At 75.2% G+C, this 57,671-nt stretch carries 45 protein-coding genes (2 of these 45 cut by a window edge); 19 read left to right on the top strand and 26 right to left on the bottom strand.

What is annotated here, in order from left to right; genetic code table 11:
* Positions 1-1,438 carry the 3' portion of a C40 family peptidase gene (locus tag E4U91_RS39680; protein ID WP_277755352.1) on the top strand. The gene continues 425 nt to the left of window position 1, outside the view, so only the last 1,438 of its 1,863 coding nucleotides appear in the window; the start codon falls outside the window, past its left edge; its stop codon occupies positions 1,436-1,438.
* Positions 1,439-1,482: 44 nt separating this feature from the next.
* On the opposite strand, the gene E4U91_RS38270 is transcribed toward E4U91_RS39680, so the two are convergent.
* The 4 genes from E4U91_RS38270 to E4U91_RS32975 all read right to left on the bottom strand — a co-directional run bounded on the left by E4U91_RS38270 (position 1,483) and on the right by E4U91_RS32975 (position 6,483).
* On the bottom strand, positions 1,483-1,656 hold the full coding sequence (locus E4U91_RS38270) for a hypothetical protein (protein WP_168218212.1): 174 nt from the start codon (positions 1,654-1,656) through the stop codon (positions 1,483-1,485).
* 259 nt (positions 1,657-1,915) lie between these two features.
* Positions 1,916-2,506 carry a phosphatase PAP2 family protein gene (locus tag E4U91_RS32985; protein ID WP_137310203.1) on the bottom strand — a complete coding sequence of 197 codons (591 nt, stop codon included), beginning with the start codon at positions 2,504-2,506 and terminating at the stop codon, positions 1,916-1,918.
* On the bottom strand, positions 2,499-3,980 hold the full coding sequence (locus tag E4U91_RS32980; protein ID WP_137310202.1) for a diacylglycerol/lipid kinase family protein: 1,482 nt from the start codon (positions 3,978-3,980) through the stop codon (positions 2,499-2,501). Before E4U91_RS32980 ends, E4U91_RS32985 begins: the two co-directional genes overlap by 8 nt.
* Before the next feature lie 379 nt (positions 3,981-4,359).
* Positions 4,360-6,483 carry a DUF1996 domain-containing protein gene (locus tag E4U91_RS32975; protein WP_137311124.1) on the bottom strand — a complete coding sequence of 708 codons (2,124 nt, stop codon included), beginning with the start codon at positions 6,481-6,483 and terminating at the stop codon, positions 4,360-4,362.
* Positions 6,484-6,809: 326 nt separating this feature from the next.
* On the opposite strand from E4U91_RS32975, the gene E4U91_RS32970 reads away from it, so the two are divergent.
* Entirely contained in the window at positions 6,810-7,043 is a 234-nt protein-coding gene (locus E4U91_RS32970) for a hypothetical protein (protein WP_137310201.1), read from the top strand.
* Between the two features lie 21 nt (positions 7,044-7,064).
* Here the strand turns inward: E4U91_RS32970 and E4U91_RS39960 are convergent, their stop codons facing one another.
* Positions 7,065-8,216 (bottom strand): hypothetical protein, encoded by a 1,152-nt coding sequence (locus E4U91_RS39960; RefSeq protein WP_241678764.1) that lies wholly within the window; start codon positions 8,214-8,216, stop codon positions 7,065-7,067.
* 357 nt (positions 8,217-8,573) lie between these two features.
* Here E4U91_RS39960 and E4U91_RS32960 point away from each other — a divergent pair, with 357 nt between their 5' ends.
* From E4U91_RS32960 to E4U91_RS32945, 4 genes are all read left to right on the top strand, one after another.
* Positions 8,574-9,332: a lipoprotein gene (locus tag E4U91_RS32960; protein ID WP_137310200.1), complete on the top strand. Its 759-nt coding sequence runs from the start codon at positions 8,574-8,576 to the stop codon at positions 9,330-9,332.
* A gap of 233 nt (positions 9,333-9,565) precedes the next feature.
* On the top strand, positions 9,566-12,070 hold the full coding sequence (locus tag E4U91_RS32955; RefSeq protein WP_137310199.1) for a SpoIIE family protein phosphatase: 2,505 nt from the start codon (positions 9,566-9,568) through the stop codon (positions 12,068-12,070).
* A 42-nt stretch (positions 12,071-12,112) separates the two neighbouring features.
* Positions 12,113-14,911 (top strand): SpoIIE family protein phosphatase, encoded by a 2,799-nt coding sequence (locus tag E4U91_RS32950; RefSeq protein ID WP_174867894.1) that lies wholly within the window; start codon positions 12,113-12,115, stop codon positions 14,909-14,911.
* A 144-nt stretch (positions 14,912-15,055) separates the two neighbouring features.
* Positions 15,056-16,420 carry an FAD-dependent oxidoreductase gene (locus E4U91_RS32945; protein WP_137310198.1) on the top strand — a complete coding sequence of 455 codons (1,365 nt, stop codon included), beginning with the start codon at positions 15,056-15,058 and terminating at the stop codon, positions 16,418-16,420.
* A gap of 63 nt (positions 16,421-16,483) precedes the next feature.
* Here the strand turns inward: E4U91_RS32945 and E4U91_RS32940 are convergent, their stop codons facing one another.
* The gene (locus E4U91_RS32940; RefSeq protein WP_137310197.1) at positions 16,484-18,277 is read right to left on the bottom strand and encodes a serine/threonine-protein kinase; all 1,794 of its coding nucleotides are present in this window, start codon (positions 18,275-18,277) and stop codon (positions 16,484-16,486) included.
* Positions 18,278-18,576: 299 nt separating this feature from the next.
* On the opposite strand from E4U91_RS32940, the gene E4U91_RS32935 reads away from it, so the two are divergent.
* On the top strand, positions 18,577-19,047 hold the full coding sequence (locus E4U91_RS32935; RefSeq protein ID WP_137310196.1) for a hypothetical protein: 471 nt from the start codon (positions 18,577-18,579) through the stop codon (positions 19,045-19,047).
* Between the two features lie 356 nt (positions 19,048-19,403).
* Positions 19,404-20,609, top strand: a complete 1,206-nt coding sequence (locus E4U91_RS32930; protein ID WP_137310195.1) for a hypothetical protein — start codon at positions 19,404-19,406, stop codon at positions 20,607-20,609.
* A gap of 11 nt (positions 20,610-20,620) precedes the next feature.
* On the opposite strand, the gene E4U91_RS32925 is transcribed toward E4U91_RS32930, so the two are convergent.
* Both E4U91_RS32925 and E4U91_RS32920 read right to left on the bottom strand, forming a co-directional pair.
* Positions 20,621-21,307: a maleylpyruvate isomerase N-terminal domain-containing protein gene (locus E4U91_RS32925; RefSeq protein WP_137310194.1), complete on the bottom strand. Its 687-nt coding sequence runs from the start codon at positions 21,305-21,307 to the stop codon at positions 20,621-20,623.
* 108 nt (positions 21,308-21,415) lie between these two features.
* Positions 21,416-22,501: a hypothetical protein gene (locus E4U91_RS32920; RefSeq protein WP_174867893.1), complete on the bottom strand. Its 1,086-nt coding sequence runs from the start codon at positions 22,499-22,501 to the stop codon at positions 21,416-21,418.
* 315 nt (positions 22,502-22,816) lie between these two features.
* Between E4U91_RS32920 and E4U91_RS32915 the strand changes: the two genes are divergently transcribed.
* The 3 genes from E4U91_RS32915 to tgmB all read left to right on the top strand — a co-directional run bounded on the left by E4U91_RS32915 (position 22,817) and on the right by tgmB (position 24,548).
* Positions 22,817-23,158, top strand: a complete 342-nt coding sequence (locus tag E4U91_RS32915) for a YkvA family protein (protein WP_137310193.1) — start codon at positions 22,817-22,819, stop codon at positions 23,156-23,158.
* Between the two features lie 192 nt (positions 23,159-23,350).
* On the top strand, positions 23,351-23,542 hold the full coding sequence (gene tgmA / locus E4U91_RS32910; protein WP_137310192.1) for a putative ATP-grasp-modified RiPP: 192 nt from the start codon (positions 23,351-23,353) through the stop codon (positions 23,540-23,542).
* Positions 23,543-23,558: 16 nt separating this feature from the next.
* Positions 23,559-24,548, top strand: coding sequence for an ATP-grasp ribosomal peptide maturase (gene tgmB, locus E4U91_RS32905; protein WP_137310191.1), 990 nt, complete (start codon positions 23,559-23,561; stop codon positions 24,546-24,548).
* 64 nt (positions 24,549-24,612) lie between these two features.
* Here the strand turns inward: tgmB and E4U91_RS32900 are convergent, their stop codons facing one another.
* The 10 genes from E4U91_RS32900 to bdeA form a co-directional block, all read right to left on the bottom strand.
* On the bottom strand, positions 24,613-26,385 hold the full coding sequence (locus tag E4U91_RS32900) for an ABC transporter ATP-binding protein (RefSeq protein WP_137310190.1): 1,773 nt from the start codon (positions 26,383-26,385) through the stop codon (positions 24,613-24,615).
* A 98-nt stretch (positions 26,386-26,483) separates the two neighbouring features.
* A complete protein-coding gene (locus E4U91_RS32895) occupies positions 26,484-27,341 on the bottom strand; it encodes an aldo/keto reductase (protein WP_137310189.1) in 858 nt (285 codons plus the stop codon).
* Between the two features lie 234 nt (positions 27,342-27,575).
* The gene (locus E4U91_RS32890; RefSeq protein ID WP_137310188.1) at positions 27,576-28,841 is read right to left on the bottom strand and encodes an ABC transporter substrate-binding protein; all 1,266 of its coding nucleotides are present in this window, start codon (positions 28,839-28,841) and stop codon (positions 27,576-27,578) included.
* On the bottom strand, positions 28,838-29,977 hold the full coding sequence (locus E4U91_RS32885; protein ID WP_137310187.1) for a branched-chain amino acid ABC transporter permease: 1,140 nt from the start codon (positions 29,975-29,977) through the stop codon (positions 28,838-28,840). Before E4U91_RS32885 ends, E4U91_RS32890 begins: the two co-directional genes overlap by 4 nt.
* Positions 29,970-30,866 carry a branched-chain amino acid ABC transporter permease gene (locus E4U91_RS32880; RefSeq protein WP_137310186.1) on the bottom strand — a complete coding sequence of 299 codons (897 nt, stop codon included), beginning with the start codon at positions 30,864-30,866 and terminating at the stop codon, positions 29,970-29,972. Before E4U91_RS32880 ends, E4U91_RS32885 begins: the two co-directional genes overlap by 8 nt.
* Positions 30,863-31,666, bottom strand: coding sequence for an ABC transporter ATP-binding protein (locus E4U91_RS32875; protein WP_137310185.1), 804 nt, complete (start codon positions 31,664-31,666; stop codon positions 30,863-30,865). The genes E4U91_RS32880 and E4U91_RS32875 overlap by 4 nt, the downstream gene beginning before the upstream one ends.
* Positions 31,663-32,556, bottom strand: a complete 894-nt coding sequence (locus E4U91_RS32870) for an ABC transporter ATP-binding protein (RefSeq protein WP_137310184.1) — start codon at positions 32,554-32,556, stop codon at positions 31,663-31,665. Before E4U91_RS32870 ends, E4U91_RS32875 begins: the two co-directional genes overlap by 4 nt.
* A 257-nt stretch (positions 32,557-32,813) precedes the next feature.
* Positions 32,814-34,088, bottom strand: coding sequence for a PucR family transcriptional regulator (locus tag E4U91_RS32865; protein ID WP_137310183.1), 1,275 nt, complete (start codon positions 34,086-34,088; stop codon positions 32,814-32,816).
* 67 nt (positions 34,089-34,155) lie between these two features.
* Positions 34,156-37,062 carry a helix-turn-helix transcriptional regulator gene (locus tag E4U91_RS32860; RefSeq protein ID WP_137310182.1) on the bottom strand — a complete coding sequence of 969 codons (2,907 nt, stop codon included), beginning with the start codon at positions 37,060-37,062 and terminating at the stop codon, positions 34,156-34,158.
* 250 nt (positions 37,063-37,312) lie between these two features.
* Entirely contained in the window at positions 37,313-38,251 is a 939-nt protein-coding gene (bdeA, locus tag E4U91_RS32855; RefSeq protein ID WP_137310181.1) for a bis(hydroxyethyl) terephthalate hydrolase, read from the bottom strand.
* 320 nt (positions 38,252-38,571) lie between these two features.
* Between bdeA and E4U91_RS32850 the strand changes: the two genes are divergently transcribed.
* Positions 38,572-39,477 carry a Gfo/Idh/MocA family protein gene (locus E4U91_RS32850; protein WP_137310180.1) on the top strand — a complete coding sequence of 302 codons (906 nt, stop codon included), beginning with the start codon at positions 38,572-38,574 and terminating at the stop codon, positions 39,475-39,477.
* A gap of 38 nt (positions 39,478-39,515) precedes the next feature.
* On the opposite strand, the gene E4U91_RS32845 is transcribed toward E4U91_RS32850, so the two are convergent.
* Positions 39,516-40,403 carry a GNAT family N-acetyltransferase gene (locus E4U91_RS32845; protein WP_137310179.1) on the bottom strand — a complete coding sequence of 296 codons (888 nt, stop codon included), beginning with the start codon at positions 40,401-40,403 and terminating at the stop codon, positions 39,516-39,518.
* A gap of 270 nt (positions 40,404-40,673) precedes the next feature.
* Between E4U91_RS32845 and E4U91_RS32840 the strand changes: the two genes are divergently transcribed.
* Complete coding sequence (locus E4U91_RS32840) at positions 40,674-41,789, top strand: PP2C family protein-serine/threonine phosphatase (protein ID WP_137310178.1); 1,116 nt, start codon at positions 40,674-40,676, stop codon at positions 41,787-41,789.
* On the opposite strand, the gene E4U91_RS32835 is transcribed toward E4U91_RS32840, so the two are convergent.
* Entirely contained in the window at positions 41,746-44,022 is a 2,277-nt protein-coding gene (locus E4U91_RS32835; RefSeq protein WP_137310177.1) for an MMPL family transporter, read from the bottom strand. The two genes, E4U91_RS32840 and E4U91_RS32835, sit on opposite strands and share 44 nt — an antisense overlap.
* A gap of 252 nt (positions 44,023-44,274) precedes the next feature.
* Between E4U91_RS32835 and E4U91_RS32830 the strand changes: the two genes are divergently transcribed.
* On the top strand, positions 44,275-44,463 hold the full coding sequence (locus E4U91_RS32830) for a hypothetical protein (protein ID WP_137310176.1): 189 nt from the start codon (positions 44,275-44,277) through the stop codon (positions 44,461-44,463).
* Between the two features lie 104 nt (positions 44,464-44,567).
* Here the strand turns inward: E4U91_RS32830 and E4U91_RS32825 are convergent, their stop codons facing one another.
* The 6 genes from E4U91_RS32825 to E4U91_RS32800 form a co-directional block, all read right to left on the bottom strand.
* Positions 44,568-45,065 (bottom strand): DUF5709 domain-containing protein, encoded by a 498-nt coding sequence (locus E4U91_RS32825; RefSeq protein WP_137310175.1) that lies wholly within the window; start codon positions 45,063-45,065, stop codon positions 44,568-44,570.
* Positions 45,066-45,174: 109 nt separating this feature from the next.
* Positions 45,175-46,200, bottom strand: a complete 1,026-nt coding sequence (locus E4U91_RS32820; protein WP_241678763.1) for a lysylphosphatidylglycerol synthase transmembrane domain-containing protein — start codon at positions 46,198-46,200, stop codon at positions 45,175-45,177.
* The gene (locus E4U91_RS32815) at positions 46,197-47,693 is read right to left on the bottom strand and encodes a hypothetical protein (protein WP_137310174.1); all 1,497 of its coding nucleotides are present in this window, start codon (positions 47,691-47,693) and stop codon (positions 46,197-46,199) included. The genes E4U91_RS32820 and E4U91_RS32815 overlap by 4 nt, the downstream gene beginning before the upstream one ends.
* Positions 47,694-47,837: 144 nt before the next feature.
* The gene (locus tag E4U91_RS32810) at positions 47,838-50,180 is read right to left on the bottom strand and encodes a glycoside hydrolase family 65 protein (RefSeq protein WP_137310173.1); all 2,343 of its coding nucleotides are present in this window, start codon (positions 50,178-50,180) and stop codon (positions 47,838-47,840) included.
* Positions 50,177-50,917: a beta-phosphoglucomutase family hydrolase gene (locus tag E4U91_RS32805; RefSeq protein WP_137310172.1), complete on the bottom strand. Its 741-nt coding sequence runs from the start codon at positions 50,915-50,917 to the stop codon at positions 50,177-50,179. Before E4U91_RS32805 ends, E4U91_RS32810 begins: the two co-directional genes overlap by 4 nt.
* Positions 50,918-50,982: 65 nt before the next feature.
* A complete protein-coding gene (locus E4U91_RS32800; protein ID WP_137310171.1) occupies positions 50,983-51,381 on the bottom strand; it encodes a YybH family protein in 399 nt (132 codons plus the stop codon).
* Between the two features lie 80 nt (positions 51,382-51,461).
* On the opposite strand from E4U91_RS32800, the gene E4U91_RS32795 reads away from it, so the two are divergent.
* From E4U91_RS32795 to E4U91_RS32775, 5 genes are all read left to right on the top strand, one after another.
* Positions 51,462-52,157 (top strand): nucleoside/nucleotide kinase family protein, encoded by a 696-nt coding sequence (locus tag E4U91_RS32795; RefSeq protein ID WP_241678762.1) that lies wholly within the window; start codon positions 51,462-51,464, stop codon positions 52,155-52,157.
* Positions 52,158-52,224: 67 nt separating this feature from the next.
* Complete coding sequence (locus E4U91_RS32790; protein WP_137310170.1) at positions 52,225-53,937, top strand: ArnT family glycosyltransferase; 1,713 nt, start codon at positions 52,225-52,227, stop codon at positions 53,935-53,937.
* Positions 53,938-54,118: 181 nt separating this feature from the next.
* Positions 54,119-55,042, top strand: coding sequence for a MurR/RpiR family transcriptional regulator (locus E4U91_RS32785; protein WP_168218210.1), 924 nt, complete (start codon positions 54,119-54,121; stop codon positions 55,040-55,042).
* A gap of 311 nt (positions 55,043-55,353) precedes the next feature.
* A complete protein-coding gene (locus tag E4U91_RS32780) occupies positions 55,354-55,734 on the top strand; it encodes a hypothetical protein (RefSeq protein WP_174867892.1) in 381 nt (126 codons plus the stop codon).
* Positions 55,735-55,801: 67 nt separating this feature from the next.
* On the top strand, positions 55,802-57,671 hold the 5' portion of the coding sequence (locus E4U91_RS32775) for a SpoIIE family protein phosphatase (protein ID WP_422070924.1). The gene runs 557 nt beyond the window's last position; 1,870 of the gene's 2,427 nt are visible here — the first part of the coding sequence; it begins with the start codon at positions 55,802-55,804; its stop codon lies off the right edge, out of view.

Below are 57,671 nucleotides of genomic sequence, written 5' to 3'. Positions count from 1 at the left end.
GTTGGAGTCCGCCGAACGGCACGTCCCCGAACTGACCGCACGCACCCTGCCCGCGCTGCCCCCGGCACCTTCGGCGGACGGGCTACGCGCGTCACACGACGACGGCATCGAGCTCCAGGGCGCCCGGGCCCTCAGCCCCGCACCTGCGGCCGCTTCCGCCCGGGCCGGGTTCCCGCCCCCCACCGCGCCGGCCCCCGAACCGCTCCCGGCCGAACCTGCTTGGGACACCGGGCAGTTGCCGACGTACGGCACCGGAGCCGTGACCTGGGGGACGCAGGACACCGGCACGATGACGTGGGGCGCGCAGGACACCGGGGCCACGGCTTGGGGCGCGCAGGACACCGGGGCCACGGCTTGGGCAGCCCAGGACGCCGGGACGACAGCTTGGGGCGGTCAGGACGCCGGCGCCGCGACCAGGGCGACCGGGGGGATGCAGGACGGCGGCTCGATGCAATGGGCAGCGCCGGACACCAGCGCTACGACCTGGGGCGCGCAAGACACCGGTGCCACGGCCTGGGCAACCCAGGCGACACAGGACACCGGTGCCATGACTTGGGGCATGCAGGAGACGGGCGCCCACAACTGGGACGCACTCCAGATGGGCACCACCCCCTGGGCAGCCCAGGACACCGGCGGCTTCTCGGCCCCGTCCGCGCTGACGGACACCGGCGTTTACGCCAGCCCGTCCGCGCTGACGGACACCGGCGCGTACGCCGTTCCGTCACCCCTCACGGACACGGGCGGCTTCGCCACGCCCCTGCCCCTCACCGACACCGGCAGCTTCGCCGCCCCGTTCGCCCTCACGGACACCGGGGGCTTCGCCATCCCCTCCGCGTTGACGGACACCGGCGCCTTCGCCGCCCCCTCCGCGCTGACGGACACCAGCGGCTACGCCGTCCCCTCCTCCGCACCGGACGCCGTGGGTTTCGCCACCGCCCCCGTCGCGCCCCCCGGCACCGCACCCGAAGGCCTCGTCACCGCTCCCGCCGCCCCCGCCACGGTCGACCCCGTCCCCGCTGCCCCCGTCGCCCCCGTCGCCCCCGCCACGATCGGCTCCAGCCCCGCCGCCCCTGTCCACACGGCCAAGGCCGACAAGGCCGTCGCCTTCGCCCGCGCCCAGCTCGGCAAGCCCTGCGTGTGGGGCGCCAAGGGTCCGGGCTCCTACGACTGTTCGGGCCTCACCCAGGCCGCCTGGACGGCCGCGGGACTGCCGCTTCCCCGGGCCACCGCCGACCAGGCGGGCGCGGGCACGCCGGTCGAACTGGCCGACCTGCGACCGGGCGATCTGATCTTCTTCTTCGACGGCCTGCGGCACACCGGGCTGTACACGGGCGACGGCCTGATGATCCACGCGCCCGGCCCGGGGGCGTTCGTCAGCGAGGAATCGATCTTCCACGCGGGCGAGGACGCCATCCGCTGCGCGGTGCGCCCGGCGTGAGAGGGCGCGCCGGACGACCGGCGCGCTCATCCCTGCCGCCCGGGTCAGCGCATGGCTGAACTCGGGCGCCCCAGGCCTCTTCTGGCGTTGTTGTAGATGCGCGCCAGATGCTTGGCCGCGGCACACGGGACCGTGTCGACGGCACACTGCCGGCACGTGCGCAGGTGGTCCTCGTACGCGGCGCGTGCCTGGTGCAGGGCGTCCTCGGGCGAGTGCATGGGGGGCCTCCGAGTGAAGGGGTCAACGAGTCGGGGATGGAACGTTGCCTGTACAGACCATCCAAAGCGACAAGTTGATCATGTTACTGACGGTAGCGGAAGCCGCACCTCCCCCTTGCCCGATCGCGAGTGGGGAAGGTCACCCATCGGCACTCGCCGCAGCATCTTCCTTTCAGACATGGCCAGTTGGCGCCCTTGCGCGGATAGGCGCCTCCCGCCGCCTCCTCTTCACGCAGGGTGATGGGAGCGCGCCCACCCGTCACTTCCTTGACGCGCCACCCCTCGCCCCGGCGACCGCCAGCACCGTCGCGGCCGCCCCCGTCCCGAGAACGGCACCGGCTATCACGTCCCCCGGGTAGTGCACTCCGGTGTGGATCCGCGAGTAGCCGACCGCGACGGCCAGCAGGCCCAACGGGATGGTGGCCGCCGGCAGGACGGGGCTCACGGCCGCCGCGAACGCCACGGCCGACGCGGTGTGCCCCGACGGGAACGACGCCGACTCCGGCATGGGCACATGGCGCCCCGGGAACGGCGAGTCCACCGCCCGGTGCGGCCGGGGGCGGCGTACGAGCTTCTTGCCCAGCAGATTGGCCGTCGCCGAGGCCACACCGATCGCGGCGACCCCCACGACGGCGGCCCGGCGGCTGCGGCCGGGCCGCAACGCCAGCAGCGCGGCGGCCGCGAAGGACAACTTGGAGTGGTCCGCGGCCGTGGACAGGCGCCGCAGCGCGCTGTCCATGGTGGGTGTCCGCGTGACGGTCACCGCCTCGTACAGCGCCCGGTCCAGTGCCATGAGGTCACGCCCCAGGCTGACCGCGGTCGTACGGGCCGAGGGACGGTGGTCAGGCATCGCCCGCCTCCTTGCTGCTCGGGGCCGGGGCACGACGCTCCACGGTCGTCGTCCTCCGTGCCGGTCGGGTTTCGGAAGGGTCGATCACGCCCCTGTCCTGTGGGTCCTCGCCGTCGGGGTCGCGCCAGGGCCGGTTGAAGGCGAGGTCCACGATGTGCCGCCAGTCGACGGAGGGCGGAGCATACGTGGCCCCGGGGCGCCGGCGCGGCACCCGGACCCGCAGGACGCCCGGGCGCAAGGTGCACACCACGGGGGTGGGCAGGACGAGCGCCTCGCCGTCGACAGCGACCGGTATCCGGTCCTGGTCGGCCGCCACGTCCACGCGTCGGGAGGTGACGGAGGTGATGCTGCCGGCCCGCTCCCCGCGCAGGGCGAGTTCCGCGGCCCTGGCCGCGCCCTCGACGCGGATGCCGATCACACCGAGCGTCCCGGAGTCGAGTCGCGGTCTGCGTCCGCCGCCGAGCGGGTCGGCGCGCGCGTAGGGGTTGTTGCTGACGAGGACCGCCTGCGGGTCGTGCAGGACGGTGTCGTCGACGCGGACGTCCAGCGTGGCGCCCGCCTCACCGGCCAGCAGGTCGGGGAGGTGCTCCAGCGCGGTGGCCGTCTTGGCGTCCCGGTACTCGGGGCTCTGCACGATCTCCGCGTACGCCCCGAAGGACACCGTGTTGACGAAGGGCCGGCCGTCGACGTCGCCGAGGTCGACGCGCAGTTCCACGCCGTCGGTCAGTGCGTCGAGGCTCCGCACCGGGTCGGCGCGGTCCAGGCCCAGGTCCATGGCGAAGTGGTTGCGGGTGCCGGCGGGGACGACCAGGAACGGCACACCGTGTGCGGCCGCGACCGCGGCGACCTGCGCCTGGGTGCCGTCCCCGCCCGCGACGCCGAGACAGTCGGCACCGGCGGCCAGGGCCCGCGTGGCCTCCAGGCCCGGGTCGGTCGGGGCGTCCGGGTCGATGAGGATCACCCGGCAGCCCAGGGTCTCGGCGCGCGTCACCAGGTCGTGGCGCTCGACCTTGCCGCCGCCGGAACGCGGGTTCATGATCAGGACGGGCCGGCGCGGCCGGGGTGTCCTGCGGGTGCGCATGGCACGTGGCCTGCGCAGCTTGCGCAGGGCGGACCGCGCGCTGGCCAGGGCGGCCGCCCACAGGGACAGCCCGCCGACGGCGACCGGCCACAGTCCCGACGCCGCGTACATCACGATGACGCCCACCGGCGCGCCCACGGCCACGACGGCGCCCAGGAGTCGGCCGAGCCGTCGGTGGGTCAGCGCCCACCACAGTCCGGCACCCGCGACGGCCAGCCCGACCAGACCGCCGACCAGCACCAGCCAGCCGCCCGAGCCGGCGCCCAGCGTCACCACGAGGGCCGCGCCGACGACCATCAGGAGAGCGACCCGGGCCCAGTGGCGCGCCCGGCGCACGTCGCGGTCGGCGGTGCCGTGCCGCCCGGTGCCATCGGTACTGCCCGTACTGCTCATGTCGTGTCCGCCATGTCGCGTCGTCCCCCCACGGTTCCCTCCCGATCCCTGCTGTGTGCTGCCGTCCCTCGGTCCGCTCCTGTCCTGCTCCTGCCCATCGTCGTGAAGCGCACGCCGGACGGCATGTCGGGGCGGAGCGGAAGACATCCGTCGGTCCCCGTCGGCCCTTCGATCGATGAACGTCCGCGGTGGCGCCGCGGTGCCCATCCTCTCCACGATCAGCCGTTCGAGTGACGTGCGGGTGTCGCGGGGGCCACGATCCGAGCGCAGCGCGACGCGGTCGAAGGTCGCCGGAACGCCGCAGGCCCGCTCGGACACCCCGGGAGGTGCGTCCGAACGGGCCTGGCCTGCAGTGCGCCGGGTGTCCCGAGCAGCGGTGTCAGAAGGAGCGGCTCCCGCGGCGGAACAGCAGGACGACGCCGGCCAGTACCAGGACCGCGCCCGCGGCCGCCGGCCACAGCTGCGCTCCCGTCTCGGCCAGACCGCCCTGGCTCGCCTGCGGTTCCGTGCCGGTCGACGTGTCCTGGGCGATGGGGGCCGGCGTGGAGACGGAGTCCGCGGCCGCCGCGTTGCCACCGGCGGCCTTGTCGTTCGACCCGGTTCCGTTCGCGCCGTTGTCGTTCGTCCCGGTTCCGTTGCCGCCCGCGTCCTTCGGGGCGGGCGAGGAGGTCGCGGCGATCGTCGGCTTCGAGTAGACGCGGGGCTGGTCGCCCAGGGTCGCGGTGCCGCCGCCGTCGCCCGCCTGGGGAGCCGAGTCGGAGGGCTCGTCCTGCGGTGCCTCGGCGGTCGCGCTCGCCGGGGGCTGCTCCTGGGCGCCACCGGCGGAGCCGTTGTCGGCGCCGCCGGTGGTGCCGTTGCCCGCGTCGCCGTCGCCGGTACCGGTGCCGCCGCCGGCGCCGTTGTCGCCGGTCCCGGCTCCGTCGCCCGCGCCGCCGCCGTTGCCGCCGCCGGTGTCGCCGCCGGTGCCACCGTCGTTGCCGGAGCCCCCGCCGTTGTCACCGCCGTTGCCGTTGTCCGCGCCGCCGCCGCCCTGGCCACCGCCGCCCTGGCCGGCGCCGCACTGGCGGCCCTCGTTGATGCAGCCGACCATCTGGCGCATCAGGCCCTCGTCGAAGACGTTGATGAAGTCACCGTGGTCCGTGACCGGCTTGTGCAGCTGCTCGGGGAAGGAGTCCACCGAGAACAACGGGGTCGTACGGCCGCCGTCGTCGAGGCTGGGCGCGTCCACGTCGTAGACGATGCGCTGCACGAGCTGCGGGATGGCGCGGAAGCCCTCCGGGCAGCTGCCGTCGGGGGCGGCGAACGCCACGTGCGTACGGTGGTTGGCGCTGTCGATGTTGCGGCCGTCCCAGCAGCTCTGGAAGTGGAAGGTGCGCACCACGTCACTGCCGGACGGGCAGAGCGGGTACTTGTCCTTGAGCTGGCGGTCCTCGAAGCCGGTGCAGCTCCACGAGGCGTTGGCGTTGGCCGGGCCGTTGACGAAGGCCTTGGCGTCGCCGGTGATGATGCGCAGCAGCCGCGGCATCTCGGTGACCTCGGACCGCGCGTTGCCGACGAAGGTCAGCGTGACGTCCTTGGGGGTGACGATCTGGCCCGCGTTGCCCTCGATGCCGCCGCCGGGGCTGTTGGCGTCCCGCTCCTGCGTACCGTTCTGCAGGCGCAGCACGGGCCAGTAGTAGGTCGACTTGTCGCCCTGGTCCACGCAGCTCGTCTTCGCCTTCGCCAGGTCCTCGTCCGAGGCGAAGGCGGTGTTCGACTGGTTGCCGACGTAGTCGTGGAAGTGGTGCGCGCCGTTGCTCACGCCCGGGGCGACGATGACGTTGTCCGAGTTGAACAGGCCGTCCTTGTTCACACCGCAGCTGGTGGCGAAGGTGCCGCGGGAGGGGCCTGAGGCCGGGTCCGCGGGTTGCTGCGTGGGCTGGACGGTGGTGATGTCCACGTAGTCGGCGGGCACGGGGCCGTTGCCGGCCTGACCGCCGTTGCCGGCCTGACCGCCGTTGCCGTTCTGGTCGCCGTTGCCGGCCTGGCCGCCGTTGCCGTTCTGCTGGTCGCCGCCGTTCTGGTCGCCCTGACCGTCCTGGCCGCCCTGGCCGTTGTCGCCGTTCTGACCGTTGTCGCCGTTCTGCGGCTCGTCGGTGCGCAGCGTGCACTCGGCGAGGTCGTCCAGGCCCTGCGGGCGGTCGCCCGTGCGGTCGACGGCGACGGCGATGCGCTCGATCGTGGCGGCCCGCTTCTCCTTCAACGGCTTCATGACCGCGTTGTCCGCGAAGGAGTCGTCCTGCCGTACGGCCTGGGCGTTGTCCTGGAGTTGCTGGTACGCGGCGGCTGTCTGCTGGTCCAGCTGGGCCAGTTCCTTGTCGACCTCGGCCCGCGCGTCGTCCGGCACGGTGGTCAACTCGCTGCCGACGTCCGGGCAGTCGATGGTGACCGCGCCCGTGGTCCAGGGCTTCCCGTCGGACCCCGAGCCGCCCTCGGTGGCGGAGGCATAGACGTTCGCCGCCATCAGTCCCCCGCCGCCCAGGATCAGGGCGACTGCCGCGAAGGTCGCGCGTCGTCCGCCGGTCGGGCGTCTGCGCCTGTTGTGTCCCAAGAGTGCTCCTACGCTTCGTGGGCGGCTCGGCCTGAAATCCCCCCGGTCCCATACGGAGTCGGACGACGGTGTGTTCAACCGTCACTCCCATTCACAGAGATTTCTCATCGGTGTCGCCGAAGGATCACTCCGGCGAGGCTCGGGCACGGGGGCTGACCAGTACAGTTGCAGACCTGTTCGATTCAGTGCCCGACCGGCCGGCCGGACCGGCGGGCGGGGGTCCGGGGAGGAGGTCCTCGGTGGGCGGTTTCACCGAGGCCGTGCAGGAGCGGGTGCGAGCGGCGCGTGCCGCGCTCGCGGCCGCCCTGGAGGCCGACGACGCGTATCAGGTCGCCGTGGCGCAGGACGAGTTGGACGACGCGGTGCGCATCGCCCGCGCGCACGGCATTGACGACGACCCGGGGTCCGAGGTCGGTGCGGGCGACGGCACGGGGGCCGACGGGGGCACGGTCACGAGTACGAGCGAGAGGTGACCGGCGGGCCGTCGGCCGCGATCAGCTCGTGACGCGGGTGGGGCCCGACCCGGCCGAGGGGCCGACGCACGGCTCGGGGGTACGGGCCCGGACGACGGCGGCGCGCGCCACGCCGGGCGTCATGGCGGGCGCCCCTGTGGACCTCATGGCGGGCGCCCCGGTGGACGTCGTGGCGGGTGCCACGGTCGACGGGGTGCCGGGGGCCACGGCGGGAGCCGGGGCCGCAACTGCGCTGGAGGCCCCGATGGGGCCCGTCGCGGCAACGACCCGACTCATCTGCGTCCGCCCCCGCCACGGCCACAGCGCCCGCAGCCGCCGTCGTACGCTCTCGCCCCGTCCGTGCAGCAGGCCCATGACGACCGCGGCGGCCACCGCTATCAGGTGCTCGCGGCCCGCCAGGTTGGGCTTGGCGATCGACTCCCACACCATCGAACCGCCGGTCAGGGTGAACACCACGGGCGCGCGGCGGACGACCGACATGTACGTGAACAGGCCGACCACGGCCGCCGAGGGGCCGGTGTCGAGCACCTGCCCGGCCTCGGGCGGCAGGCCGAAGCCCCACCAGCCGGGACCCACGGCGATCATCACGCGCGCGGTGAGGGTGCCGGCGAGGGTCGTCACGTAGGCGACGAGCAGGGTCCTGCGTCGGCCCAGGGCGACCTCGGCCAGCGCGAAGGCGAGGAACAGCTGGGTGATGCCGGCCCACACCGGCAGGTCGAGCGCCGGGACGTAGAGGGAGACGGGCGTGCGCAGCAGCGCCAGCCACAACGGCAGGTCACCCCGCACTCCCCCGACGAGCCGTACGACCGTCGCACCGGTCGGGTGCTGGGCGATGGCGTGGAAGAAGATCACGCCCGCGCAGGCCACGAAGGCGAGGGACAGCGCACCCGGGCCGCGGCGGAACAGCTCACGCACCGGGTCGACGATGATGCCCCGCCACTCGCCCCACACCGTGCGCCCGACCCAGCGGACGGCACGGCCCAGTCCGGCCCGGCTCAGCCCGGCACGGATCACCGCGGCGCGGCCGGACGTGGCGTGGCTGGGCACGGCACGCGTACCGCCGTCGTCGTCGCGCCGCTCCGGTTCTGGACGCACAGTGCCCCCATCGTTCTCGTCGCCCGCCCTGTCGTACGGAACGACGTGCCCCGCGAGGGCGCCGTCGAACACGGGCACCTCGGCAAACGTGAAAGCCGACGTACAGGTTGCTCGCGTGACGGGGCACACACCTGGCGAGCGGAAGGCCACCGCCCCGCCCGCGGGAGCGCGCGAAGGTCCGAGCCAGTCGGGAAGAATACGCAGGTCAGTGCCACCACGCCAGAGCAACGGGAAGCCGGGGCCGCGGCGTCCACCCGGCCGTCAGCACCATCGGCCGTCGCCGGGCCACGACGGCTCCCGTGACGCACACGGCGGGCAGCAGGCGCGCCGTCAGCGGGATCCACAGCCCGAGTCGCCCGTCCCCCGGCTCGGTTACAGTTCTCGGCCGGTGCCGAGGGGCGGCATCCAGGAGGGGGCGACACGGTGCGGTTCGGGGTGGGGTCGAGGACCGTCGGACGCAGCGGCAGGTCGCTGGGCGGCGGACTGGTGGTGGCCGTCGCCGGATGCCTCGCGGGGGCGCTGACGGCCTGTGGGGCCGGCGGCGGCCACGGTGCGGTGAAGCCGACGGCGTCCGGCGCGGGTGCCGGGGCGAGCAGTGCCGTGGCGGCGCGCGGCGGGACGATCGGCGCCCCGGGCTCCGCCTGCCGGCTGCCCGTCACCTTCGCCCTGGCCAAGAACTGGAAGCCCGAGTCCACCGTCCCGGACTCCACCGGATCCACCAGCTCCCCCGGCTCCCCCGGCTCCACCGGTTCAACCGGCTCCACCGGCTCCGCCGCTCCCGACGACGACCTGGCCGCCGAGATCGCCGACGCCCTGCTGCACCAGGGCCCGGTCACCGCGGTCTGCGAGGTCGACGCCAAGCCCGCCGGGCACATCGGCTTCCTGCGGGTGTGGACCGGTGAGCCCGGTGCCGTCGACGCGCGGTCCGTGCTGGCGTCCTTCGTCGGGGCGGAGAAGGGCGTGGCTCACGCCACGTACCGGGCCTTCACGACGGGCGGGCTGTCCGGCACCGAGGTGGAGTACCGGGTGACCAGCGAGATCCTCGAGGAGACGAAGACCGAGCGGGCCCTCGCCGTCACCACGCCCGACGGACCGGTCGTCGTCCACCTCGGCGGGCTGGACGACGAGGAGCACCGGGCGATGCTCCCCGCGTACGAACTCGCGAAGAGCACCCTGCGCGTCACCGCGCACTGACCGGCTCGCATCAGACGCGACCGGCACGCATCAGACGCGACCGGCTCGCAATGGACGCCCCCGCGTCCCCCACTCTCCCGCCCCCGCTCCCCCGCCTCCCACAGGGCGCGCACGCCGCGTCCCCCACCGCACCGCTCCCGCCCCGCAGATGCACGACGACGCTCGCGTGGCGCATTCTTGCTGTGTCGCCGTGCGGCGGCGCACGGACGAGGTAAGGGCCGATGACTGGGCCGATGACTGGGAGCGTCGGGGACGAGCGGGAGCCGCCCGGGCGGCTGACCGCCCTGCTGACCGGGGCCGCGGTGGACGCGATGCGTACCGCGGGCGGCCACGCCGGCGGGGTCTACCTGCGCTCCAGCACGTCCGGGATGCTGCGGCTGGCCACGCTCACGGGGCTGCCGGGGCCGTTGTTCCAGCCGTGGTGGCGGGTGCACGTGGACCGGCCGTTCCCGGTGGCCGAGGCGCACCGGCTCGGGGTGCCGGTGGTGCTGGCCAACGCCACCGAGGCGATGCGCCGCCATCCACAGCTCGCGGCGGGTCTGCCGTTCGCGTTCGGCTGTCTGTGCGTGCCGGTGGTGTCCAGCACGCACGCGTACGGCGTGCTCACCGTGCTGCGCCCGCCCGTGGACGACGCCACGCGGATCGCGGCGGAGGTGGAGCGGCTGACGCTGCTGGCGGACGAGCTGGGCGCGGCGCTGGAGCGGCTCGAGGGTGAGGGGACGGCCGTCGTCTGGGACGGCGGGCCGCACTGCGTGCGTCCGCCGGCCACCGGACCGGCTCCGGCCCGCGCCGGGCGCTTCACCTGGGACCCGGTGACCGACACCGTGCGCGCGGACGAGCACGCGCACGCCCTGCTCGGGCTGGAGCGGGGCGCGTTCCCCCGGACGCTGGACGCGCTGGCCCGGGCGGTCACGCCGACCGGGGCGCTCGAGATGCCGACGCTGCTGCGGGAGGCCGCCGCGGGACGCCCGCCACCGCTGCCGGTGTCGGTGTGCACCGGGCACGGGGCGCCGCGGCTGCTGACGCTGTGGTCGCCCGACCTGTCGCGGCCGCCCGCCGCCGTCTCCGGGTTCCTGGTGGACCCCAGCCCCGGCGCGCTCGGCGACGCGGCCGCCGACCTGTTGCCGCAAGGCGTGTTCTGCGTGGACCGCCTCGGGCTGGTCGTCTACGCCAACCCCCGGGCCGCCCACCTGCTCGGTGTGCCCCCCGGCGGGCTGCTGGGCCGGTCGCTGTGGGACGCCGTGCCCTGGCTGAACCAGCCGGCCTGCGAGGACCACCTGCGCTCCGCCCTGCTGACGCCCGAGCCGGCGCACTTCCACGTACGGCGGCCGCCCCCGGACGCGCAGCCGTACGAGGGCGACTGGCTGAGCTTCTCCGTGTACCCCGGGCCGGACCGGCTGACCTGCACCGTCGTCCCCGAGAACCGGGTGTCCGACGGCACCGGCGGTGCGACCGCCGCGGACGAGCCGGGGTCCGGCACGGCGGTGCCCGCCTACCGGCCCATCGTGCTGGCGATCGCCCTGACGGAGGCGGTGACCGCGCGGCAGGTGTCGGAGGTGGTGATGCGGGAGCTGCTGCCCGCCTTCGGCGGCAACCGGCTCGCCATCTACCTGCTGCAGGAGAGACACCTGTACCTGGCGTGGGAGTCCGGGTTCCCGAAGGGCTTCCTGGCGCCGTTCCAAGGGGTGGCGCTCGACGCGCGGCTGCCGGGCGTGGAGACGCTCACCACCGGCCGTCCCCTGTTCTTCGACTCGATGCGGCAGCTGGCGGCCGCTTACCCGGGCATCCCGCTGGACGCCGAGGAGGGCACCCGGGCCTTCCTGCCGCTGATCGCGTCGGGTCGCCCGGTCGGCTCGTGCATCCTGGGCTTCGACCGCCCGCGCAGCTTCGGCGCCGAGGAGCGCACCGTGCTCACGGCGCTCGCGGGCCTGATCGCCCACGCCCTGGAGAAGGCGCAGCGCTACGACACGGAGGCGGCCCTCGCCCGCGGCCTGCAGCAGGCGCTGCTGCCCCGGCGGCTGTCGTCGCACCCGTCGGTGGAGACCGCGGGCCGCTACCTGCCGGGCACCGAGGGCATGGAGGTGGGCGGCGACTGGTACGACGTGGTGGAGGCCGGGGACGGGCTGGCGCTGGTGATCGGGGACGTGCAGGGGCACGGGGTGCAGGCGGCGGCCACCATGGGGCAGCTGCGCACCGCGGTACGGGCGTTCGCGCTCGGGGACCGGCCGCCCGAGGAGGTCATGGCCGGTACCAACCACCTGCTCATCGACCTGGACCCGGGCCAGTTCGCGAGCTGCTGCTACGTCCGGCTGGACCCGGCGCGGGGCGTGGCCCGGGTGGTGCGGGCCGGCCATCCGCCGCCGCTGCTGCGCTCGCCGGGCGGGCGGACCCGGGTGGTGGACCTGCCCGGCGGGGTGGTCCTCGGGGTCGACCCGCGCGCGCACTACCCGGTGACCGAGCTGCTCCTGGAGCCCGGCGCGATCCTGGCGCTGTACACGGACGGGCTGGTCGAGCGGCCGGGCCGGGACATCGACGAGGGGATCACCGCGCTGCGCCTGGCCCTGGAGCGGGCCGCGGAACCGGGGGTGCGTAGGCTGGCGGAGGTCGCCGACCGGCTCACCGCGGTCGCCCGGCAGGCCACCGACCGGCCCGACGACATCGCGCTGCTCCTCGCCGCACGGCACGGCGACGCGGACGCGACGGACCTTGCGCGAGGTGCTTCCCGTGACCTTCTGTGACCCCCCTCGCCCCGTGGGGCGGGGCGGTGTAGACATGGGCACATGGCCCGACCCCTGGGGCGCTCGGATCCGTCGTCGGCCCGTCGTCCCCGCGGACCGCGTGACCGGCCCGTGCCCGGGCGCGCCCGGCCGCCGCGTGAGCGCCAGGTGACCCGGGAGCGGGCGTCCGTCCGCGCGGCACGGCTGGCCGAGCGCACCCGGCCGGACGACACCGGGCGGCGGTCGCGGCTCGGCGGGCTGAGCCTGGCCGCGCAGGTGTTCGTGCTCCAGGTCGTCATCGTGCTCCTGTTGATCGTGGCGGCGGTCGTGGCGCTGGTGCTCCAGGTCCGGCACGACAGCACCCAGGAGGCCCGCAACCGCTCGCTGGCGGTCGCCGAGACCTTCGCCAACTCCCCCGGGATCGTGCAGGCGTTGGCGAGCCCCGACCCGACGGCGCTGCTGCAGCCGAAGGCCGAGGCGACGCGCAGGGCCGCGCACGTCGACTTCGTCGTGGTGACGAACACCGACGGGATCCGCTACACCCATCCCAAGCCGGACCGCATCGGCAAGAAGTTCGTCGGCGACATCGCGCCCGCGCTGGCGGGGCAGTCGGTGGTGGAGGAGGTCGACGGGACGATCGGTCGGCTGGTGCAGGCCGTCGTCCCGGTGCGGGGCCCGGGCGGCCGGGTGGTGGGACTGGTGTCGGCGGGCATCACCACCCAGCACGTGGGGGGCACCGCCGACCGGCAGATGCCGCTGCTGCTGGGCGCCGCGGCCACCGCGCTCGCCCTGTCGATCGGGGGCACGGCGCTGGTCAGCCGGCGGCTGCTGCGCCAGACGCACGGGCTCGGGCCGCGCGAGATGACGCGGATGTACGAGCACCACGACGCGGTGCTGCACACCGTGCGCGAGGGCGTGATCATCGTCGGCGGCGACGGCCGCCTGCTGCTCGCCAACGACGAGGCGCACCGCCTGCTGGACCTGCCCGACGACGCCGAGCGTCGGCACGTGCGGGAGCTGGGGCTGGATCCCGGCACGGCCGACCTGCTCTCCTCGGGCCGGGTCGCCACGGACGAGGTGCACCTGGTCGGCGACCGGCTGATCGCGATCAACCAGCGGCCCACCGACCTGGCGGGCGGCCCGCCCGGCAGCGTGGCCACGCTGCGCGACTCCACCGAGCTGCGTGCCCTGTCCGGGAAGGCCGACGCGGCCCGTGAGCGCCTGGACATGCTGTACGCGGCGGGGGTGGGCATCGGCACCAGCCTGGACGTCACGCGTACCGCCGAGGAGTTGGTGGAGCTGGCCGTGCCCCGGTTCGCGGACTTCGCGACGGTGGACCTGTTCGACGCGGTCCTGGACGGGGACGAGCCGGAGCCGGGCAGTGTGCTGCGGCGCACGGCCGTGACCGGCGTCCGCGAGGGGGCGCCGCTGTACGCGGTGGGCGTGCAGATCCGGTTCGTCGAGACCTCCCCGCAGGCGCGGGGCATGGCCCAGGGGCGTGCGGTGCTGGAGGCCCGGCTGGCCGAGTCGCCGGGCTGGCGGGCGCAGGACCTGGAGCGCACCGAGCAGGTCGTGGACTTCGGCATCCACTCGCTGATCGCGGTGCCGGTGCGCGCGGGCGCGCTGGTGCTGGGCGTGGTGACCTTCTGGCGGTCGGAGCGTCCCGACCCGTTCGACCGGGAGGAGGTGGCGCTGGCGGAGGAGCTGGTGACGCGGGCCGCGGTCACCATCGACAACGCGCGCCGCTACACCCGTGAGCACGGCATGGCCGTCACCCTCCAGCGCAGCCTGCTGCCGCGCACGCTGCCCGAGCAGAACGCCCTGGACATCGCCTACCGGTACCTGCCCGCGCAGGCCGGGGTCGGCGGCGACTGGTTCGACGTGCTGCCGCTGTCCGGGGCCCGGGTGGCGCTGGTGGTCGGGGACGTGGTGGGGCACGGGCTGCACGCGGCGGCCACGATGGGCCGGCTGCGCACCGCGGTGCACAACTTCTCCGCGCTGGACCTGGCGCCGGAGGAGCTGCTGGGGCTGCTGGACGAGCTGGTGGCCCGCATCGACCAGGACGAGACGGCGGACGGCACCACCGGCCCGGTCTCCGGGGCGACCTGTCTGTACGCCATCTACGACCCGGTGTCCCGGCGGTGCACGGTGGCCCGGGCGGGGCACCCGCCGCCCGCGCTGGTGCGTCCGGACGGGCGGGTGGAGTACCCGGAGGTGCCGGCGGGCCTGCCGCTGGGCCTGGGCGGGCTGCCGTTCGAAACGGCGGAGCTGGAGCTGGACGAGGGCAGCCGCCTGGTGCTGTACACCGACGGGCTGGTGGAGGACCGGGAGCGGGACATCGACGCCGGGCTGGCCCTGCTCAGCGGGGCGCTGGAGCGGGGGTCCGACGCCTCGCCCGAGGAGACGTGCCGGGTGGTCCTGGACGAGCTGCTGCCGCCCCGCCCGAGCGACGACATCGCCCTGATCGTGGCCCGTACCCGGGCGCTGGGCCCGGACCGGGTCGCCGAGTGGGACGTGCCGATGGACCCGGCTGCGGTCGGCGAGGTGCGCGCCGCGGTGGTCCGGCAGCTGGCGCGCTGGGAGCTGGAGGAGCTGTCGTTCAGCACGGAGCTGATCCTGAGCGAGCTGGTGACCAACGCGATCCGGTACGGCGGTGCGCCCGTGCGGGTGCGGCTGCTGCGGGACCGGGCGCTGATCTGCGAGGTCTCCGACGGGAGCAGCACCTCGCCGCACCTGCGGTACGCGGCGATGACCGACGAGGGCGGGCGCGGGCTGTTCCTGGTGGCGCAGCTCGCGGAGCGCTGGGGGACGCGCTACACGCCCACCGGCAAGATCATCTGGGCGGAGCAGACCCTGTCGTGAGCGGTCCGACACACCCCCAGGGGCCCTTTGGGCAGCCATAAAACATGCTTATGACCTCATAGACCGGACCCGCGTACCGACTTAGGCTGCCCTTAGCTTAGGCTTCCCGACGAGCGATCTTTCGTCTCTCGAAGGGAACCTGTCATGCCCCGCCCCCTGCGGGTAGCCATCGTCGGAGCCGGCCCGGCCGGGATCTACGCCGCCGACGCGCTGCTCAAGTCCGATGCGGCCACCGACCCCGGTGTGTCCATCGACCTCTTCGAGCGGATGCCGGCCCCGTTCGGACTGATCCGCTACGGCGTGGCCCCCGACCACCCCCGCATCAAGGGCATCATCACCGCCCTGCACCAGGTGCTCGACAAGCCGCAGATCCGCCTCTTCGGCAACGTCGACTACCCGACCGACATCACCCTCGACGACCTGCGCGCCTTCTACGACGCGGTGATCTTCTCCACCGGCGCGACGGCCGACCGCGAGCTGCCGATCCCGGGCGTCGAACTGGACGGGTCCTACGGCGCCGCCGACTTCGTCTCCTGGTACGACGGCCACCCGGACGTGCCGCGCACCTGGCCCCTGGACGCCGAGAAGGTCGCGGTCCTGGGCGTCGGCAACGTCGCCCTCGACGTGGCCCGCATCCTCGCCAAGACCGCGGACGAGCTGCTGCCGACGGAAATACCGCCGAACGTCCACGAGGGCCTGAAGGCCAACAAGGCGCTGGAGGTCCACGTCTTCGGCCGCCGGGGTCCGGCGCAGGCCAAGTTCAGCCCGATGGAGCTGCGCGAGCTGGACCACTCGCCGAACATCGAGGTCGTCGTCGACCCCGAGGACATCGACTACGACGAGGGCTCGATCGCCACCCGGCGCGGCAACAAGCAGGCCGACATGGTCGCCAAGACGCTGGAGAACTGGGCGATCCGCGACGTCGGCGACCGCCCGCACAAGTTGTTCCTGCACTTCTTCGAGTCGCCCGCCGAGATCCTCGGCGAGGACGGCAAGGTGGTCGGCCTGCGCACCGAGCGCACCGAGCTGGACGGCACCGGCAACGTCCGGGGCACCGGCAGGTTCACCGACTGGGACGTCACCGCCGTCTACCGCGCCGTCGGCTACCTCTCCGACAAGCTGCCCAAGCTGCCCTGGGACCTGCGCACGGGCACGGTCCCGGACGAGGGCGGCCGGGTCATCGAGGAGAGCGGCGCGCACCTGCAGTCCGTGTACGTCACCGGCTGGATCCGGCGCGGCCCCATCGGCCTCATCGGCCACACCAAGGGCGACGCCAACGAGACGGTGTCCAACCTGCTCGACGACCACGCCCACGGCCGTCTGCAGGTCCCCGCCTCCCCCGAGCCCGAGGCCGTGGACGCGTTCCTCGCCGAGCGCGCGGTGCGCTACACCACGTGGGACGGCTGGTACCGGCTGGACGCCGCCGAGCGCGCGCTGGGCGAGCCGCAGGGCCGCGAGCGCGTGAAGCTCGTCGAGCGCGAGGACATGCTCCGCGAGAGCGGCGCCTGACCCGGCGCGGTCCGCACGTGAGCACGACGGCCCGACCGGGCACGGGTGCCCCGCCCGCCCCGGTCAGCCGCCGCGCGGATAGGTGTTGGTGACCTTGCCCCGGACCGTCGCGGACAGGTGGCCGGAGCCGTAGGCGTCGGCCAGGTAGACGCCCAGGTAGGGGTCGGTGTCGAACACCGTGGAGGCCGGCTGCACCACGACGTAACGGGCGGTCGGTGACGGCACCTTGAGTGTGCGGGCGGCCTTCGCGAGGAGGGCCGGGACCGCGTCCCAGTCGTAGATGTCCGGGTCCACCGGGACCTCCCCGCTCATCACCGTGCCGCCCGGTCCGCTCTTGACGGCGACGTCGGCGCCGGCGTCATAGCGGTAGGAGTCGTACAGCTCCGGGTTGCCCTTCACCGGCACCCCGGCGATCGCGTACTCGCCGTACACGGCGAGGCTGGTGAACTTCTCGCCGCCCGACGCCGCCTTGATCTTCGCCACGGTCGTGCGCAGCCCCTCGGCGGTCAGCAGGTCGGCCGGGGCCGTGCCCTCGTCGTCGGCGGCCGGGGTGGCGCCGCCGGTGGCTCCCGCCGTCCCGCGGCCCGTTCCTGGGCCGGCACCCGTCGTGCGGCCGCCGGCCGAGGTGCTCGCACCGCTGCCGCTCGACCCGGGACCGCCCGTCCCGTCGTCCGGGAGCAGCGTCCACACCAGGGCGCCCGCCAGGGCGACCCCGGCGACGGACGCCGCGACGGCCGGCATCCGCGCGCGCCGGGCGGGACGGCGGTCCGCGGGCACGCCGACCGTGACCACCGGCCCGCCCGGCGAAGTTCCGGGACCGGGCGGCGTCAGGTGGTACGAGGTCGGCGCGGCGTCCGCGGGAACGGACGGGCCGTACGGGGAGCCGTGGGGCGCGGGGCCGTACCCGGGCCCATGAGGCGCGGAGCCGTACCCGGGGCCAGGGGACGGCGCTGTGGTCGCCGGGGGCGGGACGGCACTCGGAGCCGGGCCCGGACCGGTGGGGGTCCCGCCCGCCGCCGCCTGTCGTGCCTCGGCGAGCATCCGGTCGACCGTCTCGGCGTCGGGGCGGGCCTGCGGGTCCTTGACGAGCAGGGCCGACAGGACGGGGGTCAGCGGACCGGCCCGCCGGGGCGGGGGCACCTCCTCGCTGAGGACCGCCGCGAGCGTGGCCAGGGTGGAGGAGCGGCGCAGCGGGTGGTGGCCCTCGACGGCGACGTACAACATCATCGCCAGGGACCACAGGTCGGCCGCGGGGCCGCCGTCCTTGCCACTGACGCGCTCGGGCGCCATGTAGTCCGGTGATCCGATGACCGCACCGGTGGCGGTGAGGCTGGTGTGCTCACGGATCGCGGCGATGCCGAAGTCCGTGAGCACGGGTCTGCCGTCCGGGCGCAGCAGCACGTTCGGCGGCTTCACGTCCCGGTGTTCGATCCCCACCGCGTGGGCCGCGCGCAGCGCCGCGAGGACCTCGCGCCCCAGGCCGGCCGCCTCCCCCGGGGTCAGTGGCGCGCGCTCCAGGCGGTCCTGGAGGGAGCCGCCGGTGACGAGTTCCATCACGAGCCAGGGGAACGTACCCTCGCCGCCGTCGACGACGTGGTGGATGGCGACCACGTTCGGGTGGTGGACGCGGGCCAGCGCACGGGCCTCGCGCAGCACGCGCTCGCGCAGCAGCCGGGCGGCCTGCGGGTCGTGCTCGGCGAGGCCCGGGTCCGAGGGCCGGACCTCCTTCACGGCCACCTCGCGCAGCAGGACCAGGTCACGGGCCCGCCACACCAGGCCCATCCCCCCGCTCCCCAACCGCTCCAGCAGTTCGAAGCGGCCGTCTATCACCCGTGCGCCGGATCCCCCTGTGCTCATGGAGGGAGCCTAGAGCGCGCCGCGCGCGGACGCGTACCCGGATCGGGTAGGGAACGGACCCGTACGTGCGCGTGTGCGGGGAACGAGAACGGGCCGGTCTGCTGTGAAGCGGGGTTTCTCCGGGTATCTCTCCCTCAGCGCACCTGCGCGCAGCACTCCCGACGACAAAAGGACACATGGCCTTGGCTCTCGCGTACCCTGACGCTCCCTCAACTCGCCGCCCGGGTCGGTCGTGGACGATCCGGGTGACGGGGCACCGCGACCGGAGCGCCTCCGTCACCTGCTCCTCGGGCTGTCGCATGCCCGCCCGTTCGCGGGACGTCGCCGCCCTGCGCCGTTTCGCCGAAGCCCATGCCGCCGCGCACGCCCGGGCGGCCACCGTCCGCCCCGACGCGTCCTGCGGCTGCCGGCAGTCCAAGTGTTCCGCGCACGAGGGCGCCCGCGTCACCTGTGCGGGCACGGTGGTGCTGGTCCTGCGGCACGACCCCGCCGTGGGCCAGGTCTGGACGCTCACCGAGGTGTGCTCCGCGTGCGCCCCGCTGATGACCCACGCGCGCGTGGTCGCCCTCGCCACCCCGCGCGCCCGACAGGAGGTGCCGGAGTCGCCGCAGCCGGTCGTCGAACGCCCGGTCGCCGGGCCCGAGGTGGTGGCGGCTGGCGCGGAGGCCCGGGCCGTGCCCGGCGGGTTCAGCGCACCGGCCGCCGTGGCCGCCGTCCCCGCCGAGGATGCGCGCCGGGGTGGTGGGCTGCGCCGTCGCCGCGGCCGGTGACGCGGAAGGTCGTCCCGCACGGCCCCGGACCGGCCGTGCGGGCGAGCGGGCAGGACCCGCCCCGACGCGGATGGATGGGCGGGCCCCGTCCGCCCGGACGATTGTGGTGAGCGCGCGCCGCCGTCGACACGGGTGCGCGCGCCCCGGCTGGAGTGCGCCGCGCGCGCCCCGCACGCACCGTGCACACCCCGTGTGTGCGGTACGGGCGTCGCCACCGCCCGGGTCCCCTGCGTGCGCGGCGCCGTGGCCACCACCCGGGCCCCCGCTCCGGCCGGGCCCGCCCCCCGCGTGATCGAGTGCGCGTGACCACGAGCAATACTGGAACGCGCACGCCGCCCCCTTTCCCAGATGGACTCATGCCGACCTCTTCCACCGCCCTTCCCGCGACGCCCTCCACGGTGTGGCTGGCGCGGGGCCGCCACACCGGATCCGCCCCGGCGCAGGAGCTCCTGGAGAACCTCCGGCGCCTGAAGGACGAGGGCGGGATCCAGGACTTCATGGAGCTGTCCGAGGACGAGCGCGCACCGGGCCTGCGGGTCTTCGAGGCCCGCTGGCTCGTCCCCGACCAGGTGACCGTCCGCGCCCGGCTCGAGCTGGCCGAGACCGCGGGACTCCAGAAGGACCACACCTGGACCCTGGCCGCCGAGGCCGAGGCGCCCTGGGGCCGGCGGTGGCCCTCCCCCGCCACCCAGTTCTGGCCGGCGGAGACGGGCGCCGGGGCGGACGGCGACTGGGACCACGCGCCCGGCCCGGGGCTGCGGTTCCGGCACGTCAACCCGCTGCCCGACGACGACAAGGAACTGCGCCGGGTCCTCAGGGGCGCGCTGCGCGACGACTGGAACGTCCACCTCGTCGTGCACGAGGCGATGACGCCGGACGCGCGGGGCCGCAAGCCCCTCGTCCGGTTCCTGCCGCCCGGCGTGCGCGACCGCGTCGTGGAGCACCGCGCCGCGCCGCACCAGCTGCGCGCGGTCAACTGGGCGCTGCGCGACTCCGGCGCGGAGGTGCCGCGGGGCGGGGCCGTAGTGCTGCCCGGTACGACCGGTGCCCTGGACACCGGTGCCGCCGACCCCGCCGACTTCGCCGTGCGGACCGTGTTCCTCGACGGGTCGGAGCCGTCGGAGCTGGTGGAGGCGGTCAGCCGGTTCGCGGCCGTGGTGAAGCCGCTGCCCGAGGGCGCCGGGGAGGTGCTGACCGCGCTGCGCGAGGAGTGGCACCTGCTGACGCTGGAGGAGGAGCTGGCCCGGCAGCGGCAGTTGGTGACGATGTACGCCGAGGCGCTGGAGGCGATGACGAGGTCCCGCGACCTCTACCGGGACGCCGCGGAACAGGCCCACGAGGCGCTCGCGATCTACCGGGAGCACGCCGAGACCCCCCTGTACCAGCCGCGGGGCGAAGAACCGCAGCCGGCCGTGCGCTCCGGCGGCTCCCCCTTCCAGCAGCTCACCCGCACCCTGGAACGCCTCAGGGACTCCGCCAAGTCCCTGCGGCCCCCGGCGGAGGGGAAGCCCACCGCCGAGAACGCCGGTCCCGCCGACCCGACGCCGTCAACACAGCGCTAGGGCTGGCGGGTTCAGGAGAACAGCGGGAAGCGGTCCGCGTCGGCGCCCAGGGCGGCCCGTTCGGCGTCGGTGAGCGGGGCCCGGCCGGTGCCCACGCGCGCGTAGTGCTCGTCCGTCCACTCCACGGGTGCGGGCCGTCCGAGCAGTCCGTCCAGGGTGGCGCGCACCGTCGTCAGGGCGGCCGGGGCCGGGCGGGGGGCGTCCGGCAGGTGGACGACCAGGTCGAGGTGGTGCACGGCGGCCTCGACGGCGAGCGTCGCCATCAGGTCGCCCACGGTCAGGACGTGCCCCTGGGTGGCCACGCACCGGTCGGAGGGCGTCGCCGCCGTGGCCCGTACGGTGGCCGCGGCCGTCTCCAGGTACAGCGCGCGCAGCTGCCGGAAGTCCAGGAACATGCTCGCGGCGACCCGGTCGAAGCGCCGCCCGTCCGCCGCGCCGACGGGATCGTCCCCCCAGTCCCGCCAGTACGTCACGGCGTCCCGGTCGGGCGGCCCCTCGGCGGGGGTGTGCAGGGCGACGAGGGCGCGCCGGGCGTCTCCGACGCAGTGGAAGACCAGGTCACGGACGGCCCAGCCGGTGCAGCCGCTCGGTGCCCAGGACTCCTCGTCGCCGAGCCCTCCGACGACGGCCGCGAAGCCCTGGTAGGCGGCACGCAGGGCCCCTGCGGCGCCGGAACGGGGGTGCGGGGGCGTGGTCATGACGGCCAGGGTAGACCGGGGCGGAGCGGACCCGCCGGGGTCGGGGCCGAGGCGGACGGAGGACGGCCCCCGCCGGCATGGCGGGGGCCGTCCTCCGTGCGGCGTGGGTCAGCGTGTCTCCGCGGGGAGTTCGGGGCGGACCGGCACGGCGCGCGGCAGGGGCTGCTGGAAGGCCAGCAGCAGGGCCGACAGCGCGGCCAGTGCCGCGCACACGGCGACCGCGCCGGCCAGCCAGGGCGGGGCGGCGGTGACCCGCACCACGTCGGACAGGGCCGACGGGCCCATCCGGTCCACGAGGAGTTCCCCGGCGGCCAGGACCGCGGCCACCACCACGGCGCCGGCGAGCACCGCGAGGGCGGGCCGGACCAGCAGGACCATGGCCAACATCCCGCACAGCACGGAGGCGCCGAGGGCGATGCCGTAGGCCTGGCCGGTCGCGCCGACCGCGTGCAGCGGCAGGAACGCGGCGCAGCACAGCACGAGCAGCGCCCCGGCGAGCCGGCCGGGCCACAGCGAGGTCTCCTCGGCGCCCCGCGCGGGCCTCGGGGCCGCCGCCGTACGCTCCCGGCGCGGGCGGACCTGCGGCGGGTACGGCTCCTCCGCGTGCATCGCGGGGAACAGGTCGTCGTCCTCGGGGGCGGGGAACGGCCCGACGGTCCGCTGCGGCGGCTCCGGACGGCTCAACCGGCCGATCAGGTCGACGAGTTCCCCGACCGGCCGGCGGGTGGCCGCCGCCCGGACGGCCTCCTGCTCGCAGTGGGGCTCCAGCGCGGCCCGGCGCAGCAGTTCCATCAGCCGGGTGACGTCCTCGACCGGACGGCGCTCGGCCGCGGCGCGGATCACCTCGTCGGCGCCGTCGGCCGGCCGGGGCGGCTGGGTGAGCAGGGTCACGAGCCGGGCGACGTCGTCCACGGAGCGGTTCACCCCGGCGGCGCGCAGCGCGTCGCCCACGGCCCCGGCGTGCTCCGGGGACTGTTCGAGCAGGGTGATGAGTTCGGCGACCTCCTCCAGCGGCCGGTCCACGACGGCGGCCCGGACCAGCCCGTCGACCGTGTCCGCGCCCGCCAGGTCGAGGGGGCCGCGCACTGCGTCGGCGGCCGGGAGACCGTCGGGCGGGGAGGAGGGGAGGGAGGACACCTCGCTCGCGGGTATGGCGGCGGGATACGAGGGGACTGACGGTGAGCGGGTGGTCATGGTGGCTCCATGGGAGGTTGCGGTCGGTCCTGCGCCCCCGGTGTGCGGTACGCGACTACGCCTGCCATGGGACGTCCCCGCACGGCACCGCGCCACTCGGGTGCGCCACAAGGATGAGGAGTGCCCGAGCGGCACTGCGGCCGGGAGCACGCTTCACCGACCGTCAGAAACGGCCTTCGCGACCCCCCGACGGGTGGAGTACGGCGGCCCGTGCCATACGGGGGCGGAGCGCGGGTACTTCCTCAATGGGGCCCGCGACCGGCGGTGCCCACGGGGTGCCGCCGCCGGCGGCACCCGGACTGGGGGGAGGGTCCCGTGGACACGACCACCATCGTGCTCGTCATCGCCGCGCTCCTCGCGGCCGTCGTCCTCGCCGTCGCGGTCCGGCTGGCCGTACGGCTGGTCCGCACCCGGCGCGACCTGCGCCGGGCCGGGCTTCCGACCGGGCGACGCTGGGTCTTCTGGGGCGCGCTCCTGTACCTCGTGCTGCCGACCGACCTGGTGCCCGACCCCGTCTACCTGGACGACATCGGGGTGCTGCTGCTGGCCCTGCGCAGTCTGCGCGCCCCGCTCGCCCCTCTCGCCGAACCGGAGCCCGAGCGGCGCCGGACGGTGCGCGCCACCGCGCCCGGCCACCGGCCGGGCCGCTCCCTCTGACGTCGAGTCAACCTCCGCGCCCCCTTCCGCCGTCTCAGGACCGGGGCGTCGAACGCGTCGTGATTACTCAGTGTAAGGAAACCAATCACCCGTTCGATTCGTATAAGTAAGAGGAAGCCCAGAAGATCAGCGGGCGAAGCGGCGACACGGCAACGACGGCTCGGTCGGCGCAGCACCGAAAAGGGAGAGACGATGCAACCGTTCGCGCTCAACTACGCACGCCCGGCGGCGGAGTTGGAGGTCACCATTCCGTACGCCTACGACTCCGGTCTGCAGTTGAACGTACTCCTGGACGGCCGGATCGCAGCCTCGGACCACGCCCTGCTCCGGGAGCTGGGGACCACCACCTCCACCGCGGGTTCGAAGACCCACTTCGACGACTGAACGCGGTCCGGCGTCGATGACGGTGCTGATCCTGACCAGTGAAGAAGACGTGACGGCGGACATGGTGGTGGTCCACCTCAACGCGTCCGGGGTTCCCGTGGTCCGGCTGGACCCCGCCGACCTGACCGGCGGGGTCGCCCTCTCGGGCGAGTACGTGCACGGGGCCTTCCGCGCACACCTGTGGGCCTCGGGACGGCTGGTCGGCATGGAGGGGCTGCGGTCGGTGTGGGTGCGCCGGCCGGGTGTGCCCGCATCCCGGGTGCCCGAGCCCTCCGGCTGGCTGAGCGAGGAGTCCTCGCAGGCCCTGTACGGCATGCTGCGCGGGACCGACGCGCGCTGGATGAACCACCCGGACGCGTCCCACCGGGCCCGGCACAAGCCGTGGCAGCTGCGGCTGGCGCAGCGCTGTGGGCTGCCCGTGCCGGCCACGCTCATCACGACGTTCCCGCAGGCCGCGCGGGACTTCGCCGCCCGGTTCCCGGACCTGGTGGTCAAGCCGGTGTCGGGGGCGCACCCGCAGGAGCCGCCGCGGGCGGTGCCCACCAGCCGGGTGGCGCCGGACACGGACTTCACGGCGGTGGCGTTCGGGCCGACCCTGCTGCAGCGGCGGGTCGCCAAGCGGGCGGACGTCCGGCTGACCGCGGTCGGCGAGCGGCTGCTGGCGGCGCGCAAGGCGACGCCGCCGGACGCCGATCCGGACGAGGTCGACGTGCGCTTCGCCTCGGCGGCGACGCCGTGGACGCCGGTGGAGGTGCCCGCGCGGGTCGCCGAGGGGGTGCGGGACTATCTGCGGCAGGCGGAACTGGCTTACGGTGCCTTCGACTTCGCGGAGGACGCGGACGGCACCTGGTGGTTCCTGGAGTGCAACCAGTCGGGCCAGTTCGGCTTCGTGGAGGTGGAGACGGGCCAGCCGATCGCCCGCACGATCGCCGAGTGGCTGGCGGGCCGGGAACCCGAGGCGGGAACGGCCTGCGGGGGCGGCACCAGCGGCGCGCTGTACCGCTGAGGGACGCGGGGTCCGTGGCGGCCGTGGGGTCGGCCGTGGCGTCCCGGCCCCCTCCCCCGCCGCCTCAGGCCACCTGCCCGCCGTGCAGCGCCGCGTACGCACCGCCCCGGCGCAGCAGGTCCTCGTGGGTGCCGACCTCCCGGATGCGGCCGTCGTCCATGACGACGATGCGGTCGGCGCCGCGCACCGTCGACAGCCGGTGGGCGACGACGAACGTGGTGCGCCCGCGCAGCAGCCGGCCCAGGGCCTCCTGGACGAGCGCCTCGGAGCGGGTGTCCAGCGCGCTGGTCGCCTCGTCGAGCACGAGGACCTTGGGGTCGCGGATCAACGCGCGGGCGATGGCGAGGCGTTGGCGCTGGCCGCCGGACAGGCGCGCGCCGCGCTCACCGACCAGGGTGTCCAGGCCCTGCGGCAACCGGTCGACGAACTCCAGGGCGTTGGCGTCGCGCAGTGCGGCGCGCACCGCCTCCTCGTCGGCCTCGTCCTCCATGCCGTAGGCGACGTTCTCGCGGATCGTGCCGTCGAAGAGGATCGACTCCTGCGGGACGACGGAGACGAACCGCCGGTAGGTGCGCAGGTCCAGGCCGCTCATGTCGGTGCCGTCCAGGAGCAGCCGGCCCGAGGTCGGCCGGATGAAGCCGATGACCAGGTTGAGCACGGTGGACTTGCCGGCGCCGGACGCGCCGACCAGGGCGACCGTCTCGCCGGGAGCGACCTCCAGGGTGAAGTCCTGCACGGCCGGGCGGCCGTCGTCCTCGTACGCGTGGCCGACGCGCTCGAAGGCGACGGCTCCGTGCACGGCGGTGACCTTCGCCTTGCCCTCGTTGTCCTCGAGTTCGGGCGCCTGGAGCACCTCGCCCACCGAACGCACCGACTCCAGGCCCTTGGTGATGACCGGGGCCAGACTGGTCAGCGTGGTGGTGGAGTTGGTGAGCGTGGTCAGGAAGGCGCTGAGCATGACGACGTCGCCGGGGGTGACGCCCCAGGCGCCGTAGTACGACACCAGCGCGGCCGCGGTGAGGACGGCGACGCCGATGACGTTGAGGACCACCCAGGCCAGCGAGCCGAAGCGGCCGTTGACCAGGTCCAGGCGCATCCCGGAGGTGAGCAGCCGGCTCAGGGTGCCGTCCATCCGGCGCAGCGCCTTGCCCTCCAGGCCGTGGGCGCGGGTGACGGGGATGAGCCGGGTCATCTCGGTGACGCGGGAGGAGAGGGTCTCCACCTCGTGCCGGAAGTGCTCGTTGTGGGCGCGCAGCCGGGACCTGAGGCGGGCCACCAGGAGCGTGGCGGCGGGGACGACGACGAGGAACACGGGCACGAACTCGGGGGTGCGCACGGCGATGATGACGAGTCCGCCGATCAGCACGGTGGTGGCGCCGAGGCCCTGTTCGGCGGTCTGCTGGACCATCTGCTCGACCGTCTCGACGTCCCGGACGACCTTGGCCTGCAGGACGCCGGCGCTGACCCGGGAGTGGTAGCCGATGGACAGTTGCTGCATGCGGGTGCACAGCGCGGAGCGCAGCGTGGTGCCCATGCGGCGGACGCTGCCGTAGAGCAGGCGGACGTACAGCACGTGCAGAGGGTAGTTGACCAGCAGGATCACCATGATGACCCCGGTGGCCGTCCACAGCCGGGAGACCGGCTGGTGCTGGACGACGGTGTCGATGATGGACGCGGTGATCAGCGGCAGCAGCCAGATCGGGCTGTGCTTGACCGTGAACACGACGACCGCCGCGACGAGGTGGCGGCGGTCGGCGCGCAGCAGGTAGGCGAGTGTGCGGATGGGGTGTTCGCCCCGGTAGCGGTGGTCGAGCGGGCTGGCCGGCGTCGACGCCATGAGCGGTGGTCCCTCCCCGGGTGCCAGGTGTCGGCAAGGGCTTTCCCCGCCCGCCGGGGCTCACCGTGCACCTGGCGGGGGCGGTGCCTGCCGGGCTGTCAGACGGCGTCCAGCTCCGCCAGTTCCGCGGCGTCGAGCCGCAGTTCGGGCGCGGTCGCCGAGTCGCGGATCGTCTCGGGCCGGCTGGCGCCCGGGATGGGCACGACCACCGGTGACTTCGCGAGCATCCAGGCGAGGCAGACCCGCTGCGGGCTCACCCCGTGCGCCTCGGCGATCCGGGCGAACGGCGCGTAAGCGGAGCCGAGTTCGGCGGCGCGGGAGATGCCACCGAGCGGGCTCCAGGGCAGGAAGGCGATGCCCAGCTCGTCGCACAGGCGCAGCTCCGGCTCGCTGGAGCGGAAGGCGGGCGAGAACTGGTTCTGCACGGAGACCAGCCGGCCGCCGAGGACGTCGTTCGCCTCGCGGATCTGCTCGGGGTTCGCGTTGGAGACGCCGGCCATGCGGATCTTGCCCTCGTCGAGCAGGTCCCGCAGGGCGCCGACGGACTCGGCGTAGGGCACCCGGGGGTCGGGCCGGTGGAACTGGTAGAGGCCGATGGCCTCCACGCCGAGCCGCTTCAGGGACTCCTCGCAGGCCCGCTTGAGGTGGGCGGGGCTGCCGTCGAGGGTCCAGCTGCCGTCGCCGGGGCGCAGGTGGCCGCCCTTGGTGGCGACCAGCACGTCGCGGCCCCGGTCGTGGCCGGCGAGGGCCTTGGCGATCAGGGTCTCGTTGTGGCCGACCTCGTCGGCGTCGCGGTGGTAGGCGTCGGCGGTGTCGATGAGCGTCACTCCGGCGTCCAGCGCGGCACGGATCGTGGCGAGGGAGCGCTCCTCGTCGGGCCGTCCCTCGATCGACATGGGCATTCCGCCCAGTCCGATCGCGCTGACCTCCACGTCACCGATACGGCGGGTGTGCATGGGCTGTCGACCCCTCTCGGCTCTTTCGGCTGTCGCACGGACACGGTGAAGTCCCCCGCGCCCCGCGGGCGTCTCGGGACACCGGCCCGCGCTCCAGCCTCTCGCCGCGCCGCGCACAGGTCCAATGGAGGAATCCGAACGCATTCAGCACGCACACTGCTGAATCCCGGCCCGTGTGAGGGACACGGGCCGGGACACACCCCCCTCGTCGGCGGCTCAGGGGGGAGGTGGTGGTCAGCGGCTCGCCAGGTACTCCTGCGCTCCGGGAACGTCGTGCGCCTGCTCGACCTCGACGAGGCCGCCGACCGCCTGGGCGTCCGGCTTGAGGACGTACGTCTTCAGGCTCGCGGGCCGGTCGACGTCGGAGAAGTCCTGCGGGGTGCCGAGGCCGGTGTCGGCGTTCTTCTGCGACCGGTGCGCCTCGACCACGTCCTCGCGGGCGAGGCTGCCCGCCGCGCACGCCTTCTTGAGGTCGGCGCCCAGCAGTTCGGCGGCGTTGTACCCGGACAGCACACCCGAGTCGACCAGCGCGCCCGGGTACTTCTTCTGGTAGGCGGCGACCATGCGGCGCACCCCGGGCAGGTCCGAGCTGACGGCGGGCGCGGCGCTCACCACGTTCAGCAGGCCGGCCAGCGCGGGCGCGGCCGGGGTCTTCATCAGCTGCGGGGCGAAGCCGGGGGCGCTGCTGACCACGGGCACCTTCAGGCCCTTGGACGCGGCGACGCCGACCAGCGACGCGGTCTGCGCGGGTCCGGCGCTGATCAGCACGGCCTTCACGCCCGCCGCGCGCAGCGCGGAGACCTGCGCGGACAGGTCGGTGTCGGTGGCCTTGATCTTCTGTCCGACCACCTTCAGGCCCGCCTTGCGCGCGGCCCAGGTGGAGCCCGCCAGGGCGTTGGAGCCGTAGTCGCCCTCGAAGTAGACGTGGCCGATGCTGTCGCCCTTCTTCAGGCCCTTGGTGCGGGTGAGGAAGTCGACGGCGGCGATCATGTCGACGTCGTAGGTGGTGCCCAGCACCTGCACGGACGAGTGGCCGAGCAGGGAGGCGGCCCACGCCTGCGGGAAGGTGAGCAGGTGGTCGCGCTCGACGTCGTCGAGGAGGGCCGCGACCACCGGGGAGCCGATGACCTGCGGCAGCGCCACGACGTCCGGGGCGATGTCGGCGTACGCGGTGACCGCCTTCTGCACGTCGTAGCCGTGGTCCTTGACGACGATCTCCACCTTGCGGCCGCAGATCCCGCCGTCGGCGTTGGTCTGGTCGGCCCACATCTGCTGGGCCTGGACGATGCTCTTGCCGAGGGTGGCGTAGGGGCCGGTCAGGTCGGTGAGCGCGCCGAGCCGGACGGTCTTCGCGCTCACGCCGGGGCCGCCCTTGACGCCGTCGGCGCCGTCGGACGTGCCGCTGTCGTCCGCCTTGGAGCTGCATCCGGTGGCCGCGAGGAGCAGCGCGGTGAGGGCCGAGGCGAGGGCGAGGCCCGGGGTGCGGTGGGTGACGTTCACGGGGTGTGCTCCTTGGTTCGTACGGCGGAGGCGGACGGGGTGGGGGCCGGGGCGGGGCCGGGACCGGTGGCGGACGGCGGCCGGTCCGGGCCCGTCCGGCGGCGCAGGCGGGCGCGCAGCCGGCGGACGAGGCCGTGCAGGCCGTCGGGGGCGAAGAGGAGGATCACGACGATGGCCGCGCCGTACAGGTAGCGGGCCGCCTCGGTCGGGCCGACCCCGCCGTCGGTCGTGCCGGGCGAGGCCACCAGGGGCAGTTGGTCGGCGTAGCGGGTCATCAGCAGCGGCAGCGCGGTGACGAACACGGCACCCGCGGTCGCGCCCGCGACCGAGCCGAGACCGCCGATGACGATCATCGCCAGGTAGTCCACGGAGAGCGTGAGGCCGAAGTAGTCCGGCACCACGCGGCGGAAGGCCAGCGCCAGGAACGCCCCGGCGAGCCCTGCGTACATGGAGGAGACGACGAACGCGGCCGAGCGGTAGCGGGCGACGTCGACGCCCATCACGGACGCGGCGGTCTCGCTGTCGCGCAGGGCGGTCAGCGCCCGGCCGGGTCGGCCGCGCAGCAGGCCGCGCGCGGTGCACCAGGTGAGCGCGAACAGCGCCAGGCCCAGGTACCACAGGCGTTCCTCGGCGCCGAACGGCACGCCCAGGACGACGAGTTGCGGCTCCAGGTCGAAGGCGAACGACCCGACGGTGAGCGGTGGCACGGAGCGGCCGTTGAAGCCGCCGGTCACCGAGTCCGCGGTGAGCAGGACGTGGTGGCCGAGGAAGACCAGCGCCAGGGTGGCGACGCCCAGGTAGATGCCCTTGACCCGTCCGGCGACGGGGCTGAACAGCCCGCCGGCGGCACCGGCCAGCAGCACGGCCAGGAGCAGCGCGAGCAGCGGCGGCAGCCCCAGGCCGGGGTCACCGGCGAACCACGTGTAGCCGTACGCGCCCACGGCAAGGAAGAAGGCGTGACCGAGGGAGAGTTGGCCGGCCGTCCCGCACAGCAGGCCGAGACCGACGGCGCCGATCGCGGCGGCCATCGAGAACAGGCCGATGCGCAGCCAGAACGCGTCGAGGTAGAACGGCAGGGCGACGAGCAGCAGGGCCGGCGGCAGCAGCCGGGCCGTGGTGCGGATCGGGTCAGACACGGACCGCTCCCTTCGCGCCGAACAGCCCGGTGGGCCGCACCAGCAGCACCGCGATCATCACGGCGTACGGGGCGACGTCCCCGACGCCCTCGCCGAGGACGTGCAGGTCGGACTGGTAGCCCGCGACGAACGCCTCGGTCAGTCCGATGACGAGGCTGCCCGCGAGGGCGCCGGCCGGGGAGGCCATCCCGCCGAGGATCGCGGCGGGGAACGCCTTCAGGGCGATCTGCCCGGTGGTGCGCTCCAGGCCGGGCGCCGGGAACGCGGCGAGGAACACCGCGGCCAGCGCGGCGAGCGCACCCGCCAGGCACCAGGCGAGCATCCGCACCCGGCTCAGCCGTACGCCCATCAGCGCGGCCGCCTCGGTGTCCTCGGCCGCCGCGCGCAGCGACAGGCCCCACGGGGTGAACCGGAACAGGGCGAACACCGCCCCGATCACCACGGCGGAGACCGCGATCGCGGCGATCCGGCTGTCGGCGACGGTGACCGGGCCGACCTCCGTCACCGCGTCGCCCCAGGGGTCGCCGAGGGACAGCAGGTCGCCGCCGATGCGCCGGGACAGCTCGGTCACCAGGACGATGTCGATCCCGATGGTGACGATGGTCTGCACGGGGGCGGCCGCCTGGTCCGGGCCGCCGCGCTGGAGCAGCAGCCGGTCGACGGCGCCCGCCAGGACGCCGGTGGCGAGGACGGCCACGGCGAGGGCGCCCGCGAAGCCGAGGTCGTCGTGCAGGACGGCGACCAGGTACCCGCCGAACAGCAGCAGCGAGCCCTGGGCGAAGTTCAGCACCCCGGACGCCTTGAAGATGACGACGAAGCCGAGGGCGACGAGGGCGTAGACCGCGCCGAGGGCGAGGCCGCTGAGGGTGTTGTCCAGGAATGCGGTCATGCCGCGTCCTCCTCGTCCGCGCCGGTGCCGAGGTAGGCGCGCAGCACCTCGGGGTGGCGGCGGACCTCGTCGGGGGTGCCGTGGGCGATGGAGCGGCCGAAGTCGAGGACGGTGACCTCGTCGGCGAGGCGCATCACCAGGCCCATGTCGTGCTCCACGAGGACGACGGACAGACCCAGTTGCTCGCGCACGGTGCCCACGACCTCGGCGGTGCGCGCGCGTTCGGCGCCGTTCATGCCGGCCACCGGCTCGTCGAGCAGCAGCACGCGCGGCTCCAGGCACAGGGCGCGGGCCAGTTCCACGCGCTTGCGGTCGCCGTACGACAGCAGTGCCACGGGCGCGTCGAAGTGCGCGCCCAGGCCGACGAGTTCGGCGATCTCGCGGGCGCGGGCCAGGTGCTCGCGCTGCTCGCGCCGTGCCCCGGGCAGGCACAGGGCGCTGGCGGTGAACCCGGCCCGCGACAGGGCGTGGCGGCCCAGCATGAGGTTGTCGGCGACCGTGCCCGCGGTCGTGACGATGTTCTGGAACGTCCGGGCCACGCCCAGCGCGGCGATGCGGTGCGGTGGGCGTCCGGTCAGCTCCGTGTCGCCGAGCAGGACGCGTCCCGCCGCCGGCCGGCACAGGCCGGACAACACGTTGAAGCAGGTCGACTTGCCGGCGCCGTTGGGGCCGATGAGCGCGTGCACCGAGCCGGGGGCGACGGTGAACGACACGGTGTCCAGGGCGGTCAGTCCGGCGAAGCGCACGGTGACGTCCTGCACGGCCAGGGCGGGCGGCGGTGCGGTGGTGCGGTCGTTCACGCGGCCCCCTGGTCGCGGTCGCGGGTGGGGTCGGTGACCGGGCGGCCGGCGTCCGGGGCGGCGGCGGCAGCCGGTGCGGTGGTCGTCCCGCCCGTCGCCCCGCCCGTCGTCCCGTCCTTCGTCCCCTCCGTCGTCTCGCCGAGGTAGAGGCGGCGTACGGCGTCGGTGCGGGCGAGGTCGTCGGCGGACCCGGAGAGCCGGATCTCACCGACCTCCAGGACGTGGGCGTGGTCGGCGAGGGAGAGGGCCATGCCGGCGTTCTGCTCGACCAGCAGCACGGCCGTGCCCTGGGCGTTGATCTCGCGGACCACCTCGGCGATCCGGTGCACCATGAGCGGGGCGAGCCCCAGCGAGGGCTCGTCGAGGAGCAGCAGGCGCGGCGCGGCCATCAGGGCCCGCCCGATGGCCAGCATCTGCTGCTCGCCCCCGGACAGCAGCCCGGCGGCCTGGCGGCCGCGTTCGGCGAGCACCGGGAACAGGCCGAACACGCGGTCGCGGGCCTCGCGGACCTGCGCGGGCGCGCGCCGGCCGAGGCCGAGGCCGCCGCTGCGGAGGTTCTCCTCCACGCTGAGCCCCGCGAACACCCGTCGTCCCTCGGGGACCTGCACGACGCCCGCACGGACGGCGGCGACCGGGTCGCGGCCGTCGAGCGGGGTGTCGCCGTAGCGGATGCGGCCGGCGGTGACCGTGCCGCGGTGCAGCCGCAGCGTGCCGGAGACGGCGCGCAGGAGGGTGGTCTTGCCGGCTCCGTTCGCTCCGAGCAGGGTCACGATGCCGCCGTACGGGACGGTCAGGGACACGGAACGCAGGGCCGACACGGCCTGTCCGTACATCACGTCGACGTCCTCGACGTGCAGGGCCGGCCGTTCCTGCGGTGGTGCTTGGGGCATCGCGGCTCCTCGGGTCCGTGCCGGTGCGGCACGGCGCTTCGGGGGGAAGGGGTGCTCACGACAGCACGGCGGCGCGGACGGCGACAGATCGCGGGGCGGGATCGCTGCGCGGGCCCAGCGGCCGGCGGGGCGGGCTGTGCGGGTGCCCAGGGGCCGAGGGCGGGTGCGGGCAGCGGAAGAGGGCCGGGGGCGCCGGTCGGCGCCCCCGGCCCCGGGTGTGGCTCACCGGGTGCGGGCGCCCGTCGGCACCCGCCGGTTCACCGGGCGCGCAGGCGCCGGGCCGTCAGCGCGAGGCTGATCTCGACCATGTCGGCGGGGCGGGTCAGGGAGCGGCCCGTGAGCTGCTCGTAGCGGCGCAGGCGGTTCAGGACGGTGTTGCGGTGGCAGTAGAGCCGTTCGCCCGCGCGCTGGGCGGAGCCGTCGCACTCCAGCCACGCCTCCAGCGTCTCGAGCAGCACCTCGGCGTCCGCCGGTTCCAGGGGCGCGAGCGGTCCGAGGACCCGGTCGGCGAGGGCCTGCCCGAGTTCGGGTGCCGCCATGACGAGGGCGGCGGGCAGGTGCTCGGTGAGCCGGACCGTGCCGCCGGACGGCGGGCACATCCGCAGCGCCGTGTCCGCGAGCCGGCGCGCGTCGCCGACGGCCGCGAGGCCCGCGACGGCCGTGCCGATGCCGACCCGTGCGCCCGGCACCGGGTCGTCGGCGCCGGGCAGGCAGCGCTCCGGGTCGTCGTCGTCCCCCAGCAGCACGATGCCGTGGTCCACGTCGACCCCGGTGTGCCAGTGCACCCGGGCGTCCCGGGCGACCGCGGCCCGCGCGGCGGCGCCGTCCGCCGGACCGGCCGCGGCCACGGCGACCACGACGTACCGTCCCTGCTCGGGCAGTTCGAGCGCCTGGGCGGTCTCCGGCAGGTCGGCGATGCGGCTGCTGCCGTCGAGGAGGGCGCCGGCCAGCATCCGCAGCCGGTTCTCCCGCCGCCAGGCCAGGCGGCGCTCGGTCTGCCGGTAGGCGTCGGCCACGAGCGTGCAGTGCTCGTCGACGAAGTTCCACACGTCGGCGGCCACGTGCACGAGGAGCCGTACGTCCTCCGGGGCGGTGCGGGAGGTCTCCTCGACCAGCGCCTGCCAGACCATCGAGCCGCCGAGCCGGAAGGCGTGCAGCAGGGCGTCCAGCGGCAGGCCCTGCTCGGCCCGGGTCGCGCCGATCTTCCACGAGCAGCGGCGGGCCGCCTCGCGGCTGGCGCGCGGGTCGAGCAGCGAGGCCACGCTGTGCCGCAGCGAGCGGTGCACCTCCTGCCAGGTGGCGCCGCTGTCGTGGTCGACGGTGGCCCGGTAGGCCGGCTCCTGCTCCTGCAACGCCACCACCAGCCGGTCGGTGAGGTCGGCCAGGTCGTCCAGCAGGACCCGGGCCGCGCGGTGCAGGACGTCCAGGGCGTCCGCGTCGATCAGCGAGCGGCCCCGCCGCGGGCGCGGCCGCACGGCCGGCACGAATGGGGCGGGGCGCACGGCGGCGCGTGGCCGTACGGCGTACTGCATGGCTGTCCTCCCCGGGGATCGCCTGCGTCGTCCTGCCCCGCAGGATGACATACCGTCCGGTCGGTCCCTAGGGGTGTGCGGGGGTCTTTTCGGTCTGTTCGACCAGCCGTGCCAGTTCGACGCGGGAGCGCACGCCCAGCGCGGCGAACACCTTCCGCAGGTGGTAGTCGACGGTGCGGGTGCTCACGGTGAGGGCCTGGGCGATCTCCCGGTTGGTGGCCCCGCCGGCCACGTGGTGGACGATGCGCAATTGTTGCGGAGTGAGCGCGGACAGGTCCCCGGCGCGCGCGCCGCCCGCGGACGCCCCGTTCGCGCGCAGCTCCGCCCTGGCCTGTGCGGCCCAGGCCCGCGCGCCGCAGCGCTCGAAGCCGACGAGCGCCGCGCCCAGGCGGTCGCGCGCCTCCCGCAGCCGCCGCCGACGGCGCAGCCACTGCCCGTACAGGAACTCGGTCCGGGCCCGCTCGAAGTCGCCGCCCGCCGTCTCGTGCAGGGCGAGGGCGCTCTCGTAGAGCCCGTCGGCGCGGTCCGGCGGGGCCAGCAGGGCGCGGCAGCGCAGCAACTGGGCCGGGGCCTGGGGGTCCGCGCCGAACCGGGCCCACTCGGCGAACTCCTCCACGACCGGGCCCGCGCTGCCGCCGCGCCCGGCCCGTGCGGCCGCCTCCACGAAGCACGGCACCGCCAGCATCCACACCGCGAAGTGCCCGCGCCCGGGTCCCGGACGCACCAGCGGGCCCAGCCGGTCGGCGGCCTCGGCCGGCCGGCCCTCCCCCAGGTCGACGCGGGCCAGCGCCCACTCGGCCAGCGTGGCGGCCTGGACGAGGCCGTGCCGCAGGGAGATCTCCTGGGCGTGGCGCACGTGCCGGGCAACCGCGTCCGCGTCGCCGTCGATCGACGCGGCCAGCGCCTGCGCCGCGTGGTGGTGGGCGGCCGTGTTGCGCTGCCCGGCCCGGTGCGCGGCCCGCAGCCCCTCCTCGGCGTGCGTACGGGCCAGCCCGTGCCGTCCGGCGCGCAGTTCGGTGTACGCCAGGTACTCCAGCGCCGGGCCCAGCGCCGCCGCCTCGCCCTGCGTCCGCGCGGCGACCAGGGCCGCGGTGGCCGCCCCGCGGGCACCGACGAGGTCGCCCATGAGCAGCGCCGCGGCGGCCGCCCGCAGCAGCGTCTCGACCCGGTCGCCGGGCGCCGCACCGTCCACGACCCGCCGCAACGACCGTACGGCCGCCTCGAACCGTCTTTCGAGCAGGGCGAGCATGCCCCGCCGGTGTTCACGCAGGACGTCGTCGCCGGAGGGGAGGGAGGCGGCGGGGCCCGCGGATCCGGCGCCGGGACCGGCGGGGGCATCCGCGCCGGGGCCGGCGGGGGTCCCGCTGAGTCCGTCCCGGCCCTGCTTCCCGCGTCCCTCCGCCAGTGCTTCCAGACAGCCCGGTACGTCGCCCGCCGCCCAGGCCGCGTCGGCGGCGCCGAGGGTGGCGGCCAGGGCCGCGGCCGGGGCGTGCGCGGCCAGCAGGCTCTTGGCCAGCAGCAGGGTGGCCCGGGCCTCGTCGACCGGCCCGTCGCGCAACAGGGCCGCGCCGCGCAGGAGTTCGGCCCGCCCCCGCAGCTCCGCGCCCGGGGCGCCGGTCCGTACCGCGTCCAGCAGGCGCAGGGCCCGGTGCGGCTGCCCGGCGAGCAGCGCCTGCTGCGCGGCGGCCAGGCGGTGGCGGGCCCGGTCCCGGCCGTCGCCGGTGAGGTCGGCGGCCCGGGCGAGCGCGGCGCACCGCAGCCGGGGCGACGCCGGGACGGCCGGGTCGGCGGCGGCCGCTGCCAGCCCGGTCGCCAGGGCAGCGGCGGCGCCGTCGGCCGCCGTGGTCGCGTCGGCCGGTACCGCCCAGGCCCGGTGCAGCAGGCCGGGCAGGCCCGCTTCCTGCGCGGCCAGCGCCCGGTGCGCGGCCCGCCGTTCACGCTCCCCCGCGCGCGCGTACAGCGCCCTGCGCACCAGCGCGCTGCGGAACCGGAGCCGTCCGTCGCTCAGGGCGAGCAGCTCCGGGGGCGGGTCGAGGCGGGCGGCGGGAGCCCCGCCGGTGAGCCGGGCGAGGGCCCGCCGTACGGGTGCCACGGCCGCGGAGCCGTCCTCGGCCTCGCGTACGGCGGCCGCGGCCGTGAGCAGGACCTGGTCCTCCTCGGCGGTGAGGGCGCTCAGGCAGCCGCCGACCAGCCCGGTCAGGATCTCGTCGTCGGCCAGCGGCCGGGGCAGCGGGGCACGCCCGCGCAGCTGGGCGGGGGTGAGCGAGCGGAGCAGGGCGAGCAGCAGGGCGGGGTTGCCCTCCGCCTCGGCCACGAGGTCGTCGCGGACGCCACGGTCGACGCTCCCGCCGGACTCCTCGTCCAGCAGCGCGGCCGACGCGGCGGCCGTCAGCGGGTCGAGGCGCAGCGGCGGGATCCCGGCGAACTCCGGGTCGACCGGGCGGTGTCCGGGTGCGGTGAGCAGCAGGCTGACGGCGCCGGCGGCGCGCGGGTCCCGGCCCAGGCGGCCGAGCGCGGCCCGGGACGCGGGGTCCCACAGGTGCGCGTCGTCGACGCACACCAGCAGCGGGCCGTCGGCGCAGGCGGCGCGCAGGGCGGACCGCAGGGCCGCGTCGGCCGACGGCCCGTCGAGACCGTCCAGCCCGTCGAGCCCGTCGAGCCCGTCGAGCCCGTCGGGGGGCGGTACGGCGGGCCGATGGGCGCGCGGCTCGGCCGACAGCCGCAGCAGGGCGCGCAGTCCGGCGTGCGGCACGGTGGCGGAGTCCGGGTCGGCGCGGACGTGCACCACGGGTCCGGCCGTGAAGGCGCGGGCGGCCCGGTCCAGGAACCGGCTGCGGCCGCACCCGGGTTCACCGGTCACGAGCCGCGCCTCCCCCTCGGCCACGGGCGCCCCGGTCCGCTCCGGGACGGCGGTCGGCCGGTCGCGGCGCACGTCCGGCGGAGCTGTGTGACGCACGGTCGTCTGTCCGGTCATCCCCGTGACGTTACGAGCGCGTGACGTGGACCGGAAGCCTTCCGTCCGTGCCGGTCCCCCGCGGGTCCCGGGCCCGAGCTGGGAGTTGGCGGGCCGTCCCGTGCCGCGGACTGTGCCGTCGCCCAACGCCGGACCCCCGCCGCGGTGCGCCGGCACAGCCGCGCGGACACGGCGCGGCGGACGCGCCCGATCGCGCGTCCGCCGCTGGAGGGTGCCTGGCCGGGGGCACCTGTGCGGTGCCCCCGGGGGGTCAGGAGGTGTGCGGGCAGTTGCCCCGGTACTCGTCGATGGTCAGGCTCGGCCTGGGCAGCGGGCAGAGGAACTGCTCGTAGCGGGTGTCGTTGTCGATGAAGCGCTTCAGCCACGAAATGCTGTACTTCGCGATCGTCGTGTTCGACGAGTTGGGCGTGAAGTGCGTGGCGTTGTTCAGCTCCAGGTAGGCGCGGTCCAGCGAGGACGGCAGGGTGGAGTAGAACGGCTCGGCGTGGCTGGCCACGGGGGCGATGGTGTCGCCGTCCGCGCCGAAGATCAGGGTGGGGGTGGTGATCTCGGGCCAGGTCTTGTCGAGGTTCCACGGGGTCAGCGGGATGGCCGCCTGCAGCGAGGGACGCGACTTGGCGGCCTCGAGGCTGCCGCCGCCGCCCATCGAGTGGCCCATCACGCCGAGCCGGGAGCTGTCGATCCGGCCGCGCACGGAGCTGCGCCCGGTCAGGTAGTCCAGCGCGGCGAGGAGCTGCCGGCCGCGGGAGTCGGGCTGGTCGAGCGTGGTGAGGGTGTCGATGGTGAACACCACGAAGCCCTGCGAGGCCAGGCGCGGACCCAGCCAGGCGATGGACGACTGGGTGCCGGTGTAGCCGGGCGAGACGGCCACCGCGCCGAACGTGCCGTCGCTGGTGCTGGTCGGGTAGTAGATCGTGCCGCCGCCGAACCCGGTCACGGCGAGCGAGGACACCGAGTCCTCGGAGACGGCGTACGGGCCGCGCAGGGCCTCGATGCTGGACGTGGTCGGCGCCGGGCCGCGCTCGTACGGGTTGTCCGCCGCGTGGGCGCCGGGCCCGCCGAGGAGGGTGAGGCCGACGGTGGCGGCGATCGCCACCGCCGCGCCGGCCAGACGCCGGGCCCCGCGCCGGGTCGATCCGGGGTGGACCGGGGCGCGGTGGGGAGTGCCGGTGCGGGTGTGCTGCTGCACGGAGGGTGGTCCTCTCGGTCGAGGCGTGCCGCCGGGCCGTTCACGCCGGACGGGGTCCCGTGGGGGTGGGCTCCCGCCGTCCGGCCGGCCGGTGGAGCACCGCCGTTGGGATGGCCGTGCCACTGTGGGCCGCCGACCCGGGGGCGGGGACCGGCAATGTCACCGGTCTCGTCACCGCCCCCGTCGCCGTCGCCGTCGCCGTCGCCGTCGCCGTCGCCAGGGTGGCCGTACGTCGGCCCGGGCGGGTGTGCGACGCTCGCTCCACAGCGGCCGGTGTCCGTCGGCCGTCCTGTCGTACGGCAGCGAGGAGAGTCAACGGCATGCGCATCGGTCTGCTCGGCACCGGCCCTTGGGCGCGGATGGTCCACGCCCCGGTTCTCGCCGCCCACGGCGGCCTCGACTTCGTCGGTGTGTGGGGGCGGCGCGCCGACGCCGTGAAGGAGCTGGCCGACCGGCACGGCACGCGTCCCTACGACGACGTCGACGCGCTGTTCGCCGACGTCGACGCGGTGGCCGTCGCCCTGCCCCCGGACGTCCAGGCGCCGCTCGCGGAGCGCGCCGCGCGGGCGGGGTGCCACCTGCTGCTCGACAAGCCGCTGTCGCTGACGGTTGACCAGGGGCGTGCGGTGGTGGACGCGACGCGGGCGACGGGGGTCGCGTCGGTGGTGTTCTTCACGACCCGGTTCCAGCCGGAGACCGAGGCGTGGATCGCGCGGCAGGCGGACGAGGGCGGCTGGTTCACCGCGCGGGCCGAGTGGCTGGGCGCGGTGTTCACCGGGGACAGCCCGTTCGCCGCGTCGCCGTGGCGGCGGGAGAAGGGCGCCCTGTGGGACGTCGGCCCGCACGCGCTGTCCGTGCTGCTGCCGGTGCTGGGCGACGTGTCCCGGATCGCGGCGGCGGTGCACGGCCCGGGCGACACGGTCCACCTGGTCCTGGAGCACGAGGGCGGCACGACCAGCACGGCCACGCTGAGCCTGACCGCCCCGCCGGCCGCCGCGGGCGCCACGGTGGAGCTGCGGGGAGCGTCCGGGGTGACCCGGCTGCCGGACACCGCCGAGGGCGCGACCGAGGCCCTGACCCGGGCGGCGGACGCGCTCCTCGCCACCGCCGCGTCCGGCAGCCCCCACCCGTGCGACGCGGCCTTCGCGCTGCGCGTGACCGAGATCCTGGCCGCGTCGGAGTCGGTCCTGGACGGCCCCGCCCAGGGAGTGCTGGACACCCCCTAGGCGGCGATCGCCCACGAGGGGCCGCCCGGACCGGCCGGTCAGGCCGCGGCGAAGTGCACCCGCTCGCCGAGGACCGGGTAACCGGCCCGCGCGAAGTGGGACACCATCGGTGCGTTGCCCTGGTCCGTGGCCGCGGCGACGGACTCGGCGCCGTGGGCGGCCAGGTGGTGCGTGCACTCGGCCAGCAGGTCGAACCCGTAGCCGTGGCCGCGGTGTTCGGGCAGCACCCCGACGAAGGCGACGCACGGGCTGTCGGGGTTGTGGGCGGGGACGTGGATGCCCGCCAGGTCGCCGTCGGGCGTGCGGGCCACCTGCCACCACGCGCGCGGGGACGGGAACCAGTGGAGGAAGTCCAGCTCCTCCCGGGCGGCCCGCTCGCTCCCGCCCCCGGCGATCGCCGCACGGGCGTGGGCGTCGAGGGTGCCGGCGTGGATGCGGCGCAGGGCGTCGAGGAAGACCCCGTCGTCCGGTTCAGGGGCGAACCGCAGTCGGCCGGGCCGTTCGGGCAGGCCGCACGCCCTGGTCCAGCGGTAGCGGTAGCGCTCGACGAGGAGCGCGTACCCGGCGGCGCGGGCCGCGGCGAACCGGGCCTCGGCGGCGGCGCGCCGCACCGGGTCGTCCCGCCAGCCGGTCGGCAGGGTCAGCTCCAGGCCGACCCGCCAGGGCGCGGTGCGCAGGAGTTCGGCGCCCGCCTCCTCCTCGCCGTCGGCCACGTCGAACCAGTCGACGGTGAGCGGGCTGCGGTCGTCGGGCCCGCCCCACCAGGCGCCGCGGGCGACGACCCGGCCGGCGCGCAGGGCGACGCGCTTCCAGTCGGGCCGGTGCCGGGTGAGCCGGTGCGCCCCGCGCTGGCCGAGGGGGTCGGGCAGGGTGTCGAAAAGGGGTGCGTCGCGCTCGTCGAGGGCGCGGATGACCAGATCGGTCACGGATTCCTCCGGGAGGTGCGGGTGGTGCGCGCTCCCGGTCGGTCAGACCTGGCACGCCGGAACGGCGGGGAGGGAGCGCGACGTTGGGGTGAGGTCCATGGCGCCCGCCTCCTTCCGTTCGCTGTCCGGCGTGCACCGAGGAGGCTAGGGGGCACCTGCGGAGCACGGCCACCGGTTTTCCCGCACGGCGCTTTCGTGGCGCCCCACGCGGCCTTCTCCCCCGCCCGCCCTCCGCATGCGGCCCGGCTGCCCGTGGTGGAGCCTGGGGGCGTGGGCAGAGTGGGTGGTCCGGCGGTGCGTCCGCCGCGGGACGGGGAGCGGCGCGGCTGGCTGCAGGGAGCACCGCCGCCGCTGTGGGTGCGGGCCCTGCCGCTCGCGCTGACCGTGGGCGTGGGGGTGGCGGCACTGCTGACCACCGACGCCCAGGACCTCGGTTTCCTGCTCGGCGCCATCCCCCCGCTGGCCGTGCTGTCCTACGGGCCGCTGGCGACCGCCGGACTCGGCGCGGCCGTGCTGGTGATCCTGACGTCGTCGGTCTTCCACCTGAACCGGCCCGGTCAGGCCGATCTGCTCACCGTGCTGTTCGTGGCGCTGCTGAGCGTCTTCGTGTCGTACGTGCGCAGCCGGCGGGACGTCCAGCTGGACACCGAGCGCACCATCGCGGAGGCCGCGCAGCGGGCGGTGGCGCCGCCGGTGCCCGAGCGGGTCGGTCCCGTGCGGTGCGCGGGCCTGTACCGGGCGGCGGAGCGCGGGACGCTGGTGGGCGGCGACTTCTTCGACGTGCGGCAGAGCCCGTACGGGGTGCGTGCGGTGCTGGGCGACGTGCAGGGGCACGGGCTGGCCGCGGTGGCGACGGTGGCCGGGCTGCTGGGGGCGTTCCGGGAGGCGGTGCTCGACCTGCCGGACCTGGCGGCGGTGGCGGCGCGCCTGGACCGGCGGCTGGTGGTGGACTCGGCGCGCAGCGCGTACGCGGAGCTGTTCGCGACGGCCGTGCTGCTGGAGTTCGCGCCGGACGCGGCCCGGGTGCGGGGGGTGGCGTGCGGGCACCCGCCGCCGGTGCTGCTGCGGGACGGCACCGCCACGCAGATCGAGGCGGTGCCCTGCCTGCCCCTGGGCGTGGGACTGTCCGAGGTGGTCGGGTCCGGCGTGTTCACGCTGGACCTGCGGCCCGGTGACCGGCTGGTGGTGGCGTCGGACGGGGTGTGGGAGGCACGCGACGCGACGGACGTGTTCTACCCGCTGACGGAGCGGCTGCCCGCCCTCGCGGACCCCGACCCGGCGGCGACGGCGGACCGGGTGTGGGCGGACGTCCTGCGGTACGCCACGGAGGTCCGCGACGACGTCACGATGCTCGTGCTCGATCCGTTCCCGCCGCAGCCCCGCTGACCCCGTCCCCGGCCGATTCGCCCTCCCCCTCGGCGTCGATGTGCGGCAGCAGCCGGTCCAGCCACCGGGGTGTCCACCAGGCGTGCGGGCCGAGCAGGGTCATGACGGCGGGCACCATCAGCAGCCGCACGACGGTGGCGTCGATGAGGACGCTGACCGCGAGGCCGAGGCCCAGCATCTTCACGACGATGTTGTCGCTGACGATGAACGCCGCGAACACGCTCACCATGATCAGGGCGGCGCAGGTGATGACCCGCGCGGTGATCTCCAGGGCATGCGCCACGGACGCCTTGGCGTCGCCGGTGCGCAGCCACGCCTCGTGGACGCGGGAGAGCAGGAAGATCTCGTAGTCCATGCTCAGGCCGAAGATGATCGCGAACATCATCATCGGCACGTAGCTCTCGATGGGCACCTTGCCCGAGACGCCGAGCGCGGGCCCGCCCCAGCCCCACTGGAAGACGGCCACCACCACGCCGTAGGAGGCCGTGATGGACAGGACGTTGAGGACGGCGGCCTTCACCGCCACGAGCAGGCCGCGGAACACGGCGAGGATGATCAGGAAGGCGAGGGCCACGACCACGCCGATGATCAGGGGCAGCCGGCTCGCCACGATGTCGCGGAAGTCGACCTGGGCGGCGGTGGTGCCGGTGACGTAGCCGTGGGCGGCGGTGCCGGAGACCGCGTCGGGCAGGGTGTGGTCGACGAGCCGGTTGGTGAGGTCGGTGGTGGCGGCGTCCTGCGGGGACTGCTTGGAGTAGACCGTGCCGATCAGCACGTCCCCGTCCTTGGTGGGGGTGAGCTGGGTGACGGTGGCCGCCCCGGGGACGGCGCTCAGCGTCTTCTGGGCCTGGGAGGCGAGGGCCGAGCGCTGGTCGGACGGCACCTTCGTCTGGTCGACGACCACGGTGAGCGGGCCGTTGGAGCCCGGTCCGAAGGCGTCGGTCATCAGGTCGTAGGCCCGCCGGTCGGTGAAGGACGTCGGGTCGGCGCCGTCGCCGATGTGGCCGAGCTGGATCGAGAACACCGGGATCGCCAGCACCGCGATGGTGGCGACGCCGGCGGCGAGGAAGCTCCAGGGCCGGCGTTCGACGCGCTGGGCGTAGCGGTGCCAGGTGCCGTGGGGCGTGCTGCCCGGCGCGGCGTCGGTCTCGGCGACCGGGCGGCGCACCTTGTAGCGGTCGATGTGCCGCCCGATCAGGCCGAGCAGGGCCGGGACGAGCGTGAGGGCGCCGACGACCGCGGAGACCACCGTGACGGCGGCGGCCAGGCCCAGTTTCCCGATGAAGCTCACCCCGGAGGCGTACAGACCGGCCAGGGCGATGATCACCGTGGTGCCGGAGACCAGGACGGCGCGTCCGCTGGTCGCGGTGGCGTGCCCGGCGGAGCGCACCGGATCGGCGCCGTCGATGAGGCCCTGGCGGTGCCGGGTGATCAGGAACAGGGCGTAGTCGATGCCGACACCGAGGCCGATCATGGTGGCGAGGGTCGGGGAGACGGTCGCGAAGGTGGAGGCGGCGGCGAGCAGGCCGAGGCAGGCCAGTCCGCCGACGACGCTGATCAGCGCGGTCAGCAGGGGCAGTCCGGCGGCGATGACACTGCCGAAGCCGACCAGCAGCACGACGATCGCGACCGCGAAGCCGATCAGTTCGCTGACCCGGTCGTCGGCGGCGGGCCGGGCCAGTTCGCCGAGCGGTCCGCCGTACTCGACCTGGGTGCCGGCCGCGCGCAGCGGCTGCACGGCCTGGTCGACGCCGTGGAGGTAGCCGTCGCCCAGCGTGGACGGCTGGACGTCGAAGCGGACGGTCAGGTAGCCGGTGCGCCCGTCGCCGGAGAGCGGGCCGACCGGGGACGCGGGGGTGGACAGCGGGTTCTGCACGGCGAGCACGTGCGGCAGCTTCTGCAGGTCGCCGACCGTGGTGGACATCTGGGAGCCCAGTGCGGTCAGCGACTGCTTGTCGTCGCGCAGGACGATCTGGCTGCTGTAGCCGCCGGCCTGCGGGTCGTGCTGCTTGAGGACGTCCAGGCCCTGCTGCGACTGCACGCCCGACAAGGCGAAGTTGTCCGAGTAGGTGCCGCCCCAGGTGCGGCTGAGCACCTGGAGCGCGACCAGGGCGACCAGCCAGGCGATGATCACGACGAGGAAGTGCCGGGCGCACCATTCGCCCAGCCTGCGCAGTCCGCCCCTGGGCGCCTTTCCCCGCCCGTCCGTCGGGGCGCCGGTGGTGGCGTTCATGGGCCCACCGCCCTCTCCGCCGGAGCGGGATCTCCGACCCTTCCATTGCACGCCAGGCGGTGCGGCCCGGCATCTCGGGTCGTCGGGAGGCCGTCCCGCGGGGGGCGGGGCTACCGTGGTGGTGGGGAGGCAGCGGCTCCGGGCGGCTCCGGCCGTTTCCCGGATGCCCGGTGCGCTCCCGCGGTGAACGGCGATGGCGAGCCCGGTGACGGCACCGGGCGCGAGCGCCATCCGGACCCGAGGAGCCCAGATATGTCGACGTCACAGCCCTCCCAGGACCGCGCCACCCCGGACAACCTGCTGCACACGTGCAATGGCACCGATGTGTCGCCGGAGGACGTGGTCATAGCCTCGGGCAGGGACCTCACGCCGCACAACCTCGAATGGGCCCGGCGCAAGCTGGCCGAGGACCCGAACGCGGTCGAGAAGCTGCTGCCGTAGGCCTCGCGGGACACGGCCGATCGACGCGCCGAGGGGCCGGGCGGGAAACCGCCCGGCCCCTGGGGCACCCCTGCGGAGGGACGAGACACCCCCTAGGGCATGTCCTAGTACCTCCCCGACTCGCGCTCCTCCGGCAGGTCCGCGTCGTCGACGATGTGGACCGCCGCCTCCTCGGCCCCCGCGGCGCCCGCGTCGATGCCGACGTCCTGGGCGACCTCTTCCTTGGTCTCGTCGGTGTGGGCGCCCTCGTCGGGGGCCACGAGCCGGCCGGCCCGCCGCGTGCCCGCCTCGGGGTCGACGGGTTCGCCCTCGCCGCCGGGCAGGTCGCCCACGTCGTCACCGAGGGGCTCGGTGGCGTCCGGGACCTCCTGGGCGAGGCGCTGGTCGAGGGACTCGCCCTCGTGCTGCTCGGCCGCGGTGGTGCCGTACTTGGTCACGCCCAGCGGCTTCTCCGGCGGCGAGTAGCCCTCGTCGAGGGCGTCGTCGTAGGTGCGCTCGTCGACCGCGTCCTGCAGGTCCAGCGGGGACGCGTCCTCCTGCTCCTCGTTGGTTCCGGTGGGCTGGTAGGCGTCGTCGCCCATCGTCCCGGGCTCGGTGCCCATGGGTGCCTCCTTCGCTGGCCGGGGGCCTGATCGTCCTGGTCCGCGTTTCCCGTCAGCGGCCGCCCAATCACGGCACTTGCCGGGAGCGCGCGCGTGAGGGGCTCGCGGCTCACAGCGCCCGGCGCCGGATCAGCGCGCCCAGCACCAGCAGGCCGGGCAGCAGCGGCAGCCACGCGGTGAGCAGCCGGTAGCCGAGGACGGCGGACGCGGCGGCCGCGCCGGGGCTGCCCGCCGCGGTGAGGGCGAAGGCCAGCACCGCGTCGAGGGAGCCGAGGCCGCCGGGGGTGGGCAGCAGGGCGGCGGCGCTGCTGGCGGCGAGGTAGAGCAGGGCCACCCGGGTCGGCGCGAGCGGCAGCCCGACGGCGTGGCCGACGGCGACCAGCACGAGCGCGTGCAGCACCGCGAAGGCCAGCGAGCCGCCCCACAGGGCCGCCGCCCGGCTCGGCCGGGCGTGCACGGCACGGATGTCGCCGAGGACCGCAGCCGCCACCCGCCGGCAGCGCGGGCGCAGCGGGCCCCACAGCAGCGCGGTGAGTACCAGCGCCGCCCCGCCGGCCACGGCGAGGGTCGTGCCGGAGACCTCCGGCGGGCGCAGGACCCCGGGGCAGCCGAGGGCCAGGACGGCGACGAGGGCGCCGCGGGCCAGGGCCGCGGCGGTGCCCTTCACGGCGAGCGCGGTGGCCGAGCGCCCGGCGGGCACGCCGCAGCGCAGCAGGAAGCGCAGGTTGACCGCGCCCGCGCCGAGCCCGGCGGGCAGCAGGTGGTTGGCGGCGGAGGCGGCGAACTGGGCGGCGAGGAGCCGGGCGCGGGGCAGCGGCCGGGTCACCGCGCCCTGCTGGGCGAGGGCGGCGCACAGCCAGGTGGCCGGGGTGAGCGCGGCGCCCAGCAGCAGCCAGCCGTGGTCGGCGTCGGCGAGCCGTCCGGCGCCGCTCTCCAGGACGGGCCAGTGCCGCCGGGCGACGTAGGCGACGGCGGCCAGGACGGCGAGCGCGAGCGCGAGGTGCCAGCGGAGGCGGCGTAAGGCGGGGACGGGGGCGGGGGCGGGCTGTTCGGCGACGGGGGTGGGCGGCGCGCCCAGTTCCCTGGTCGTCGGCGCCGCCGGGGGCAACGGCGTCATCGGCGTCACGGGCGTCACCGGGATGCGTCCTGACGGGCCGTCGGCGCGACCTGGACGCTGACCTTGCCGATCCGGTGGTCGTCCCACGCGTACGCGTAGGCGGGCGTGGGGTGGCCCGGCCCGGTGAGGTGGGCGACGGGGATGCGCTCGGCGGTGGCGCGGATGCCCGCCTCGGTGGTGCTGGTGTCCGGGCCCCGCGTCGCGGCGGACGCGCAGCCGGCGTAGTAGGCGACGGGGATCGCCTGGTCCCCGGTGAGCAGGCAGGGCGGGCGGACGCCCAGGCGGTGCAGCCCGGTGGCGGTGCGGGCCCAGGCGACGCGGTCGGCGGTGCTCCGCTCCACGGTGCGGTGCAGGACGGCGTACTGCACGCCCAGGTGCCCGGCCAGCGCGCAGGCCACCAGCACGACGGCCACCGGGCGCCACCGGCCGTGCGGCCCGCGGACCAGGTGCAGCGCCGCGTCGGCGACGGGCAGGGCCAGCAGCGCGTAGGCGGGGAGCAGGAAGCGGGGCGCGGCGTACCCGATGAGGAACAGGTACGGGAAGGCCGCCGTGACCGCGCAGGCCAGGGGCACCAGGGTGCGCGCGGTGCGTCCGGCGCGGACCGCGACGACGAGGCCCAGCACGGCGAGCAGCGGCAGGGCGAACCACCACAGCGTCACCACCGGGTGGGGCATCGGCGCGGTGCACGGACGGCACAGGGTGCGTCCGACGAGGCTGCGCATCTGGTCGCCGACGGCGACGTGCCAGCCCAGGCCGCCCTGGACGCGGGAGCCCTCCGAGAGGCGCTCGGCGAGGCCGCCGTAGCGGACGTACGCCTCGACGACCCACTCGGCCGCGCCCGCCGCGAGGCCCGCCACCAGCGCGGCCAGGAGCCGCGGGCGGCGGGTCACGGCGGCGAGGACGAGCAGGGGCGCCGCCACCCACACCGCGTCGGTGGGCCGCATCCACGCCATGAGCGCGGCGCCCGCCACCACGCCCCACGGGGCGGCCCGGTCGGAGCGGTCGGCGCTCCCCCGCAGGAAGCAGCCGACGCAGATCAGCGCGCCGAGCGCGACCCACAGGTTCGGCATGACCTGCGGGCCGTAGAAGAGCGTCACCCACAGGGTGGCGAACAGCGCCCCGGCGCCGGCCAGGACGCTGGCCGGGAAGAGGCCGCGCCACTGGCGCAGCGCCAGGTAGAGGACCAGCCCGGACAGCAGGGCGAGGTAGATCCGCAGCAGGGCGGTGGACGTCGACCAGGACGCCACCGGGGCGGCCAGCAGGGACACGCCGCGGGCGCGCGGGGCGCTGAAGGAGGACGCCGGGGCCTGGGCGCCGACCTGGCTGACGTATACGGTCTCGTCCCAGCCGAGGCCCAGTCCCGGTCCCACCAGCAGCAGTTGGGCGAGGGTGAAGGCGCCGGCGACGGCCGCGAGCAGCGCGTCGTCGCGGGCCTGCCAGGTCGTGCCGGCGAGCGTCCGCGGCTCGCGCCGCCGCACTCCGGTGAACAGGGCATCCACGCCGTAGACCATCGTCCGACCTTCGCCTCCGCCCGTCGCGGGGTCACAGGACCCCGCGGCCCGGAAGGATGAGCGGGCGCCGGGACAACACGGTCAAACTAACCCAGACCCCGACCGGCCGCCGTGCTGGACGGGGCCGGTCGGGGGGGCGGGCGGTCAGCGCACGTGCGGGGCGCGGTGCGGCGGCTGCTCGGGCGTCGGCCGGGCGGGGAGCGACGGCACGTCCCGCACCACGGGACCGTCGCCGTCGACGGTGAGCGGTGCGCCGTGGTGGTGGATCGTCAGGGGTGGCCCGGACAGCAGGCGGTAGGCCGCCTTGCCCGGGGTGATCTCCACGTGCAGGCGGCGGTCGCGGAACTGCAGGCTGAAGGCCAGCCGGCTGAACTTCTCCGGCAGGCACGGCTTGAAGCACAGCGTCCCGCGCTCGTCGCGCAGCCCGCCGAACCCGGCGACCAGGGCCATCCAGGTGCCGGCCAGCGACGCGATGTGCAGTCCGTCGCGGGTGTTCTGCTCCAGGTCGTGCAGGTCCATCAGCGCGGCCTCGGCCGTGTACTCGTAGGCCAGGCGCAGGTGTCCCGCCTGGGCGGCGATGACCGCCTGCACGCACGCCGACAGCGAGGAGTCCCGCACGGTCAGCGGCTCGTAGTAGGCGAAGTTGCGGGCGACCTGCTCGTCGTCGAAGTGCTCGGGGCAGGTGTACATCGCCAGCACCAGGTCGGCCTGCTTCACCACCTGCTTGCGGTACAGGTCGAAGTAGGGGAAGTGCAGCAGCAGCGGGTACTGGTCGGGCCGGGTGCCGGCGAAGTCCCAGCGCTGGTGGCGGGTGAACCCCGCGTGCTGCTCGTGCACCCGCAGCTCGTCGTTGTACGGCACGTTGACGGCCTCGGCGGCGTCGCGCCAGGCGGCGCTCTCCTCGTCGTCGACGCCGAGCCGGGCGGCCTCCTTGGGGTGGCGTTCCACGGCTTCGGCGGCGGCGAGCAGGTTCGCCCGGGCCATCAGGTTGGTGTACGTGTTGTCGTCGGCGATGGCGCTGTACTCGTCGGGGCCGGTGACCCCGTCGATGTGGAAGGCGCCGTGCGGGTCGTGGTGGCCGAGCGAACGCCACAGGCGGGCGGTCTCCACCAGGAGTTCCACGCCCGTGTCGCGTTCGAAGTCGGTGTCGCCGGTGGCCACCACGTAGCGCTTGACGGCATCCGCTATGTCGGCGTTCACGTGGAAGGCGGCGGTGCCCGCGGGCCAGTACGCGGAGCCCTCCGAGCCCTCGATGGTGCGCCAGGGGAACGCCGCGCCGCGCAGGCCGAGCTGGGCGGCGCGTTCGCGGGCGGCGGGCAGGGTGTTCTGCCGCCAGCGCAGCGCCTCGGCGACCGCCTCGGGCGAGGTGTACGTCAGCAGCGGCAGGACGAAGGTCTCGGTGTCCCAGAAGGCGTGCCCGTCGTAGCCGGAACCGGTCAGTCCCTTGGCGGGGATGGCGCGCTGCTCGGCGCGGGCGCCGGCCTGCAGGACGTGGAAGAGCGCGAAGCGCACCGCCTGCTGGATCTCCTCGTCGCCCTCGACCTCGACGTCGGCGCGGGCCCAGAAGTCGTCGAGGTAGTCGCGCTGCTCGTCGAGCAGTCCCTGCCAGCCGCTGTGCCCGGCCGCCGCGAGCGCCGCCTCGACCTGGTCGCTCATCGCGGGCCGGGAGCGGGCCGCCGACCAGCCGTGGGCGACCAGCTTCTCCACGCGCAGCGTCTCGCCGGGCTCCAGCACGGAGGTGACGGTCAGGCGGGCGACGTCGACGTTGCTCTCGCTGGCGGTGGTGGTCCGCTCGGGCCCGCTGACGACGTGGTCGGCGGCGACCGCGACGCGCAGTCCGCTGCGCCGGGTGCGGTGGACCAGGCGCAGCCGCCGGCCGGCGGTGAAGTCCTCCTCGGGCTCCAGCGGCGACTTCAGGGCGCGCGCGGCGCGCGGGTCGCCGTTGGGCTCCGGGAGGCTCTCGTTGGCGACCAGCTCGGACTGGATCACCACCCGGCTGCGGCTGCCGACGGCCTCCACCTCGTAGGCGATGGCGGCCACGGCCCGCTGGGTGAGCGACACCAGCCGGGTGGAGCGCACCCGGACCGTGGTGCCGGCCGGCGAGGTCCACTCGCAGGTCCGCTCCAGCACGCCCCGGCGCAGGTCGAGCACGCGCTCGTGGGAGACCAGGCGCCCGTAGCGCAGGTCGAACGGCTCGTCGTCGACGAGGAGCCGCAGCACCTTGCCGTTGGTGACGTTGATGACGGTCTGGCCGGACTCCGGGTAGCCGTAGCCGGCCTCCGCGTACGGCAGCGGGTGGACCTCGTGCACGCCGTTGAGGTAGGTGCCGGGCAGGCCGTGCGGCTCGCCCTCATCGAGGTTGCCGCGCCAGCCGACGTGCCCGTTGGACAGGGCGAACACCGACTCGCTCTGGGCGAGGACGTCCAGGTTCAGCTCGGTCTCGCGCACGCACCACGGCTCGACCGCGTACGCCCCTTCGGTGATCACGCCTGTCCCCCCAGTTCGTCCAGGTCCTTGACGACGACGTCCGCGCCGTGCGCGTACAGGGCGTCGGTCTGGCCCACGCGGTCGAGGCCGACGACGTACCCGAAGTGTCCCGAGCGGCCCGCGTCCATGCCGGCCAGGGCGTCCTCGAAGACGGCCGCGCGGGACGGCTCCACGCCGAGGTCGCGGGCGGCGGCGAGGAAGGTGTCCGGGCGCGGCTTGCCCGGCAGCCCCCGTTCGGCGGCCACCACGCCGTCGATGCGCACGTCGAACAGGTCCTCGGCGTGGATCGAGCGCAGGACGTCACGGGTGTTGGCACTGGAGGAGACGATCGCCGTGCGAAGGCCCGCTGCGCGGACCGCGTCGAGGTAGCGCAGGGTGCCCTCGTACGCCTCGACGCCGTCGGTGCGGATCCTCTCCAGGAGCAGTTCGTTCTTGCGGTTGCCGAGGCCGTGGACGGTCTCGGCGTCGGGCGGGTCGTCGGGGGTGCCCTCGGCCAGCTCGATGCCCCGCGAGGCGAGGAAGCTGCGCACGCCGTCGGCGCGTGGCCGTCCGTCCACGTACTGGCCGTAGTCGTCGTCGCTGAAGGGCCGGAAGGAGTCGCCGTCGCGGGCGCGCAGGAACGCGTCGAACATCTCCTTCCAGGCGGCCGCGTGGACCACGGCCGTGCGCGTGACGACCCCGTCGAGGTCGAAGAGGCAGGCCTGGATCGTGTCCGGTAGACCGAGCTGCGTCGTCATACAGGACACCGTTCCCCGCTCCGGGCCCGCGCACCGGGTGGCGCACGCCACAACACCCCACGGGATCAGTCGTGCGGGAAGGAGTGGTGCTCGTGGGCGATCAGCCAGCGCCCGCGTTCCTTGCGCAGTCCGAACGTCAGCCGCAGCCGCGGCGCGGGCGGCCGTTCGGCCGGGTCGCCGGGGGTGTCGCAGCGCACCAGGGCGTGCGCGAACGCGACCTGGGCGCCGGCGGTCACCTCGAGGGTGTCGAGGTCGAAGCGTGCGCCCTGGGACTGCCAGGCGAAGAACGGCGGCCACAGCGCCCGGTAGGCGGCCAGGCCGCGGAAACCCCCGTCGGGCGGGGGCACGTAGTACAGGACGAGATCCTCGGCGTGCCCCGCGAGCACGCCCTCCAGGTCGCCGCGGCGCACCGCGTCGGCCCAGCGGGTGATCAGGGTGCGGATCTGCGTCTCGTCGTCGGGCACGGGCGTCCTCCTCCTCCCCGGCGGGGCCGGGGCTGCTCGCAGTACCTCACCTGGGCGGTGCCACACTGTGCGGTGTGTCCGTGAGTGCTGCGTCTGTGGTGTTCGACGATCTCCTCCTGCGTGCGCGTTCCCTGGTCCGCGACGGCCACCGCGCCCTCCTCGGGATCGCCGGCAGCCCCGGCGCGGGCAAGACGACGCTCGCCGAGCACCTGGTGGCGGCGCTGAACGACGGCGGTGAGCCGTGGGTGGCGCACGTGCCCATGGACGGCTTCCACCTCGCGGACGCGGAGCTGGACCGGCTCGGGCTGCGCGACCGCAAGGGGGCGCCGGAGACGTTCGACGCGGCCGGGTACGCGGCGCTGCTGCGCCGGCTGCGCGACGACGAGCCGGACACCGTGTACGCGCCCGGCTTCGAGCGGGACCTGGAACAGCCCCTCGCGGGCGCGATCCCGGTGCCGCCCGCCGCCCGGCTGGTGGTGACGGAGGGCAACTACCTGCTGCTGGACACGGGCGCGTGGGCACGGGTGCGCCCGCACCTGGACGAGGTGTGGTTCTGCGACCTGGACGCCGAGGAGCGGCTGCGCCGCCTGGTGGCCCGGCACGAGGAGTTCGGCAAGGGCCACCAAGAGGCGGTGGCGTGGGTGCACCGCTCGGACGAGGCCAACGCCGAGCTGGTGGCGACGACCCGGGAGCGGGCGGACCTGGTGGTGGGTGAGGTCGCGGGGCTGCGCCGGGACATCGCCGGGACTGAGACCGGCTCGGCCGGGTCGCACTGAACCCCGGCGGGCACCGGGCCGTACCTGTGGACAGGGCGGGAGGTCCGCCGGGTACGACCCCTGGGGAATGATGGCGCGCACACTGCACTCGGTCCCGGCTCCCCGGGAGGACGCGCGCGCATCCGCCCCCGCGCGGGCGCGCCGCCGTCGGCTGGTCCCGCTGCTCGTGGCGGTGCTGCTCGGTCAGATGGCGGTCGCGATGGTCACCACGGCCGTGCAGCAGACGCCGACCATCGACGAACCGGTGTACGTGGCCACCGCCGCCGACTACCTGCACGCGCACCGGGTCCGCTACAACGCGGAGCATCCGCCGCTCGGCAAGCTGGTGATCGCCGTCGGCGTCGCGGTGGCCGACCCGCGCGTCGACCCGTCGTTCACCGGGGACCAGGGCGTGGCGGGACGCAGGCTGCTGTACGGCACGGGCAACGACCCCGGGCGGCTGATGCTGTGGGCGCGGCTGCCGGTCGTCGTGCTGACCCTGCTGTTCGGGCTGGTGGTGTTCGCCTTCGCCCGCGACCTGGCCGGCACCGCGGCGGGAGGGGTGGCGCTCGCCCTGTACGCCTTCTCCCCCGACGTGATCGCCCACGGTTCGCTGGCCACGCTCGACGTGCCGATGGCGGGCTTCCTGCTGACGTCGGTGTGGCTGCTGTGGCGGGCCCGCGAGCGTCCGCGCCGCTGTCTGCCGCTCGCGGGGGCCGCGCTGGGCGCGGCCCTGGCGACGAAGATGAGCGCGCTGCCCGCCGTCCCCGTGCTGATGGCCCTGGCCGTGCTCGCGCTGTGGCCCGCCCGCCGGTGGCGGGCCCTGGCCGGGGCCGGCGTCGTGGCGGTGACCGCGGTCGCCGTCGTGTGGGCGGCGTACCTGGCCGTGGACCCCCGGCTGCGCTGGGACCCGGGCGCCGCCCACGTGCCCGTGGTGCACGGGCTGCGCGGTCCGCTGGTCGAGCTGCTGCCCTTCCCGCCGGCCTACCGGGACGGCGTGCGAATGCAGTTCGGGCTGGAGAACCAGCCGTGGCAGGGCTTCCTGTTCGGGCACCTGTACACCGGCTCGCGCTGGTACTACCTGCCGGCCGCGCTGCTGGTGAAGACCCCGCTCGGGCTGCTCGCGCTCTGGGCGGCCGGGGCCGTGGCCCTCCTGGCGGTACGGCGGCTGCGCCCGGCGGCGCCGTACGTGCTGCTGCCGTCCGGTGTGCTGCTGGCCGCGGCGATGACCGGGGCGCGGGACTTCGGCACGCGGTACGTCGTGTTCCTGCCGCTGTTCCTGGCGGTGGCCGGCGGGTGCGTCGTGGCGCTGTGGACCGGGCCGCCCGGCCGGGCGCGTGGCCGGGGCCGGCCCGGCGCCGGAGTGCGGGCCGGGGTGCGGGTCGGGTGGGTGGTCTGGACCACAGGGCTGCTGGTGGCGTGGGTGGCGGTCAGTTCGCTGCGGACGTTCCCCTACTACCTGCCGTACGCCAACGAGGCGTTCGGCGGGCCGGCCCGCACGCACGTGTGGCTGCACGACTCCAACGTGGACTGGGGCCAGGACCTGGGCCGGCTCGCGGACCGGCTGCGCGAGCGGTACCCCGGTCAGCGGGTGTGGCTGGTGTACAAGGGCAGCGGGGTGCCGTCCGCGTACGGCATCCACGCCGCGGATCCGCTGCGAGTTCCCGTCGGCGAGGTGCGCGGGCTGCTGGTCGTGTCGGACTCGGCGGCGGCCAAGGCGCGGGGCCGGCTGGCACGGCTGCTCGACGACAGCCGGCCGGTGGACGAGGTGGGCCACTCGATCACCCTGTACCGCCGGTAGCCCGAAGTCCCCGGGATCTTCCCGGGGCCGCGGGGACCCGGCGGCCCCGGCAGTGGGACGCCCGCGCGGCGGTGCAGGTCGCGCGGCTCGTGCGGCGCCCGACGGGTGTGCTCGCGGCCCCGGTTCGGGCGCGGTCCGTGGGCTATGTTGAGTGTTCGTGGGAGACAAAGGAGGCGCACCCGTGCCATCGCCGCAGCAGGCACGTGCGCAGGCATCAGCGATCACCTCGGGCCGGACCGCCCCGGAGGCCGAGGGCTCTCCGACGTCCCGGCTCAGGGAACTCTTCGACCGGCCCCAGCTGTCCCCGGGACAGCGCCGCATCGCCCAGTACCTGATCGAGCACATCACCGAGGCGGCGTTCCTGTCGATCACCGACCTCGCCGAGCGGGTGGGCGTCAGCCAGCCCTCGGTGACGCGGTTCGCGGGCGCGGTCGGCTTCAGCGGCTACCCGGCCCTGCGGGAGAAGCTCCAGGCGATCGCCCTGGGCGCGCTGGCCGGTGGCCCGGCGACGGACGAGGTGAACCGCAGCAACGAACTGCAGTCGGCCGTCGACGCGGAGATCGAGAACCTGGAGAACCTGCGCCGTGACTTCGCCGATCCGGACCGGGTCATCGACGTCGGCCGCAGCCTGTCGCAGTCGACGCCGCTGACCGTGCTCGGGCTGCGCATCTCCGCCTCGCTCGCCGAGTACTTCGCCTACGCCGCGCGCCGCATCCACCCGGACGTGCGGGTGGTGACCCGCGGGGGCAGCGTCGCCTACGACGCGCTGCTGCAGTCCCGGGAGGCCGGGGGCACCTGGGTGCTGGCGTTCTCGATGCCCCGGCACGCGCAGGAGACGCTCACCGCGGTGCGGGTGGCGCGCGGCGCGGGCCTGAAGGTCGCCCTGGTCACCGACCTCGCGCTGGGGCAGCTGGCCGACGAGGCCGACGTCACCTTCGCCACCGGCACCGGCTCCCGGCTGGTGTTCGACTCCTACGCGGCGCCGGGGGTGATGTCCGCCGCGCTGCTGCAGGCCATGACCGACGCCGGCCCGGAGCGCACCCAGGCCCGGCTGGAGGAGTACGAGCAGATCGCCGAGCAGCACCACTTCTTCCTGCGGGACTGAGCCGGCCACCGGCGCGCGGGCCCACCCCCTCCCCCCTGGAGAACTGACGAGGGATCACTGCGCGCCCAGCGCACATGAATGTTTTCATACGCCTTGCAAAGCGGACGGCATATATAAATACTGCTCACGGCCGCACCCGCCCGACAGGGCTCCCGTACGGACATCCCGAGCCGCCGTCCCCTACCCACGCCGGCGCGGAGGTGCCCGGGGCACCGCCCGGCGCGCGTGCCCGTGGCGGCCCCGGTCATCCCCTGGGCCGGGGCCGCCCCGCCAGGTCGGACCACCCGTCCCGACGCCGTACACCGGAAGCGATGATCATGCCCACGACGACGACGCGCACCAGCCCGGACTGGCCGTGCCAGGTGAAGAGCCCCGGCAGCTACGACTGGGAGCGCTCGGCGACCAAGTGGCTGCGCGAGCTGGTGCCCGCGCGCTACGCGAGCTACCCGGCGCTGCTGCGCCACCCGGTACTCCTCGCCCGCCACGCCCACATCCAGGTCCAGCAGGAGATCCGGGTGGCCCGCACCGCCCTGCAGACCGCCCGCGCCGACCTGCCGCGGCTGGGCCTCGCCGAGTCGGTCATCGAACACACCATCAGGCTGTACGCCGCCGAGATCATGCAGCTCCAGCACATCGCCCGCAGCGTGCGCGCGGTGACCGAGGCGCTGGTGGAGCACACCTCCGGACGGTGATCGAAGCGCGCTCGCGGTCTGCCCCGAGACCGCGATCGAACAGCACGGGCTGTGTCATGCTCGTCCCGTGACGAGCGAACCCGCGGTGCCCGGAGAGTCGGGCGGCGCACCCGACCTGGCCGCGCTGACCCGGGTGGTGGCGCGCCAGCGCGCCGAGATGGACCGGCTGCAGGACGTGGCGGCCACCTCGGCGGTGATCGAACGCGCCAAGGGCGCCGTCATGGCACAGCTGGGCTGCACCCCCGACGCCGCCCACGACGTGCTGCTCCAGCGGGCGAAGGCCGCGCGGCGCACCCTCCTGGAGGAGTGCTGGACCACGCTCGGCACGCTGGCCCCGCCCCGCGCCCCGGCACCGGGACCCGGACCGTACGACGTCGACGCCGCCGACCCCCCGCCCGCCGTCCCGCCGGCCACCGCCGAGGACGTCTCCCTCGCCCTCGCCCGGCTCGGTCGGGCCCTGGTCCGGGTGAGCACCCCGCAGGACCTGGCCCGCTGCCTGCTGGAGCACGTGACGCCGGGGGTGGGCGCCGACGCGGTCCTCCTCTACGCCCGCCTGCCCGCCGGAGGCCTCGAACTCATCGGCCACGCAGGCATCGACGACGCCCTGGCCCGGCAGTGGCAGCAGGTCCCGCCGCTCACCGGGATCGCCCCGTTGGAGGCCCTGCGCAGCGGCGAACCCCGCTGGCTGGAGGACTCGCGCACCGACCGCGAGCGCTACCTGCTCATCGGGGAGCCGCCCGAGCGGTGGGGGTCACGCGCGTGGCTCCCGGTCCTCGGCGGCGCACGTGACTCCGGCGGCTCCAGCGGCTCGGGGGACGAGCGGGCCGCGGTCGTCGTCGGGTTCCTGCGCCGCCTCGGCGCGCCGTTCCCGCAGCGCACCCGCGAGCAGCTGGAGGCGGTCGTGCGGCTGTGCGCCGGCCCGCTGGCCATGTTCGGCACCCGCCAGGAGCCCGCGCTCGGCTCCGCGGTGGACGCCGTGCAGGCCGTGTTCGACCGGCTCCCGGTGCAGGCGGTGCTGCTCACCCCGGTGCGCGCGCCGTCGGGCGCCGTCGAGGACTTCCGCGTCGACGCGGCCACCGCAGACACCGTCGACTCGACCGGCCGCAGCGGACGCCGGCTCATCGGGCTGCGGCTGCTGGAGTGCTGGCCGGCGATCACCCGCGAACCGCTGTGGCACGGCTGCCTGGACACCCTCACGCGGGGCACGGCCTTCACGAGCGAGCCGTTCGCCCGGCAGCGGATGGTGGACGGCGAGGCCGAACTGTCCACGTTCTGCGCGCACGTGGAGCGGCTCGGCGACGGACTGGTCCTCAGCTGGCTGCCGCACGACCCCTCGGACCGGCAGGAGCAGCGGCTCGCGGACGTGCAGCGGCTCGGCAACCTGGGCTGGGCCAACTGGAACCTCGCCACCGGTGAGGTCAGCTGGTCGTCCCAGGTGTTCACCATATTCGAACGCGAACCCGCGCTGGGCGCGGTGCACTTGACCGACCTGCCCGAGCTCGCCCTGCCCGAGGACGTGCCCGCGCTGACCAGGGCGGTCGGGGAGCTGGTGCGCCTCGGGCGGCCGTGCGACGTGCCGTTCCGCATCGTCACCCGCCGCGGCGTCCGGCACCTGCGGGCCGTCGCCGAGGCCGTCTCGGACCAGTACGGCACGCCGGTGGAGGTGCACGGCTTCGTGCAGGACCTCACCGCGCAGCGCAGCGCCGAACTCGCCCTGCTCGCCAGCGAACGCGCCATGCTGACCCAGCACGGCGTCCTCCAGGCCGAGCGGACGGTGGCCGCCCGCCTCCAGGACGCGCTGCTGCCGCTGCCGAGGAAGCCGGTGCAGCTGGCCGGGCTGCGCGTCGAAGTCGCCTACCTGCCCGCCCAGTCGGGGCTGAACGTCGGCGGCGACTGGTTCAGCGCCATCCAGTTGCCCGACGGCGACGCCCTGTTCG

Origin of the sequence: Streptomyces lasalocidi, from assembly GCF_005280215.1 — a bacterium.
In the GTDB taxonomy this organism is placed as follows: domain Bacteria; phylum Actinomycetota; class Actinomycetes; order Streptomycetales; family Streptomycetaceae; genus Streptomyces; species Streptomyces longwoodensis.
The sequence above is the reverse complement of the archived record's forward strand: the minus strand, read 5'-3'. Positions and strand labels throughout refer to the sequence as shown.

Coding starts and splice junctions, on each gene's coding strand:
- E4U91_RS32950 (WP_174867894.1), top strand. CDS start 12,113: ATGGCCCGACCCCTGGGGCGCTCGGATCCGTCGTCGGCCCGTCGTCCC.
- E4U91_RS32865 (WP_137310183.1), bottom strand. CDS start 34,088: ATGCAGTACGCCGTACGGCCACGCGCCGCCGTGCGCCCCGCCCCATTC.
- E4U91_RS32870 (WP_137310184.1), bottom strand. CDS start 32,556: ATGCCCCAAGCACCACCGCAGGAACGGCCGGCCCTGCACGTCGAGGAC.
- E4U91_RS32835 (WP_137310177.1), bottom strand. CDS start 44,022: ATGAACGCCACCACCGGCGCCCCGACGGACGGGCGGGGAAAGGCGCCC.
- E4U91_RS32985 (WP_137310203.1), bottom strand. CDS start 2,506: ATGCCTGACCACCGTCCCTCGGCCCGTACGACCGCGGTCAGCCTGGGG.
- E4U91_RS32980 (WP_137310202.1), bottom strand. CDS start 3,980: ATGAGCAGTACGGGCAGTACCGATGGCACCGGGCGGCACGGCACCGCC.
- E4U91_RS32930 (WP_137310195.1), top strand. CDS start 19,404: ATGCCGACCTCTTCCACCGCCCTTCCCGCGACGCCCTCCACGGTGTGG.
- E4U91_RS32920 (WP_174867893.1), bottom strand. CDS start 22,501: ATGACCACCCGCTCACCGTCAGTCCCCTCGTATCCCGCCGCCATACCC.
- tgmA (WP_137310192.1), top strand. CDS start 23,351: ATGCAACCGTTCGCGCTCAACTACGCACGCCCGGCGGCGGAGTTGGAG.
- E4U91_RS32900 (WP_137310190.1), bottom strand. CDS start 26,385: ATGGCGTCGACGCCGGCCAGCCCGCTCGACCACCGCTACCGGGGCGAA.
- tgmB (WP_137310191.1), top strand. CDS start 23,559: ATGACGGTGCTGATCCTGACCAGTGAAGAAGACGTGACGGCGGACATG.
- E4U91_RS32825 (WP_137310175.1), bottom strand. CDS start 45,065: ATGGGCACCGAGCCCGGGACGATGGGCGACGACGCCTACCAGCCCACC.
- E4U91_RS32880 (WP_137310186.1), bottom strand. CDS start 30,866: ATGACCGCATTCCTGGACAACACCCTCAGCGGCCTCGCCCTCGGCGCG.
- E4U91_RS32935 (WP_137310196.1), top strand. CDS start 18,577: ATGCCCGCCCGTTCGCGGGACGTCGCCGCCCTGCGCCGTTTCGCCGAA.
- E4U91_RS38270 (WP_168218212.1), bottom strand. CDS start 1,656: ATGCACTCGCCCGAGGACGCCCTGCACCAGGCACGCGCCGCGTACGAG.
- E4U91_RS32790 (WP_137310170.1), top strand. CDS start 52,225: ATGATGGCGCGCACACTGCACTCGGTCCCGGCTCCCCGGGAGGACGCG.
- E4U91_RS32955 (WP_137310199.1), top strand. CDS start 9,566: ATGACTGGGAGCGTCGGGGACGAGCGGGAGCCGCCCGGGCGGCTGACC.
- E4U91_RS32780 (WP_174867892.1), top strand. CDS start 55,354: ATGATCATGCCCACGACGACGACGCGCACCAGCCCGGACTGGCCGTGC.
- E4U91_RS32805 (WP_137310172.1), bottom strand. CDS start 50,917: ATGACGACGCAGCTCGGTCTACCGGACACGATCCAGGCCTGCCTCTTC.
- E4U91_RS32850 (WP_137310180.1), top strand. CDS start 38,572: ATGCGCATCGGTCTGCTCGGCACCGGCCCTTGGGCGCGGATGGTCCAC.
- E4U91_RS32815 (WP_137310174.1), bottom strand. CDS start 47,693: ATGGTCTACGGCGTGGATGCCCTGTTCACCGGAGTGCGGCGGCGCGAG.
- E4U91_RS32925 (WP_137310194.1), bottom strand. CDS start 21,307: ATGACCACGCCCCCGCACCCCCGTTCCGGCGCCGCAGGGGCCCTGCGT.
- E4U91_RS32975 (WP_137311124.1), bottom strand. CDS start 6,483: ATGGCGGCGAACGTCTATGCCTCCGCCACCGAGGGCGGCTCGGGGTCC.
- E4U91_RS32860 (WP_137310182.1), bottom strand. CDS start 37,062: ATGACCGGACAGACGACCGTGCGTCACACAGCTCCGCCGGACGTGCGC.
- E4U91_RS32945 (WP_137310198.1), top strand. CDS start 15,056: ATGCCCCGCCCCCTGCGGGTAGCCATCGTCGGAGCCGGCCCGGCCGGG.
- E4U91_RS32830 (WP_137310176.1), top strand. CDS start 44,275: ATGTCGACGTCACAGCCCTCCCAGGACCGCGCCACCCCGGACAACCTG.
- E4U91_RS32940 (WP_137310197.1), bottom strand. CDS start 18,277: ATGAGCACAGGGGGATCCGGCGCACGGGTGATAGACGGCCGCTTCGAA.
- E4U91_RS32895 (WP_137310189.1), bottom strand. CDS start 27,341: ATGCACACCCGCCGTATCGGTGACGTGGAGGTCAGCGCGATCGGACTG.